62 protein-coding genes and 7 pseudogenes are annotated in these 53,801 nt (G+C 60.1%); 37 read left to right on the forward strand and 32 right to left on the reverse strand.

Going from position 1 to position 53,801, the window contains the following annotated elements; all coding sequences use genetic code 11:
• Positions 1-714 precede the first annotated feature (714 nt).
• The 7 genes from AB7245_RS46465 to AB7245_RS46495 all read left to right on the forward strand — a co-directional run bounded on the left by AB7245_RS46465 (position 715) and on the right by AB7245_RS46495 (position 7,839).
• The gene (locus AB7245_RS46465) at positions 715-1,914 is read left to right on the forward strand and encodes a serine hydrolase domain-containing protein (protein WP_439035958.1); all 1,200 of its coding nucleotides are present in this window, start codon (positions 715-717) and stop codon (positions 1,912-1,914) included.
• 191 nt (positions 1,915-2,105) lie between these two features.
• Complete coding sequence (locus AB7245_RS46470) at positions 2,106-3,788, forward strand: flavin-containing monooxygenase (protein WP_439035959.1); 1,683 nt, start codon at positions 2,106-2,108, stop codon at positions 3,786-3,788.
• A 1,192-nt stretch (positions 3,789-4,980) separates the two neighbouring features.
• A complete protein-coding gene (locus AB7245_RS46475; RefSeq protein WP_162479163.1) occupies positions 4,981-5,193 on the forward strand; it encodes a hypothetical protein in 213 nt (70 codons plus the stop codon).
• Positions 5,194-5,503: 310 nt separating this feature from the next.
• Positions 5,504-5,869 (forward strand): hypothetical protein, encoded by a 366-nt coding sequence (locus AB7245_RS46480; protein WP_439035960.1) that lies wholly within the window; start codon positions 5,504-5,506, stop codon positions 5,867-5,869.
• A gap of 103 nt (positions 5,870-5,972) precedes the next feature.
• Positions 5,973-6,239, forward strand: a complete 267-nt coding sequence (locus tag AB7245_RS46485; protein ID WP_354099268.1) for a hypothetical protein — start codon at positions 5,973-5,975, stop codon at positions 6,237-6,239.
• A 366-nt stretch (positions 6,240-6,605) separates the two neighbouring features.
• Entirely contained in the window at positions 6,606-6,767 is a 162-nt protein-coding gene (locus AB7245_RS46490) for a hypothetical protein (RefSeq protein WP_354099267.1), read from the forward strand.
• A 379-nt stretch (positions 6,768-7,146) separates the two neighbouring features.
• On the forward strand, positions 7,147-7,839 hold the full coding sequence (locus AB7245_RS46495; protein ID WP_439035961.1) for a helix-turn-helix domain-containing protein: 693 nt from the start codon (positions 7,147-7,149) through the stop codon (positions 7,837-7,839).
• A gap of 310 nt (positions 7,840-8,149) precedes the next feature.
• Here AB7245_RS46495 and AB7245_RS46500 read toward each other — a convergent pair whose 3' ends face one another.
• The gene (locus tag AB7245_RS46500; RefSeq protein WP_354099265.1) at positions 8,150-8,302 is read right to left on the reverse strand and encodes a hypothetical protein; all 153 of its coding nucleotides are present in this window, start codon (positions 8,300-8,302) and stop codon (positions 8,150-8,152) included.
• A gap of 214 nt (positions 8,303-8,516) precedes the next feature.
• Between AB7245_RS46500 and tnpA the strand changes: the two genes are divergently transcribed.
• The 3 genes from tnpA (at position 8,517) to tnpC (ending at position 10,902) form a co-directional block, all read left to right on the forward strand.
• Complete coding sequence (tnpA, locus tag AB7245_RS46505; RefSeq protein WP_063980519.1) at positions 8,517-8,948, forward strand: IS66-like element accessory protein TnpA; 432 nt, start codon at positions 8,517-8,519, stop codon at positions 8,946-8,948.
• A complete protein-coding gene (gene tnpB / locus AB7245_RS46510) occupies positions 8,945-9,301 on the forward strand; it encodes an IS66 family insertion sequence element accessory protein TnpB (RefSeq protein ID WP_063980520.1) in 357 nt (118 codons plus the stop codon). The genes tnpA and tnpB overlap by 4 nt, the downstream gene beginning before the upstream one ends.
• A 122-nt stretch (positions 9,302-9,423) precedes the next feature.
• A complete protein-coding gene (tnpC, locus tag AB7245_RS46515; protein WP_063986009.1) occupies positions 9,424-10,902 on the forward strand; it encodes an IS66 family transposase in 1,479 nt (492 codons plus the stop codon).
• On the opposite strand, the gene AB7245_RS46520 is transcribed toward tnpC, so the two are convergent.
• Positions 10,878-11,141, reverse strand: coding sequence for a hypothetical protein (locus AB7245_RS46520; protein WP_162478975.1), 264 nt, complete (start codon positions 11,139-11,141; stop codon positions 10,878-10,880). The two genes, tnpC and AB7245_RS46520, sit on opposite strands and share 25 nt — an antisense overlap.
• A 1,132-nt stretch (positions 11,142-12,273) precedes the next feature.
• Between AB7245_RS46520 and AB7245_RS46525 the strand changes: the two genes are divergently transcribed.
• Positions 12,274-12,504 (forward strand): hypothetical protein, encoded by a 231-nt coding sequence (locus tag AB7245_RS46525; protein WP_085398234.1) that lies wholly within the window; start codon positions 12,274-12,276, stop codon positions 12,502-12,504.
• A gap of 122 nt (positions 12,505-12,626) precedes the next feature.
• Here the strand turns inward: AB7245_RS46525 and AB7245_RS46530 are convergent, their stop codons facing one another.
• From AB7245_RS46530 to AB7245_RS46555, 6 genes are all read right to left on the reverse strand, one after another.
• On the reverse strand, positions 12,627-12,884 hold the full coding sequence (locus tag AB7245_RS46530) for a hypothetical protein (protein WP_341850583.1): 258 nt from the start codon (positions 12,882-12,884) through the stop codon (positions 12,627-12,629).
• The gene (locus AB7245_RS46535) at positions 12,881-13,063 is read right to left on the reverse strand and encodes an ATP-dependent DNA ligase (protein WP_341850582.1); all 183 of its coding nucleotides are present in this window, start codon (positions 13,061-13,063) and stop codon (positions 12,881-12,883) included. Before AB7245_RS46535 ends, AB7245_RS46530 begins: the two co-directional genes overlap by 4 nt.
• A 343-nt stretch (positions 13,064-13,406) precedes the next feature.
• Positions 13,407-13,748 carry a hypothetical protein gene (locus tag AB7245_RS46540; protein WP_439035962.1) on the reverse strand — a complete coding sequence of 114 codons (342 nt, stop codon included), beginning with the start codon at positions 13,746-13,748 and terminating at the stop codon, positions 13,407-13,409.
• Between the two features lie 157 nt (positions 13,749-13,905).
• Positions 13,906-14,100, reverse strand: a complete 195-nt coding sequence (locus AB7245_RS46545; RefSeq protein WP_085398232.1) for a hypothetical protein — start codon at positions 14,098-14,100, stop codon at positions 13,906-13,908.
• A complete protein-coding gene (locus AB7245_RS46550) occupies positions 14,097-14,333 on the reverse strand; it encodes a hypothetical protein (RefSeq protein WP_144030543.1) in 237 nt (78 codons plus the stop codon). Before AB7245_RS46550 ends, AB7245_RS46545 begins: the two co-directional genes overlap by 4 nt.
• Positions 14,334-14,845: 512 nt before the next feature.
• A complete protein-coding gene (locus AB7245_RS46555) occupies positions 14,846-15,076 on the reverse strand; it encodes a hypothetical protein (RefSeq protein WP_038960229.1) in 231 nt (76 codons plus the stop codon).
• Positions 15,077-15,182: 106 nt separating this feature from the next.
• Between AB7245_RS46555 and AB7245_RS46560 the strand changes: the two genes are divergently transcribed.
• From AB7245_RS46560 to AB7245_RS46585, 6 genes and pseudogenes are all read left to right on the forward strand, one after another.
• Positions 15,183-15,329: a hypothetical protein gene (locus AB7245_RS46560; RefSeq protein WP_231145604.1), complete on the forward strand. Its 147-nt coding sequence runs from the start codon at positions 15,183-15,185 to the stop codon at positions 15,327-15,329.
• 202 nt (positions 15,330-15,531) lie between these two features.
• Entirely contained in the window at positions 15,532-16,452 is a 921-nt protein-coding gene (gene ligD, locus AB7245_RS46565) for a non-homologous end-joining DNA ligase (RefSeq protein ID WP_231145603.1), read from the forward strand.
• Between the two features lie 177 nt (positions 16,453-16,629).
• Positions 16,630-17,089, forward strand: a pseudogene (locus AB7245_RS46570) (Hsp20 family protein).
• Positions 17,090-17,161: 72 nt separating this feature from the next.
• Positions 17,162-17,486 (forward strand): annotated as a pseudogene (locus AB7245_RS46575) (hypothetical protein).
• Positions 17,487-17,500: 14 nt separating this feature from the next.
• Positions 17,501-17,728 carry a hypothetical protein gene (locus tag AB7245_RS46580; protein WP_245289067.1) on the forward strand — a complete coding sequence of 76 codons (228 nt, stop codon included), beginning with the start codon at positions 17,501-17,503 and terminating at the stop codon, positions 17,726-17,728.
• Positions 17,729-17,858: 130 nt separating this feature from the next.
• Positions 17,859-18,068, forward strand: a complete 210-nt coding sequence (locus tag AB7245_RS46585) for a response regulator (protein ID WP_439035963.1) — start codon at positions 17,859-17,861, stop codon at positions 18,066-18,068.
• A gap of 560 nt (positions 18,069-18,628) precedes the next feature.
• On the opposite strand, the gene AB7245_RS46590 is transcribed toward AB7245_RS46585, so the two are convergent.
• Positions 18,629-18,877 carry a hypothetical protein gene (locus AB7245_RS46590; RefSeq protein WP_231145601.1) on the reverse strand — a complete coding sequence of 83 codons (249 nt, stop codon included), beginning with the start codon at positions 18,875-18,877 and terminating at the stop codon, positions 18,629-18,631.
• 1,263 nt (positions 18,878-20,140) lie between these two features.
• Between AB7245_RS46590 and AB7245_RS46595 the strand changes: the two genes are divergently transcribed.
• Genes AB7245_RS46595 through AB7245_RS46610 form a run of 4 tightly spaced genes read left to right on the forward strand, consistent with a single transcriptional unit; the run spans position 20,141 to position 22,927 of the window.
• The gene (locus AB7245_RS46595; RefSeq protein ID WP_162479152.1) at positions 20,141-21,103 is read left to right on the forward strand and encodes a DUF3618 domain-containing protein; all 963 of its coding nucleotides are present in this window, start codon (positions 20,141-20,143) and stop codon (positions 21,101-21,103) included.
• An 11-nt stretch (positions 21,104-21,114) separates the two neighbouring features.
• A complete protein-coding gene (locus AB7245_RS46600; protein WP_231145600.1) occupies positions 21,115-21,774 on the forward strand; it encodes a hypothetical protein in 660 nt (219 codons plus the stop codon).
• Entirely contained in the window at positions 21,771-22,187 is a 417-nt protein-coding gene (locus AB7245_RS46605; protein WP_439035964.1) for a phage holin family protein, read from the forward strand. Before AB7245_RS46600 ends, AB7245_RS46605 begins: the two co-directional genes overlap by 4 nt.
• Complete coding sequence (locus AB7245_RS46610) at positions 22,184-22,927, forward strand: hypothetical protein (RefSeq protein WP_162478964.1); 744 nt, start codon at positions 22,184-22,186, stop codon at positions 22,925-22,927. The genes AB7245_RS46605 and AB7245_RS46610 overlap by 4 nt, the downstream gene beginning before the upstream one ends.
• A 76-nt stretch (positions 22,928-23,003) precedes the next feature.
• Here the strand turns inward: AB7245_RS46610 and AB7245_RS46615 are convergent, their stop codons facing one another.
• From AB7245_RS46615 to AB7245_RS46625, 3 genes are all read right to left on the reverse strand, one after another.
• Complete coding sequence (locus AB7245_RS46615) at positions 23,004-23,267, reverse strand: GlsB/YeaQ/YmgE family stress response membrane protein (protein WP_162478963.1); 264 nt, start codon at positions 23,265-23,267, stop codon at positions 23,004-23,006.
• A gap of 36 nt (positions 23,268-23,303) precedes the next feature.
• Positions 23,304-23,756: a YidB family protein gene (locus AB7245_RS46620; RefSeq protein ID WP_210168710.1), complete on the reverse strand. Its 453-nt coding sequence runs from the start codon at positions 23,754-23,756 to the stop codon at positions 23,304-23,306.
• Between the two features lie 275 nt (positions 23,757-24,031).
• The gene (locus AB7245_RS46625; RefSeq protein ID WP_162478962.1) at positions 24,032-24,499 is read right to left on the reverse strand and encodes a hypothetical protein; all 468 of its coding nucleotides are present in this window, start codon (positions 24,497-24,499) and stop codon (positions 24,032-24,034) included.
• Between the two features lie 436 nt (positions 24,500-24,935).
• On the opposite strand from AB7245_RS46625, the gene AB7245_RS46630 reads away from it, so the two are divergent.
• Entirely contained in the window at positions 24,936-25,295 is a 360-nt protein-coding gene (locus tag AB7245_RS46630; protein ID WP_162478961.1) for a response regulator transcription factor, read from the forward strand.
• Between the two features lie 53 nt (positions 25,296-25,348).
• On the opposite strand, the gene AB7245_RS46635 is transcribed toward AB7245_RS46630, so the two are convergent.
• Positions 25,349-25,576, reverse strand: coding sequence for a hypothetical protein (locus AB7245_RS46635; protein WP_162478960.1), 228 nt, complete (start codon positions 25,574-25,576; stop codon positions 25,349-25,351).
• A 1,056-nt stretch (positions 25,577-26,632) separates the two neighbouring features.
• Here AB7245_RS46635 and AB7245_RS46640 point away from each other — a divergent pair.
• The 3 genes and pseudogenes from AB7245_RS46640 to AB7245_RS46650 all read left to right on the forward strand — a co-directional run.
• Positions 26,633-26,816: pseudogene (locus AB7245_RS46640) on the forward strand (DNA ligase); the annotation flags it as partial.
• An 88-nt stretch (positions 26,817-26,904) separates the two neighbouring features.
• A pseudogene (locus AB7245_RS46645) lies at positions 26,905-27,537 on the forward strand (DNA topoisomerase IB); the annotation flags it as partial.
• A gap of 19 nt (positions 27,538-27,556) precedes the next feature.
• Positions 27,557-27,997: a hypothetical protein gene (locus tag AB7245_RS46650; protein ID WP_439035965.1), complete on the forward strand. Its 441-nt coding sequence runs from the start codon at positions 27,557-27,559 to the stop codon at positions 27,995-27,997.
• On the opposite strand, the pseudogene AB7245_RS46655 reads toward AB7245_RS46650, so the two are convergent.
• The 9 genes and pseudogenes from AB7245_RS46655 to AB7245_RS46695 all read right to left on the reverse strand — a co-directional run bounded on the left by AB7245_RS46655 (position 27,942) and on the right by AB7245_RS46695 (position 33,593).
• Positions 27,942-28,312, reverse strand: a pseudogene (locus AB7245_RS46655) (hypothetical protein). The gene AB7245_RS46650 and the pseudogene AB7245_RS46655 overlap by 56 nt on opposite strands.
• Positions 28,312-29,169, reverse strand: a complete 858-nt coding sequence (locus tag AB7245_RS46660) for an SDR family oxidoreductase (protein ID WP_162478958.1) — start codon at positions 29,167-29,169, stop codon at positions 28,312-28,314. Before AB7245_RS46660 ends, AB7245_RS46655 begins: the two are co-directional and overlap by 1 nt.
• Before the next feature lie 92 nt (positions 29,170-29,261).
• A complete protein-coding gene (locus AB7245_RS46665) occupies positions 29,262-30,029 on the reverse strand; it encodes a glucose 1-dehydrogenase (RefSeq protein ID WP_439035966.1) in 768 nt (255 codons plus the stop codon).
• Between the two features lie 10 nt (positions 30,030-30,039).
• On the reverse strand, positions 30,040-30,426 hold the full coding sequence (locus tag AB7245_RS46670; protein ID WP_162478956.1) for a putative quinol monooxygenase: 387 nt from the start codon (positions 30,424-30,426) through the stop codon (positions 30,040-30,042).
• Complete coding sequence (locus AB7245_RS46675) at positions 30,423-30,812, reverse strand: DUF2255 family protein (protein ID WP_162478955.1); 390 nt, start codon at positions 30,810-30,812, stop codon at positions 30,423-30,425. The genes AB7245_RS46670 and AB7245_RS46675 overlap by 4 nt, the downstream gene beginning before the upstream one ends.
• A gap of 10 nt (positions 30,813-30,822) precedes the next feature.
• On the reverse strand, positions 30,823-31,218 hold the full coding sequence (locus tag AB7245_RS46680; protein WP_210168712.1) for a (R)-mandelonitrile lyase: 396 nt from the start codon (positions 31,216-31,218) through the stop codon (positions 30,823-30,825).
• A gap of 116 nt (positions 31,219-31,334) precedes the next feature.
• Positions 31,335-32,027: a carboxymuconolactone decarboxylase family protein gene (locus AB7245_RS46685; RefSeq protein ID WP_354125295.1), complete on the reverse strand. Its 693-nt coding sequence runs from the start codon at positions 32,025-32,027 to the stop codon at positions 31,335-31,337.
• A gap of 85 nt (positions 32,028-32,112) precedes the next feature.
• Complete coding sequence (locus tag AB7245_RS46690; RefSeq protein WP_231145597.1) at positions 32,113-33,321, reverse strand: arabinose transporter; 1,209 nt, start codon at positions 33,319-33,321, stop codon at positions 32,113-32,115.
• Positions 33,322-33,332: 11 nt separating this feature from the next.
• The gene (locus AB7245_RS46695; RefSeq protein ID WP_179945621.1) at positions 33,333-33,593 is read right to left on the reverse strand and encodes a hypothetical protein; all 261 of its coding nucleotides are present in this window, start codon (positions 33,591-33,593) and stop codon (positions 33,333-33,335) included.
• 115 nt (positions 33,594-33,708) lie between these two features.
• Here AB7245_RS46695 and AB7245_RS46700 point away from each other — a divergent pair, with 115 nt between their 5' ends.
• From AB7245_RS46700 to AB7245_RS46725, 6 genes and pseudogenes are all read left to right on the forward strand, one after another.
• Positions 33,709-34,620 (forward strand): LysR family transcriptional regulator, encoded by a 912-nt coding sequence (locus AB7245_RS46700; protein WP_162478953.1) that lies wholly within the window; start codon positions 33,709-33,711, stop codon positions 34,618-34,620.
• Positions 34,621-35,289: 669 nt separating this feature from the next.
• Positions 35,290-36,846 carry an ISL3 family transposase gene (locus AB7245_RS46705; protein ID WP_354081003.1) on the forward strand — a complete coding sequence of 519 codons (1,557 nt, stop codon included), beginning with the start codon at positions 35,290-35,292 and terminating at the stop codon, positions 36,844-36,846.
• A gap of 129 nt (positions 36,847-36,975) precedes the next feature.
• Entirely contained in the window at positions 36,976-37,230 is a 255-nt protein-coding gene (locus tag AB7245_RS46710) for a transposase (RefSeq protein WP_439035967.1), read from the forward strand.
• Positions 37,166-38,122 (forward strand): IS3 family transposase, encoded by a 957-nt coding sequence (locus tag AB7245_RS46715; RefSeq protein WP_439035993.1) that lies wholly within the window; start codon positions 37,166-37,168, stop codon positions 38,120-38,122. Before AB7245_RS46710 ends, AB7245_RS46715 begins: the two co-directional genes overlap by 65 nt.
• Before the next feature lie 46 nt (positions 38,123-38,168).
• Positions 38,169-38,669, forward strand: a pseudogene (locus AB7245_RS46720) (DNA ligase); the annotation flags it as partial.
• Positions 38,670-39,055: 386 nt separating this feature from the next.
• Positions 39,056-40,615 (forward strand): hypothetical protein, encoded by a 1,560-nt coding sequence (locus AB7245_RS46725; protein ID WP_439035968.1) that lies wholly within the window; start codon positions 39,056-39,058, stop codon positions 40,613-40,615.
• Between the two features lie 389 nt (positions 40,616-41,004).
• Here AB7245_RS46725 and AB7245_RS46730 read toward each other — a convergent pair whose 3' ends face one another.
• Both AB7245_RS46730 and AB7245_RS46735 read right to left on the reverse strand, forming a co-directional pair.
• Complete coding sequence (locus AB7245_RS46730; RefSeq protein ID WP_439035969.1) at positions 41,005-41,376, reverse strand: YybH family protein; 372 nt, start codon at positions 41,374-41,376, stop codon at positions 41,005-41,007.
• A gap of 551 nt (positions 41,377-41,927) precedes the next feature.
• On the reverse strand, positions 41,928-43,490 hold the full coding sequence (locus tag AB7245_RS46735; protein WP_439035970.1) for a winged helix-turn-helix domain-containing protein: 1,563 nt from the start codon (positions 43,488-43,490) through the stop codon (positions 41,928-41,930).
• A gap of 645 nt (positions 43,491-44,135) precedes the next feature.
• On the opposite strand from AB7245_RS46735, the gene AB7245_RS46740 reads away from it, so the two are divergent.
• Positions 44,136-44,330, forward strand: a complete 195-nt coding sequence (locus tag AB7245_RS46740) for a hypothetical protein (RefSeq protein ID WP_085398240.1) — start codon at positions 44,136-44,138, stop codon at positions 44,328-44,330.
• A gap of 952 nt (positions 44,331-45,282) precedes the next feature.
• Here the strand turns inward: AB7245_RS46740 and AB7245_RS46745 are convergent.
• The 4 genes from AB7245_RS46745 to AB7245_RS46760 form a co-directional block, all read right to left on the reverse strand.
• Positions 45,283-45,441, reverse strand: a complete 159-nt coding sequence (locus AB7245_RS46745; protein ID WP_167768298.1) for a hypothetical protein — start codon at positions 45,439-45,441, stop codon at positions 45,283-45,285.
• 100 nt (positions 45,442-45,541) lie between these two features.
• Entirely contained in the window at positions 45,542-45,766 is a 225-nt protein-coding gene (locus AB7245_RS46750; protein ID WP_439035971.1) for a hypothetical protein, read from the reverse strand.
• Complete coding sequence (locus AB7245_RS46755; RefSeq protein WP_085398237.1) at positions 45,745-45,927, reverse strand: hypothetical protein; 183 nt, start codon at positions 45,925-45,927, stop codon at positions 45,745-45,747. Before AB7245_RS46755 ends, AB7245_RS46750 begins: the two co-directional genes overlap by 22 nt.
• An 816-nt stretch (positions 45,928-46,743) precedes the next feature.
• Positions 46,744-46,905 (reverse strand): DUF2934 domain-containing protein, encoded by a 162-nt coding sequence (locus tag AB7245_RS46760; protein WP_080586918.1) that lies wholly within the window; start codon positions 46,903-46,905, stop codon positions 46,744-46,746.
• Between the two features lie 320 nt (positions 46,906-47,225).
• Here AB7245_RS46760 and AB7245_RS46765 point away from each other — a divergent pair, with 320 nt between their 5' ends.
• From AB7245_RS46765 to AB7245_RS46775, 3 genes and pseudogenes are all read left to right on the forward strand, one after another.
• A complete protein-coding gene (locus AB7245_RS46765; RefSeq protein ID WP_231145593.1) occupies positions 47,226-47,453 on the forward strand; it encodes a hypothetical protein in 228 nt (75 codons plus the stop codon).
• A 2-nt stretch (positions 47,454-47,455) separates the two neighbouring features.
• Positions 47,456-48,049, forward strand: a complete 594-nt coding sequence (locus AB7245_RS46770; RefSeq protein ID WP_343287564.1) for an ATP-dependent DNA ligase — start codon at positions 47,456-47,458, stop codon at positions 48,047-48,049.
• Positions 48,050-48,601: 552 nt separating this feature from the next.
• Positions 48,602-49,102: pseudogene (locus tag AB7245_RS46775) on the forward strand (ATP-dependent DNA ligase); the annotation flags it as partial.
• A gap of 258 nt (positions 49,103-49,360) precedes the next feature.
• Here the strand turns inward: AB7245_RS46775 and AB7245_RS46780 are convergent.
• A complete protein-coding gene (locus AB7245_RS46780) occupies positions 49,361-50,185 on the reverse strand; it encodes a class I SAM-dependent methyltransferase (protein WP_231145570.1) in 825 nt (274 codons plus the stop codon).
• Positions 50,186-50,838: 653 nt separating this feature from the next.
• The gene (locus tag AB7245_RS46785; RefSeq protein ID WP_231145569.1) at positions 50,839-51,108 is read right to left on the reverse strand and encodes a hypothetical protein; all 270 of its coding nucleotides are present in this window, start codon (positions 51,106-51,108) and stop codon (positions 50,839-50,841) included.
• Positions 51,109-51,170: 62 nt separating this feature from the next.
• On the opposite strand from AB7245_RS46785, the gene AB7245_RS46790 reads away from it, so the two are divergent.
• Positions 51,171-51,581, forward strand: coding sequence for a hypothetical protein (locus tag AB7245_RS46790; protein WP_162478938.1), 411 nt, complete (start codon positions 51,171-51,173; stop codon positions 51,579-51,581).
• Between the two features lie 304 nt (positions 51,582-51,885).
• On the opposite strand, the gene AB7245_RS46795 is transcribed toward AB7245_RS46790, so the two are convergent.
• Together AB7245_RS46795 and AB7245_RS46800 are read right to left on the reverse strand one after the other, a co-directional pair.
• Positions 51,886-52,008, reverse strand: a complete 123-nt coding sequence (locus AB7245_RS46795; protein ID WP_301309079.1) for a hypothetical protein — start codon at positions 52,006-52,008, stop codon at positions 51,886-51,888.
• A gap of 52 nt (positions 52,009-52,060) precedes the next feature.
• A complete protein-coding gene (locus tag AB7245_RS46800) occupies positions 52,061-52,765 on the reverse strand; it encodes a helix-turn-helix domain-containing protein (protein ID WP_309248245.1) in 705 nt (234 codons plus the stop codon).
• 341 nt (positions 52,766-53,106) lie between these two features.
• Between AB7245_RS46800 and AB7245_RS46805 the strand changes: the two genes are divergently transcribed.
• Positions 53,107-53,328 carry a hypothetical protein gene (locus tag AB7245_RS46805; RefSeq protein ID WP_162478937.1) on the forward strand — a complete coding sequence of 74 codons (222 nt, stop codon included), beginning with the start codon at positions 53,107-53,109 and terminating at the stop codon, positions 53,326-53,328.
• Positions 53,329-53,801 lie beyond the last annotated feature (473 nt).

A 53,801-nucleotide genomic window follows, 5' to 3' on the forward strand; every position in this document is an offset into this window, starting at 1 on the left:
GTCAGGATTGCCGCCCCAGTTCAATCCTGTACGACACGCTTTGGCAATCGGTCTTCAGGCGACCCTTTTATCTCGCGGCCGCCATAGCTGCGTAGCTCTTGGAGCAAGCGCTTAACTGCTTCGGAATTACCGTTCTGCCGTCGCTGGCAGTGATGCTCGCGAGCGACGCGGCCTCTCCTTAAGCCGCATTCTGAACTGATAAGCTTTCAGCAATTACCTTATCAGTACACCAACTGACTCCAATTTGTTCGAAACCTTATCAGTCCGCGAGCAGACTCCGTCTGTATGACTTGCTTACAGCTCAGGCCAAAACACCGACACCACTCTGCAGACATGGAGCTTGTCGCCGGACCTCGTCTGCTAAGTGCAACAAGAGAGAAGCCACAAATTGCCAGCGATACGTTTCAACGTAGATCAAGTGTCAGGTTCGCTGACCTGCCCGAGCAAAGAATCGCAGGGGAATACATGGCCGATCACAGGAAAACGGTCTACGCTTCGAGCGCTCGGTCGAAATGCGATGACCTGGAGCTGTCCATGATCAACAACTCCAGTCACCATTGCTGCCAGGACCGCGGCGGGATTTCATTCGCGCTACGTCATCGGGGACGATCAGGCCGATACCCAACAATCGCCATACGCTTACGTCATCCGGCGCGAACCGCCAGCGGATTACCGAGAAGCACGTGATCAAACTTGGCAAAGGGAGAAACGTCTATGGGTAACAACCTGAAAAGCGCATGTGACGGGATCTTGCAAAAAGTCGTGACTGGTAAGGACCGCGTTCCCGGCGTGGTGGCGATGATCACGGATCGCTCGACCAACATTTACGAAGGCTCAGTCGGCGAGCGCAGTCTTGGCGGCGGCCAGGCCATGACGACCGACACCGTGTTTGCCATTTTCTCCACCACAAAGGCTATCACCGGCACGGCCATCCTGCAATGCGTCGAGGACGGCAGGCTCGACCTAGACGCCCCAGCCAAAAAATACGTGCCCGACATTGGCAAGCTCGAGGTCCTCGACGGGTTCGACGCCACGGGAAACCCGAAGCTGCGAGCGCCGAAGCGCGACCTCACCACCCGCATGCTGATGCTGCACACCGCGGGCCTCGGCTACGACTTCTTCAACGCCAATTACTTGCGCCTGGCGCAGGAGCGCGGCCAGCCGAGCGTGGTGACCTGCTCGAAAGCATCACTGATGACGCCGCTATTGTTCGATCCCGGCGATAAATGGGAATATGGCAGCAACATCGACTGGGCCGGACAGGTTGTCGAAAGCATCCGCGGCAAGCGCCTCGGCGACGTGATGAGGGAGCGGATCTTTACGCCGCTCGGAATGGAGGACATCGCCTTTTCGCTGACCCCTTCGATGCGTACGCGCGTCGCCACCATCCATCAGCGCGAAGCCGACGGATCCCTGATCCCCCTTCCCGATATGCAACTGCCGCCTGAGCCGGAAGTCCACATGGGTGGACACGGTCTCTATGGCTCGATCGACGAGTACATGAAATTCATACGGATGTGGCTGAACGACGGGGCGGGACAGCAAGGGCGCGTGCTCAGGAAAGAAACGGTCGAATCCGCTGTCCGCAACGGCCTGCAGGCTAACCAGGCGGTCACGGTGCTGCCCGGCGTCATCCCGACGCTGTCGAACGACGCCGAGTTCTTCCCTGGCCTGAAGAAATCCTGGTGCCTCACCTTCATGGTCAACGACGAGGACGCGCCTACCGGCCGTCCGGCCGGAGCGATCGGCTGGGCCGGGCTCGCCAACACGTTCTTCTGGATTGACCGCAAGAACGGGTTCGGCGGGTATTGGGCGACGCAGATCCTGCCGTTCGGCGACCCGACTTCGTTCGGCGGCTACCTGGAATTCGAGACGGCCGCCTATGCGACCGGCGAGGCGCGCGCTGCGGCGTAGTGCTGACGAGCGCGGGTTACCCCGGGCCACGGCGCGCCGCCGCTTTCGCAATCGAGCGACGGCGTCATGGGCGCGTGCTTTGCGATGGTGCCGCCTGCTGATCTTCTGGTCCTGCAGGACGGTGCCCGCGCATGGCGACAAGATGAATGAAAAGAGATGCAGGGAGAACGCTCACAACGGGAGGTACGTCAATGAACAATGTGCAAGCGGCGCAACGGACTGGCGCGAAAGTCGACTTCGATGCGGTCATCATCGGCGCCGGATTCTCCGGCATGTACATGTTGCATTCGCTACGCGACAAGCTCGACCTGAAGGTCACGGTGTTCGAGGCTGGCGACGGCGTCGGCGGCACGTGGTACTGGAACCGCTATCCCGGCGCGCGCTGCGACTCCGACAGCTACATCTACTGTTACACCTTCGACAAGAACCTGCTGCAGGAATGGAACTGGTCCGAGCGCTATCCGGAGCAGGATGAGATTTTGCGCTACCTCGAGCACTGCGCCGAGCGCTTCGACCTGAAGCCCGACATCCAGTTTGGCAAGCGTGTCGTCGAAGTGGTCTTCGATGACGCCACCGAGCTGTGGACCGTGCGCACCGACAAAGGCGATGCCGTCACGGCGCGCTTCGTCATTCCGGCCGTCGGTGCCCTGTCGATCGCCCACATGCCGCCAATCAAAGGGCTGAGTTCCTTTAAGGGCAAGTATTACCACACGAGCCAGTGGCCGCACGATGGCGTCGACTTCACCGCCAAGCGTGTCGGCATCATCGGCACGGGTGCAACGGCGGTGCAGGCGATCCCGGAGATCGCCCAGCAGGCGAAGCACCTCACGGTTTTTCAGCGTACGCCGAACTTCTGCGTGCCTGCGCGCAACGGTCGTGTCGACCCCGAGGTGACCAGGGCGCGCAAGGCCGATTACGACGGTATCCGCCAGCGCATTAAGGATTCCTTCTTCGGGTTCGAGCTTAATTTCATACCGAAGGCGGTGCTCGAAACAACGCCCGAGGAGCGCGAGCAGGAGTTCGACAAGATGTGGGACGCCGGTGGCTTCGCCTTCTGGCTGGCGAACTATCAGGACATGTTCTTCTCCAAGGAGGCGAACGATGTCATCGCCGAATACCTCAAGCGTAAGATCCGCTCGGTCGTCAACGACCCGGCGATCGCGGAGAAGTTGACGCCCAAGACTTACCCCTACGGCACCAAGCGCCAACCGCTGGACACCAACTATTTCGAGACGTTCAACAAGAAGAACGTGGCGCTGGTGGATGCGAGCACCGATGGTCCAATCGAGGAGATCACGCCGAATGGCATCCGCGCGGGTGGCAAGGAGTATCCGCTCGACATCATAGTCATCGCCACCGGCTTCGACGCGATGACCGGCCCGCTGAAGAACCTCGGTGTCAAGGGGCGTGGCGGCCGGGCACTGGCGCAAGAATGGGCGGATGGCCCGCAGACCTATCTCGGCGTGGCCATCACCGGTTATCCCAACCTGTTCACGATCACCGGCCCGCAAAGCCCCTCGGTGCTGTCGAACATGCCGGTCTCGATAGAACAGCATGTCGAATGGATCACCGAGTGCATCGCCCACATGCGAAGAAACAAGCTTGCCACGATTGAGGCAAGCCCGCAGGCGCAGGACGCATGGGGCGCCCATGTCGCCGAGGTCGTGAATACAACCCTGATGCCCGGCACCAATTCCTGGTACATGGGCGCCAACATAGAGGGCAAGGCACGTCGGTTCTTGCCCTACCTCGGTCCGGAGGGCGTCGGCGGATACCGCAGAAAGTGCGCGGAGGTCGCGGAGAACGGCTACGAGGGCTTTGTGTTCACGAGCGCAGGCCAAGGCGGGACCGTGCATACGATTGCGGCCGAATAACTCAACGAACCCTGATCGGGAGTTGCGTTCAATGTCGCGTCTCCCGGCATGGGCCGACCGCGCTTCGACGCCGTCTTGTGCCGAGGCTGCTTTTTAGATTCGCTTTACGACGTCGGCGCGAAAGCGAACGACCGCTTTGCGCCAAGCGGTCACCGACAACTGATAAGCTTATACATCTTTGCTTATCAGCCACGGACTCACTCCGTTTGTGTAATTTCCTTATCAGTCGCGAACTGGATAGCTTTCGTATGAAAGCTTATCAGTCGGTGAACTGACTCCGTCTTGCTCGAAAACTTATCAACCTTCAAAAGGCCGACGCGCTCAAGCTCCATGGAAGCAATCGCTGCATGTTCACGGCAAATTCGCTCTAGTCTACGGAATTCCCTTAGCTCTCGGTCCACGTGCCCTCCGCGAATGTGAGGCAATGATCACGTCAACGATCGACTGGTGAGAAGCGATGACCAGTAGGTTTCCAGTAAGTAAGGCTTGAGCAAAACGGGAAAATCAAGCAACTCATTAGCGGTGCTTAGAAATGGAACCCGAACACCACGGCGCCCTTTAGAGGCGCCGGGTGAAACGGCGGGCGTTGTCCACACCCACGACAGCCAGCAGCTCGCGCTCGTTGTTAAAGGTCGCAAAAAACGGCCCCAGCACAACTAGATGCCGGAGGCCGTTGGAAGCCTTGGCGGTAATGGGGGCGCCAAGATCTACTAAGATCTAGGAAGATTCGGCAATCGGGTCTGTATGCCTTCCGACATAGGTGGCGCCACTGCTCGCGCTCTCTGAATGATCCTTAGCCCGCGCAAAAAGCTACGACCCCAACCATTGGCAAGCTGGGGCCGTGCTGTCACTTAGCTTCCGACCTACGGGGAAAAGGCCAGAAGCGACTCAAAAATGCTCCGTACCTGAGAAGGTTCCTGAGCCGTGGGCCGTGGGGACAAACGCGGCCTTGTGCTTGGGGTTGAAGGCCCGCCAGCTCAGCCAGCCCCGGCGGGCCTTCCCTCACCTATGTTGGGCATCCAGCCGATTGTGAAATGGATCATACAGCAAGCTGGGAGCGCTGCAGTAGGATCATCTCACCGGGGCTGGCTACATATTTCACTTAGATCTTTTCACCCGGATTTTTTCGACAATGAGGCCGCAGCGGCCCTCCTGCTGCGGCCTTGATCTGGGGCATTTTATGGATGGCATCATGGCCAAGGAAAATTGTTTGATCGTTCGTGCTGCCGGAAGACAATTGGACCTGTTACGCGGTGAAGCTTCCCGCATCGCAAAAGGAGCCAAAGCCGATTGGTGGATTGATCACGTAGAGGTCGGAAAGCGCTTTTGCTTTGAAGATGCTGAGGCGAAAGAGTCATTCGCACTCGCTTGCGATAGCATCGGCATTCCGCGCCGAGACGGTTAGTCCAACGAACACCGCCGACCTTGTGAGCCGGGAGCTGAGCTTCAGAATTGCGATCCGGACTGACGACCGCAAGCGCATTGTAGCAAAGCGCTCAGCAAGCGTGAAGCGGCCTCGTTGTTATCCGCGGCGTTCTAGCCGCCCTAGCGCCAGCCGTATCCTTTGATGAACACGCATTCGCGGATGACCAACGACACGAAGGCCGCAATCAGGGTTCTGGGCAGCCTATTGACCAACCTCTTGCGCCCCGCCCAAGCCCGCGCGCAAGCCGCAGCGGCTGGCTCGGCACCCGGCGAGCGCCTATCCTCTTGCCATGATCAATGACGCCCCCCTCACCCGCCGCCGCTCCATCAATCCACATGAGGAGACCTGGCATGTCTACTTCACCGATGTCCGCGTCGGGACCATCGGCATGCGCGCCGGCGTACCTGTGCACGCCGATCAATGGGAATGGTCGGTCGGCTTCCATCCCGGCATGGATCCAGGCACCGGGCGAAGGGGCATAGCCGCCACCTTCGAAGCCGCGCGCGAGGCTTTCGAGTCCGCATGGTCGGGGCTACAGCCAAGCATCCCCCACAATGCCTTCGCCGAATGGCGCCACGATCGCGACTGGCGGGCCGAGGTTGCGGCCAAGCGTGCGCGGGGCGAGAACCCGACAGCGAAATTCGGAGCACGCTGATGCGTTGCGTCTGCGGGACCACATTCGATAGCTGGAAACCGGCCGAGAGCTACCAGCACCGCCAGCACGTCTATGCCGCGCAGGCGGCCAATGGGAGACGCCGATGAAGCACGCCACAGAAAGACCCTACGCGGACCTGGAGACGGCCGCGCGCAAGCTCGTCGAGCTCGCAGCCAACGTCCAGGCCGTGCAGGACGGTCGCATCTACATCGAGCGGATCAACGCGCCGTTCATGTTTGAGTTGAAGGGCAGCGGTAGCGAGTTCGGCGCCGCGCTTAAATACGCGATCGAACGCGGCTGGTTATGGAAGCACGAAAGCGGCACGTATGTGAAGCTGCTCAGGCCTGGAGAGAATCTTCTCGCTCGATAGGGAGCCGCCACCAATGTGGTGCTGCGCCGAAGCGGCGGCCCGCCTGACCACTTCGTCGGGCGGATGGCTTGAGTATGCGGTGACTGAAGGCTGGCCTGTCCGGAGCGCCCCAGCGTCATCATGCCCCTCGGCCAACTTTGATTCTTTCAAGCCATGTGCAGGCGCAGCCTGCTCCCTGTTTTACGATTGAGGACGGGCGGAGCTTCGCCCTTGTTCAGCTTCTCGGCCACAACCTCTGCCGATGAATGAGAGAGTCCAGTTAGAGGCGTCCCGTCCGGCGTGACTGCAGGCTGATCTGTTGAAGTGTCCAGCACTGTGAATCGGCCGTTCTTGGGATGCTCGTACCGAACGACAAAGCGGTCTGCCATGAGGATCGCCCTTTCCTTCATGGTTGCGCTCACCTCAAGTGAGTTTGTCGATGGCCCGGGGGCGGGCTCCCATTTGGCCGGCAAAAACCTGCAATACCCGCGCTACCTCCGGACGCAACTCGCGAGCAATATTCCTTATTACAGCAAGCTGTGCCTGTAGCTCAATAAGGAGTTCTAGGTGTCGCGGGTGTCATTTGGGCGGCGTCAAGGCGGGAGACCTTAGCCAGTCGCTTATGTGGGCACCCGTCTCGGCGGTCCTGGCTCGCTTTAGAAGGGCCTCGCGCTCGCTGCCAGCCGGCAACTATCGGCCATCGTTTTGAGTTTGGCGGCCGGTTCGGCCATTCGTTCTTACGCAAATAAGTCCGGCATTTTCGCCTTTTAGTCCATAGCATGCAGTTTAGCCCTTTTGGCCCATCAACCTGACATTGTACCTTGGTACAATGACCCAAGGGACATCCAACGAATATGGTCGCTCGTCGAACGACCTGCAGGCACGAGAAGGATTTTCAAAGGAATTTGACGCGGAAGAGGAATGACCGATGTTTGTGCGTATCACAACGGATCGACGACCTCAGCCCAACACGCTCGATGAATTCGGTTTAGCGAGTACATTCAGCCGAATAATCGGCCTCGGTGAGTTTACATACCGAAAAGGCACCGAAATCTTCGGCGAAAAAGAGCCCGCTGTATATGTCTATCAAGTCAAGCAGGGTGCGGTGCGAAGTTACAAGTTGCTCTCGGACGGTCGGCGTCAAATCGCTGCCTTTCACTTAGCGGGCGATATCTTCGGGCTTGAAAATGGCAACCAGCATCGATTTACCGCAGTGGCTGTCGTCGAAACCGTCGTGCGCCTGATTAAGCGAGAAAGCCTTCAATCGGCAGCCACTAGAGACGGAGTTGTCTCGCACAACCTGCTCAGCATGACCACCCGCAACCTGGAGCATGCAGAAAACCATATGCTGCTTCTGGGCCGAAAGACCGCGGTAGAAAAGGTTGCCGCCTTCTTACTTGAGATGGATTGCCGCACCGGAGCAGACAAGATGTCGCTCCCGATGACTCGTCTCGACATTGCGGACTATCTCGGCTTGACGTTAGAAACTGTTTCTCGCGTGCTAACTAGCTTGCGTAAAGCGGGCGTCCTTACGTTCGTCGACCACGATAGGCGAGAGATCATGTTAAACGACAAGCGGCGGCTTGCCGATTTCGATCCGCAAGGACCGGCACAGCCCTGATGCGACGGCCGCACTGGCATCGATGATAGAAAGCAGACTCTCCCACATCGATTATCGCGCACATTGCGAGAGTAGCGCGAAAGGTTCGTTGATTTAGATCAATTGGTTGCCGACGACAAGGTTCAGCGCTCGGCAATGAACAAGCCTTCCGAGTCCGATAAGCCCGAGCTCAAGCCCACGCGCTTGGAGGAGGCGCGCCGGATCATTGAGGATTACGCGAATGACCTTCGCGAGTTAATCCGAAAGCTCCGTGAGAAGATGAATTGAAGCGGATTGGATTACGGACCCGGCCCTACCCTGAGTACCCAGCCTAAGCAATTTCCAGCGGTTTTCGGACCGCCTCTACCAGCGCGTATCCCGCGGCCGTCAGATGAATGCCGTGAGGAAGGAAATAGGTCAGGTCGGCCGTGTTCTGGAGCTGCGGAATGGAGCCGATGTCAGGAACGACATAGCCGTTTGCCACCGCTCCGGCGATCAGCAGCGAGTTATAGTAGTTACGGCAATCCCCCCCGAAATTTCCCGTTCCGACGTTGAAGTTGGTCCGTGGGAGGATCGTCGAAGTGACGATCTTGGTGAAGCCGGCTGCTTGAGCCGTAAGCGTCGTTCCGCTCCCACCTTTTCGGGGCAGATGGGATAGGCGAGTTTCACGATCTCTTTGAAGGGATCGGTTTGTGTCTATGTTTGACCATACGCTTAAGTCGGATGTAACGGCGCGCCGGCTGGAAGTGATCACGGAGACGGGACGACGTCGTTGGTTCTCCAAGGACGACAAGGCCCGGATTGTCGAGGAGACGCTGGTACCAGGCGCGGTCGTTTCCGAGATTGCCCGGCGACACGGGCTGACCCCACAACAAGTATTCACTTGGCGCCGGCAAGCGCGCCGGCAGCCGGCGCCGATGGCTAACGATCCGCAGTTTGTACCTGCGGTGGTAGACGCCATGGCGCCGGTCGCGGTTGCGGGCCGTGAGCGCAAGACAGCGCGACGGAAGGCCAAGCCGGATGTTGGGGGCATCGAGATCGAAGCCGAAGGCGTCACTATCCGGGTCGGCCAAGGCGCGGACGTGGCGATGATTGCGGCCATCGTCCATGCGTTGAAGGCAAGCCGGTGATCGGCCCGTCCGGCACTGTCCGGGTGATGGTGGCAACCAAGCCAGTCGACTTCCGCAAGGGAATGGAAGGGCTTGCTATGTTGGTACGCGAGCACATGAAGGCCGATCCGTTCTCGGGTGCTGTTTATGTCTTCCGTGCCAAGCGCGCGGACCGGATCAAGCTGATCTTCTGGGATGGTACGGGTTTGTGCCTGTTCGCCAAGCGGCTCGAGGAAGGCGTCTTCCGCTGGCCGAAGATCGAGGATGGCGTGATGCGTTTGTCAGCGGCAGAATTGTCGGCGCTGCTCGAAGGGCTCGATTGGCGGCGTGTCCACGCGGCACGGGAGACGGTCGTCCCGACGCAAGCCGGATAATTGTGGGCCGCGCTGCGGCGAAGTGAATCAGAGGCATCGAGTACGTCGTCAGGCGGGCGCGAATATGCTCTGATTTGCCCGTGAGCGATAACCTTCCTGATGATCCCGAGACGCTGAAGGCGATGCTGCTTGCCGAGCGGCACGAGAGCGAGCGGCTGCGCCAGATCATCAAGGAATTGCAGCGTCATCGCTTTGGCCGGAGGGCGGAGTCGCTTCCTGAGGAACAGATGCTGCTGGGCCTCGAGGACGTCGAGCAGGTCGCGGCCTCTGCCGAGGCCGGTCAGGACGAGACCGCCCCGGAAGGTCGGGCGGAACGGGCGCGCAAGCGCCGCGTCAACCGCGGGGCACTGCCGGCGCATCTGCCGCGGATCGAGGTCGTCGTCGACATCGACGACAAGACCTGCCCCTGCTGCCAGGGCGAACTGCATCGGATCGGTGAAGACAAGAGCGAGCGGCTGGACATGGTGCCGGCGCAGTTCCGCGTTGTCGTTACCCGGCGTCCCAAATACGCCTGTCGTGCCTGCGAGGATGGTGTCGTGCAGGCCGAGGCTCCGGCCCGGCTGATCGAGGGCGGCCTGCCGACCGAGGCCACGGTCGCCCAGGTTCTGGTGTCCAAATATGCCGATCATCTGCCGCTCTACCGGCAGGCCCAGATCTATGCCCGCCAGGGCATCGCTCTCGATCGATCGACGCTGGCGGACTGGGTTGGGCATGCCGCCTTCCACCTGCGCTCGCTGCATGAGCGCCTTCTCACGATGCTTCGAGCGAGGTCCAAGCTGTTCGCCGACGAGACGACGGTGCCGGTGCTCGATCCCGGTCGAGGGCGCACCAAGACCGGCCAGCTCTGGGCCTATGCCGCCGACGACAGGCCCTGGGGCGGCCTCGATCCGCCCGGCATCGCCTATGTCTATGCACCCGACCGCAAGGCCGAGCGGTTGTTCAGCCATCTTGCCGGCTACAAGGGCGTCCTGCAGGTCGATGGCTACACCGCCTATCCAAAGCTTGCCGAGCGCGGCGAGGTCGAGCTCGCCTTCTGCTGGGTGCACATGCGGCGCAACTTCTACGAACTCGCGACGGCGGGCCCCGCGCCGATCGCAAGCGAGGCGCTGAAGCACATTGCCGCATTCTACGCGATCGAGAAGGAGATCCGCGGCCGCAGCCCGGAGGAGCGCCGTCTCGTGCGTCAGCAGAAAAGCCGACCGCTGGCCGATGCCTTCGAGGCTTGGCTACGCGCCAAGCTGGCTCTCATCAGCCAGAAGATCAAGCTCGCCGCCGCCATCCGCTACGCTCTCTCGCGCTGGCAGGGGCTGACGCGCTTCATCGATGACGGTCGCATCGAGCTCGACAACAATACGGTCGAACGATCGATCCGCGGCATCAAGCTCAGTCGCAAGAACGCGCTGTTTGCCGGATCCGACGGTGGTGCCGAACACTGGGCGGTCGTCGCGTCCCTGGTCGAGACCTGCAAGCTCAACGACGTCGATCCGCTTGCCTATCTCACCGACGTCCTGACCAGGATCGTCAGTGGTCATCCGAACCGCGACATCGACCAGCTATTGCCTTGGGCCTACCGCACTCAGTTCCTCAAAGCCGTGGCCTGATAACGACGCTTACCTTGAGCCGCCACCACGTATAGCAGAAAATAGTTGTTGTAGAGGTTTTGCGCCGATGCCGCATTACCGGTCTGCGCGTCCGCTACGCTCGCATAGGTGATGACGCCGATACCGTTGGTCGGATCGATGATGTGGAGGACGTTTCTCGCCTTGGTCGCATCGAAGAGCCCGAGCACGCGCGCGCGGTTGGTGTAGGCCGTGGCGAGCGTCTGGCCGGCCAGCCCCATATTGTAATATTCCCACGACGTCGCCTTGCGGGCCGCGGGCCAGCTATGGGTAAAAATGCGAAGAATGCAGAGTGAGCAAGCACACCTGAAAGGTGCCGCTACTTACTGCTGCTGGTTGGCAAGGAGAAGCAACACTTTGCGGCGCTGGTCGGAGCGGCCATGTGTTCGGCCTGTTTGCGCGGTTCACGTGACCGCTGGCCATAGCCCTCCGCGGATCAGGTCCCATAAGGCCGTTGTGTTGAGCGCATCCCTTGATGCGCTACCAGGGAAGGTTAGCGATCGCGTAGGCAACAAACGCCAGTAGCGCAATCCAAGCGAACGGCACGCACCAAGACCCCACTGCACGCTACGTGCTGAGGCCTCGCGTAGCACGGCCGCCTACAGCGATAAAATCATCCATACCGCCCCCAACGCACTGAAGATCGACAGCACGACAAAGCCGAACCGATATGAACGTTCCGCCCAATCCATAAGCGTCCCCTGCTTATGCAACCTGTGATGAGCCATATCGTTTGAGGGTTGTGGCCGAAAAGAAAGTAACATTGACGTAAGTGCACTTTTTGGCCCACTGAGGCGCTCTCGCAACACCCACAGTTCGTGCTCCGGATCGAAAAAGGGGCAATCCGATGATAAACCGGATGGCAAAGAAGGCTCCGCCGGCGACAATGGCTGTCGCACCAATCGCGAGCACCACTCTCCAAGCCTCTCCAATCGCGCCTCGTACAAAAAAAGCCCCAGCATCGGGCCGGGGGGCATGGTGATGCTGGGGCCTCCGGACAGGCTCTTGTCTTGCGGGACAAAGACCGTCACCGCGAAACAGAAGCCGCGACACCGTCTAGACGTTCCTGGGCCAAGTCTTAATCTGTGGTGCTGTGGCTGAATCCCCACATCTTGCCCGAGGACGCGCGGGATCTAAGCCGCGCTGCCCTCGGGTGCAACTGTCCGGTCCAGCCCGGATTCCGTCGCCATAGGCAAACCTACGCGATTCCGACGTTCGGCAGACCGAAGCGCCCCCTTTTCCACACCCACGATCGGCAGTAGCTCGTGCTCATTTCGAGCCGTCAGGAATCGATACGCAGATTTTGGCGCGTGGTTTCAGGAACGTTCGCGTGGTGCCGTCATTTGGAGAGCGATGACGAGCACGACCGTAGTTCTCATTCCTGGCATGCTGAAAGCCCTTCGTCTGGCGCGCATTTACGGCTTTATGGTCGAGCGCAGAGACGGCCTGTATTACCCCGGCAGCAACCTGCCGGCATGCCCGAAGGCTTTGGCAGAGAAGATGGTTGAAGGCGGCTGGCTGGTGAAACAGGGGGAGCGTTATCAGCCTACAGAGAAGGGTTGGAAAGCAGGAGAAGCCGGCTAAAAAGTTTGGCTGCTGTCTGAGTGCGCCATGCCAGGGTTCAATGCCCGGAGGTTATTTCAAAGTGGAAGCGGCACAGTTTAAGCAACGGCTCCAGCCATTGGCTAGCTGGAGCCGCGCTGTCATCAAGCTTCCGACCCACGGGGTTTAGGCCAGAAGCGACTCAAGAATGCTGCATGAAGATGCCCTCGGAGCGGCCCCGCAGCAGCCGGGCCAGATTGGCCTTGCGCATGGGACAGCGGCAACCTGCGCAGGTCGTCGCCCTGGCCCGCCAGTATGTCGAAGGCGTAGAGCTGCACCTCCGCGTTGTACTTGCCGGAATGCAGGCCACGGAAGTCGGAGACGCCGTCGACGCCCAGGAGCACCGCCTCGCCATCGATCACTGCCTGAGCTTGCGCGCGACCTCGACAATCCACGGGAACCGCTTCGTATAGTCCGCCCCACCCTTCGTGATCAGACGCACCCGGTCGCCCTTGCGGATGACCTGCAAGCGATAGCCGTCGTATTTGACCTCATGGAGCCAGTCGGGGCCGGTCGGAACCCGGTCCCGTTTAGTCGGCAATGAAAGCTGAAACATCGGACGAAAGATAAGCTGAAATTATCCCGGCTCAAGAGTACCGGCACACGCCCGGCCCTGAGGAACGGCCCCCGTGCTGCCAAGTTTACCTGATGCCCTGCCCTAACAGGGCACCCCTGCATGTACCCCAGCTCGTGAACACCCCTGTCCGCGGGCTGGGACTTTTACACAAACGTCTGCGGCCTTGCCGCCGTCATCTGTCCTTCCGTAGGACGACGCCGGGGCCGAACGACCCCGATCAGGCGGCGACGTCATCCGCGCCGCGAAGTTGTATCGTCCGAGCGGCGAATCCTGAGCATTGAGCATCCGGATGGTTCTGGACGCTGCATCATTTGTCCGTAAAGAATGTGAGGAGCACTTTGCCTTTTTCGCCGATCAGGCAAAGAAAAGTCCGACGGGTGTCGCTCTTACCTTTTTCAAGATAGGCATCCCCGATCACGATGGTGCGAATGATCGTGTCCTCGACTTTTGCATTGGCCTTTGCAATCGTCACTCCATCAACGTCAAACGAGATATCTTTTATCGCGGGACTGCGTTCTTTCAGCGCGATGAGTCCAGTTGTGCGGCAGGCCTCAAGTTCCGGAGGGAGGTTTTGGGCAACAACAACACTGAGAGGACACGCGGCCACAATACTGAAGAACGCGAAGCAGTACAGTGATCGGATGCTCATGTGACGCCTCCCCTTCAAACCACGAACTGTAGACCCGTCGGCGCAGGTTGGTGCGTTCACTTTGGTACACAATTGAACATTTGGTGGTCCTCCCGCCCCCCGGAAAAAAGGCCCGAGGTCGCCCTCGGGCCTTTGGCATTTTCAGCGGGCGTCTGGTTCAGAGCCACAGCCACGCGAATAACGACGTGATGAGGGCCCAGCCTATGAGCTTTTCAGCGAGAACCTGCGCATAGCGAAAGTCGTTCGCGCCGTAGGCATCGAGGTCGAGCTGGCGCATTGCTTCCGAGAAATAGCCGCCGCTCACGAGGACAAAGAGCACTGCCATGATGACGTGGTAAGTCTGGTCGCTCATGGCTGCAACTCCTCGGGCTTGGTGCCGGTGTCGAGCATCAGGTTGACAAGCAGCGCGATGTGGCGCGGCACGGCCAGCTCGCCGCTGACCCACCTGCGCACGGCGCGTGGCGTCGCGGCGATGGTCGAATCAACCGGCGCCCGGCTCGGGTGTATGGACGCATCCCGACAAATGCCTATGTCCGATTGGCGAACACGTCGTTCGCCAATGACGAATACTGCGTTCACGACCATACTGGCGCCTCTGGTGGCACGCCAATGATGCGCTTAATTTGTCCTACAATGGGACTGGCGATGACGACTTCAAAAATCCGCTCCCGCCCCTATCTCAGCCCTATGCTCTCTGCGTTCGACTTTTGCCTGCCGACCGCCGCCAAGATGATGCCGGCCGGCCCCGGCTGGAAAAGTTAGGAACGGCTCCACCTGGTGCAGCATTCTGTCGTGGCGCGCGTTGCTATGAATACGGGATGACTCTTGGTTGGAAAGCCGCAGTTTCATGGACCGGTTGCAAGAAGTTGCGACGAAGAAGGTTTTCGCAATTATTGCAATCTTTTGCTCGACGGATTCCAAGTCCGCGTATTCCTGAACGATGCGGAGCAGATCGAATACACTGCGGCAAATCCTGAAGAAGGGTGGGTTCGGGTAATTCCTCCCGGCAACTCGTTGTCCGCTCGCGTTACTCTGACGGGCTATGTTGAGATCAGGATTGAGCGAACGTCCAGATCAGGGCGCACGTGAAGAGCCGCCTAGCTCTTCTTTGCCTTTTTCTTTTTGGTAGCTTTCTTCTCAAGCCGCACGCCCTTGAATTTCTTTGCGGCCTTCTTGCCCTTCGCGGGCTTCTTGACGCCCATGAATTCGCCGGACGCCTTGTCGCGCTTAGTGAAGGCGGAAGCTCCACCCAATGTCGTCTTCGTCTGCGAACGCTTCTTGACCGCACCTTTGCGAGCGTTGTCGCCGGTGGGCTTGTTGACCGCCATTTCGTCCTCCCGATATTGCTTTGCCTCTCTGGTGCTGCTGCTCACAGTTTCTGGAACGAATCGGGCCCCGGCAAATTGAATCCCGGCTTTGTGGAGTTGCGTATCTATGGGTCAGTCCCGGTGGATCCCTTCCATTATTCCGGCCTATGAGCCGACCGTTTATCTGGTCGCGGACGATTTTGGCCGCGCCGGCAGCGCTTGGCGCGAGACGGACATGGAAGCGGCCGACCTGGAGACGGTCATTAAAGACTGATGGCGGGCCAGTGCAAACGACCTATCAACGTCTTCGCCTTCAACACTTCGGAGCGCTGGTCCGAAGATGTGTCAGAGGATGTCGCTCGCGAAATTCAACATCGCTGTAACCTCCAACTGAACGACGTCCCCTCGCATCTTCAGGAGTTCGTCGATCGCTACGCGCCTCAAGATGCGCAGTTCAGCCTGCGCCTCGTGTAACCATGGCCTTCCAGCGGAAAAAGCCGGATGCACTCGGCGTCAAGGCGCCCCTGCCCGGCTTCATCGCGCCGGCTCTCGCCTCCGCGACCGACCGCGTGCCATCCGGCGAGCGTTGGATTCACGAAATCAAGTTCGACGGCTATCGCGTGCAAGTCCACCTCGCCAACGAAGCCGTCAAGGTCTTCACACGGCGCGGCCACGACTGGACCAAGCGTTTCAAGAAGGTTGCCGATGACGCCTGGCACATCAAGGCGAGCTCGGCCATCATCGACGGAGAGATTGTCGTACCTGCCACCGACGGCTCGACGGACTTCTCGGTCTTGCAGAATGAGCTCAAAGGCAAGTCAACGAAGATCGTTCTGGTCGCTTTCGATTTGCTCTACCTCAACGGCAGGGACATCCGGAAGTTACCGCTGTTTCAGCGCAAGGCGGAGCTGAAGAAGATCATTGCCGGCACCGACGTTCAGTTCAGCGCGAGTTTCGAGATCGACGGGAACGAGATGTTTGCCCATGCCTGCAAGGTCGGGCTCGAAGGCGTCGTCTCCAAGGTGCGCGACAGCGTCTACCCGGTCGGCCGCACCAACAATTGGGTCAAGAAAACCTGCGCCCAGCGCGAGACACTCACCATCGCCGGCTTCGCGCTCGACGACGGCAAATGGGACGGCATATACCTTGCTCGGCGAAAGGGTTCTGACCTGGTTTACGCTGGCAAGGTCGACCATGGCTTCGACAAGACGTCGGCGGCCGAGCTGCGGCGGCGCCTCGAGCCGCTGGTCCGGAAGACACAGCCCTACGCGAAGCGGATAGCGCACAAAGGCATCTGGGTCGAACCGAAGCTGCTGGCGGAGATCGAGTACCGGGCCAAGTCGGCTGAAGGCAAGGTGCGGCATCCGTTCTTCAAGGGGCTGCGCGAGGATCTGTAACGGCGGCGATCGGCGACGATTTTTTTCAACGCCTCTTGAAACCAAAACCGACTCTGCTAATTTTTTTGTCGCCATCTGACGATGGTGTCCGGGCGCCTGATGGGCCCGGGCCAAGAGACGGGCACCGGTTGTGTCCGGTGCCGCTCGTAGACATCTTGCTCTTAGGAGGATTTGGCTATGCGCACCCACGATTTTGCCCCCCCTCTGGCGCTCGACCATTGGTTTCGATCGCCTTTTCGACCTCGCAGAAACCGCTCAGCGGGCCAGCGAGGACAACTATCCGCCCTACAACATCGAACGGCTGGCGGATGATCGCTATCAGATCTCGCTGGCGGTGGCGGGTTTCTCGCCCGAGGACATCGTCATCACCGCCGAGCAGAACGTGGTGACGGTCGAAGGCAGCAAATCCGACAAGACCGAGCGTGATTTCCTCTATCGCGGTATCTCGCACCGCAGCTTCAAGCGCCAATTCAGCCTCGCCGAATATGTCCAGGTGAAAGGCGCCGCGTTCGACAACGGCTTGCTGACCATCGAACTCGTCCGCGAGATCCCGGAAGCCATGAAGCCGCGCCGAATTGCCATCGGTGCTGCCTCGGCCGGCAACGTGCCGAAGCTGGAAGCTAAGGCCGCCGCCTAGCGCAGACGCCATTGGAGCCGCGCGACAAATCGTGCGGCTCCCATCCATTCGTCGAATGAATAGGAGAGGACCATGCGGCCGACGACCGCTGACGACAACGTTTTCGATTTCGACGCTCTTCTTCATCCCGGCACGGTGTTTGAAGCACCGAGAGACGTGCTGGATCATCCGGCGCTGACGTTGAGCGAGAAACGCGCAATCCTGGCATCTTGGGCGTCCGACGCGTCCGCGATCGCCTCTTGCCCGTCGATGCGCGCACCTGCCGGGCTCAAGAAGCCCGTATCGATCGACGAAATCTTGGACGCATTGCGCGCCCTGGACGGTGGCCCCCCGGACGCCACCCGGCGGAAAGCCCTACCGTCTCCATTCGACCGAACGTGCAGCTGCGGCGGCGTAGTTTCAGAGGCCCAGATGATGATGGACGACAACCTGGCACGCCTTCGTGCCCATCACAACAACATCAGCCGCTATCGCCGGCTCTTGCGTACGAAGCTTTTGCCTTTGGAACGCCAGTTTATCGAACGGCGGCTTTCCGAGGAGGAGGCTGCTCTGCAAAGCCTTTCCGTTTCGACCTTTCCGATCGCCTTCAATGAGCCAAGGCCTGGTCGACCGCTGCCGGTTGCAGAGGTGATGCCATGAGCACGACCGTCAATCTGGGCCGACCGGGCTCAGGCTCTTTCCCTTTGGCGCTCCTCGGAAGGTTTTTCGTTCACGAATATTGAAGACTCCGGCTGCGGACGGCGTATCATCGGCCGTGGAGATCTCAGGGATGGCTCTCTCGACCAACGAGCGTCCGATGGGTCCTGTGTGCAAACACCGGATGGGGTTGGCGCGCATCTCTCCCGGCCCGCGCGGATTCGACGAGCGCACCTTCGAGTGCTCGACTTGCGAGCGTACCGAAGTGGTTCGCTTCGGCGTCGATCCGATGCAAACGGACGCGGTCGGCTGGCTCGCCGGTGAGCTGAAGCCGCCCAACTGAAGTTCGGTGTGAGAGGCGCCATGGATGAGCACTTCTGCAAAGAACAGACGCAAAGGCGCTGCCTGTTGGCGCTGGTCAGCCCATACGCCCCGAGGTGGCCGGTCCCTAGGGCCGCGGAGCGGCCGCTGCCGGGGTCGGGTCGGCGAGGCGTGACCAAGAGCGCGATCGAAGTCTCGTGAGACACTTGCGGCGGCGGGGATCCCGCGCGGGAGTCCGAGCCGGCCGCAGGACCTATCCGGGCCGCTGCGTGAAGGCAAGGGCCGTATGCCGACCAAGCCCGAGTGAGGTGCGGCTCGCACCTCCGGGCGCTTGACCTGGTAACCATGAATCGAGGAGGCGAGAATGATCCTGATAGGATTTGGCGCCCTGCTTGTTCTCGGCGGAATTTTGTACATGGCACGCGCTACAATTTGGCGGGGATCGCTTAGTCGGCCCGCCGCCGATACACTGGAGCCGACGCGGCGCGGCGTGGGATTCCTGGGGGTTAGAGCGAACTGGCCGGGCATTCTCCTTGCGGCAATCGGTGCCGTTTTGTTGGTGTTGGGTGCCAGTCTCTAACTTCAGCCACCCGCCGAGCTGCCGCCCTGGTTGACAAGTTGGTATCGACGCTTCAGCCGATGGCTCGTGGTTGTAGCGGCGTTTTGGAGGCGATCGAGGTCCGCACCGTCTTTAGCAATCACGAGCAGTCGCCAATTCAGGCCATCGGGTTCCGCATCGCCGTGTTCAATCTCGACGGAGATAACGAACTCCCCGCCGGGAACGTGCCGGATCTCCTGAAGAGCGAACAGTTCTAGATCGGACTTGGACACCAACGTTCTTGGCACCGGTCTCCTCCCGGCCGGTCTAACGCAGCCTCAATCGCTCCGCGACTGCTTCATGAAAGCGGCCCGCTCGATCATGTCAGCGGGCCATTTCTTTTCGCTTCTATTTCCCTTTCATCTTCGGGTCATTCATAGTCGCCCCGGGGTTAGCCGAACCCGGGCTGCTCGATGCCCCTTGACCGCTGGTCGCGGCTGGAGAATTGCCGCCGCCTCCAGATCCCGCACCCGCGCCTCCGCCGTCCCGTGATCCCGCACCTGCGCCGCCGGCTCCGCCCGAGCCAGCGCCCGCGCCGGCCCCTGCTCCGCCAGCACCACCGGCCCCGCCACCAGCGCCACCCTGCGCGGAGGCGGCAGCGATCGATCCGAACAAAAGTGGAGCTGCGAGCGCCATCTTGCCGATCTTCATGGTCATTTTTCTCCTATTTAATTTTGCTTGCAACCGACCGCTGTAACCTTCGTTCCTAAGCTGGAGCAGGGACCAAACGCGTCGAGGTGCCGCACGGGCAAGGATACCTCACTTACAGCAGACAACTTCCCCCTGGAGGTCGAGGATCAAAGCGCCGGCCGCAACTGCCGAGACAGAGGAGCTCGCTGACAACTCGCAGACTCAACGAGCATGCGCACCCAGAAGAGCACGATCGCTGGCCTTAGCGGACCTTCGAGGCGATCCCCACTCGCGTTGCCCCCTTGAGCGCTCTGTGCCGGCCCAGACAACACTGGCCAACTATTCTTGGGAAAGCATTTCGCGAACAATCGACATTTGAACACGGCTCTCCGGCGAAAGGCCCAGTCTCCATCGCGACCTTCCGGCGAGGACGTCGTTCCTTGAACTCGAAATCAATTCCAGCGCCCGCGCCGCTCGCGGTACGGGGAATATGCCCGGTAACAACCACAAGGCCCCTGGCTTTTGTTCGAATGCATTCCGCAAGCCGCGGCAGAATGTCTCGATTTGAGCAACCATAGCCAACGAGGCAGGCAGTTCCGCGGATCGTATCTGATCGCTTGTGCCGCCCGCGCAAGCGCGAGTCCTGCGAAGTTCCTACGGTCCGACGCGACATTTTCCGAGCTCTCCTCTCGGTACACCACCGCTGCTCTAAGGCTCTTTTCTTCACGTACCAAAGCCTTGCGCGCAGCAGAGAGTTTGGCCGGCGGCACGTCATCCTTGTTCAGTTAGGAACGATTGAACAAAGCGTGTGTTCGCCCTTAGATTCAAGAATTAAAGCACAAGAAATAAAGCAAGAGGGTGAAGCGATGGCGCGATCAGTGGAGGAGTTGAGGCGTGAGTCCGAGCGCAGCCGCGCAGAGCTGGCGGCTACCGTAGGGCGATTAAGGGACCAGATATCGGACACCGCCGAGGACATCCGCCACAAGGTCTCGCCGCAGCACATCAAATCCGAAGTCTCCGAATACGTCAGCGACAAGACCCAGAGCTGGATTGAAGGGCTCAAACAGCTGATCATGGACAATCCCATGCGCGCAGTGGCCGCGGGCGCCGCAGTAGGAATTCCGCTGCTGCGATTGGCGCGAGGTGTCCCGTTGCCACTTTTGATGATCGGCGCCGGGCTTGCCCTGACCTCTAAGACAGTGCGGGATCGCGCGGCGGAGGCGTCCGGTCCGGTAATGGATAGAGCGGGGGAAATGCTCGAGGAGTTGACGGAGGGTGCCCGGGCCATGCAGGGCGACGCGACGGAAAAGCTATCCTCCGCTCCAAGCCGAGCCGCTGGCATGGCTGGAGACGCACAAGATCGGGCCGCCGGCCTTGCGGATGAGCTCCGGACAGGTGCAACAAAGGCTGCCAGTTTTGCAGGTGAAAAACTCAAGAGTGGCATCGACGCAGCCAAGGATGTGGCGGCGAACGCGCCTGACCAGGCCCGTCAGACCATCGGCGACAATGCTGCCCTCATCGGAGGCCTGGGCATCGCGATCGGCGCCATCATCGCGGCGGCTCTTCCCGAGACCAAGGCTGAAGGCAAGGTGATCGGTCGGGCGAGCGATGGCGTGAAACAGGCTGCGGCCGAGGCGGCCCACTCCGGATTCGAGGCGGCGAAAGAGGCGACCACGTCGGCAGCCGACGCGGCGGCACAAAAGATCGCTGAGGCCGATCTCGGCACCTACGCCAGTCGTATGACGCAGGATGTGGCGGGCGCTCTGAAAGAGGCTGCGGACGACGTCGTCAAAGCCGCCTTTAGCCCTTCCCAAAACACCAACACCTGAAGGAAACAATCATGAACGATGTGGACCCGAACAACATCACGCAGTTTGCGCCGAGCCGAGACAAGGGACCCTCGAAGGATCTGAAGGAACAGATCGGTGAAGCCGGGGCAGAGATGAAGCAGCGCGCTGGCGATGCCCTTCAGGCAACGGCCGATCTCGCGCGGGACAAGTTCAGTGAAGCGGCTGATGCAGCCAAAGGGGTGACGGAAGGGACGGTGGAGCAGATTCAGAGCCAGGCCCGCGAGCAGCAGCGGTCGGGCGCCGCTTTCGTTGAGCGCCTCGCAGGCAACATGCGTGAAGCCGGCCGAGCATTTGAGAGCGACGTACCGTTCGCTGCACGCGGCATCGGTTCTGCTGCCGACTACGTCGAAGAAGCCGCCCAGAAGATCCGCGATGGCAGCTTCCGGGATCTCGTCGAAGGTGCAACTGATTTCGCCAAGCGTCAGCCCGCCGCCTTTCTCGGAATATCCGTGCTGGCAGGCTTCGCAGCGCTCCGCTTTTTAAAAGCGTCCGGCGAGCAATCCTCATCATCGAAGCGGAGCGGCACAGTGAATAAATCGTCGTCGGAAGCCGTTCAGAAGTCCGGTGCCCCGCCGTTCTCGGCGAGTTCCGCGCCGCCCGGTCCGAGTTCGCAACAGACATCATCCTCACAGGGCAGCGCCGTACCATGAGCATCGAGCACGATATCAAAACCAGCCAGGGCGAGTTTCGGGTCATCTCGACGCTGCTGGGCGATACCATGTCGCAGTTCGCCAAGCTCTTCCAAAACGAAATGGACCTGGCCAAGGCGGAAGTTGGCGACAAGCTTCAGAAACGCGGTGGAGCGCTAGGTTTGATTGCAGCTGGTGCCGTTCTGGTGGTTCCGGCGATCGTCATGGCACTGTTTGCCCTGTCCGCGGCGTTGATCGCCGCAGGATGGTCGCAACCGGTATCGTATCTGACATCGGCGTTCATAGCGGCGGTAATCGCGGCCTTGTTCTTTGCAGTCGGCATCAACCGGCTTGATGTGCGCAATCTGGCACCTCGAGAAACGATCGGCCAGCTTGAAAAGGATAAGGACACCATGAAAGGAATGGTGCGATGAGCGACACAAAGAGCGGTTTTATTGACAATTTGGTGACAGCAGCCCGGGAAAACCCTCTTGCCGCTGCGCTTATCGGGGGCGGAGCGCTTTGGCTGTTGGCTGGCGGCCAGAAGCTGAAGACCGCGACCCGCTCGGCTGTGGATGTGGTTTCGCCCGTGGCCGATGCTGGGACGAGTAATCTCAGGTCGGCGGGATCGGCTGTTAAGCAGACTGTGGCGCCCCCAACGGCACCTGAAATGGACGACGAGGGATCGCTGGGCGTCGGCGAAACTTTGCGAGGCGCGACCGCTGCCGCTTCCGATGCAGTCTCAGAAGCTGTCGACAACGTTCAGGATCGGTTCGACGAGGGAGTCACTTTCTTCCAGGAGAACTTTGGCAAGCTCGGCAATGCGCTTCCAGGTAAAGAAGCGCTCACCAGTGCGCAATCGTCAATGACTGAGTTGCTTGAAAGACAACCCTTAGTGCTTGGGATCGTGGGCTTGGCGATCGGTGCAGCAGTCGCAGGCGCGTTTCGCGCTTCCGAAATTGAGAACGAATATATCGGCAAAGCTGCCGACGATGTTAAAGCCGACCTGAATCGTCGCGCCGGCGCGGTATCGCAGGCCTTGCGCGAAGGCTCAGATACCGTGGTCGCAGAAGTCGGCGACAAAGGTGCCGAAGCCTTGGATAGGGTGAAGCAGGCCGGCATGGATGCCGCTGAGGCAGCCACCGCCAAAGTAAGGTCCCCCCAACCGGGCTAAGGTTGGGGTGGTCGCGGATCACGTGGATCTGCAGCGAGGTAGCGGAGTGAACGGAACTCGCTTGGGAGGTCGTTCCTCAGATTGGTCTCCGTTGTCTGCCGACCACGAAGCCATAGGCAAACAGCACGATGACAGCGCCGACCACGGCGCCAATCAACCCCGCACCTTCGCCAGGACGATACCAGCCAAGCGCTTGCCCGAGGTAAGTCGCTACGAAGGCCCCGACGATCCCGAGGATGGTCGTCAGAATGAACCCGGCCGGTTCATTGTCCCCCGGCATGATGAACTTGGCTATCACGCCGGCGATGAAACCAATAATGATGGTCCAAAGAATACTCATTGTTTATTCCTTTCAATAGAGCGACGCGGCGGCAATTCAATTGGGTAGGCGTCCCTCCGGCGTATACTTGTCGACTGCTGAGGGGAGCTCCCGGGATAACCTTGCGAGAATCTCGTCTTGAGAAAGCCCGGTCTCCAGTTCAAGCTTTTCCAACACGTCTGAGCCTATTGCTTCCCTCAGTTGCGGAGGCGAAATGTCCTTATTGGGCCCTGTGCTGATCCACGACTGAGCTACGTCACCGCGGCCATTTTGATTGAATTTCTCCAGCAGCTCGCCGATCCCTCCTTGAAGCAGTCCGCCGACTCCTGCCCCGCTGAGCATGCCCGTAAGATTGCTGAGCAGCCCACCAAGCGGCTGTTGAGATCCGGGCGGTTCTAACGAGCCCGCTCCCGGGCCCTTTAGCAACTCCGCCAGCTTGTCTCGATTCTGATATCCGGCAATGGCGAGCAGTCCCAAAAGCGCAGTCATGGACGGCATTCCGCGGGTCATTTGGTAACTCCGTGAAAGGGTTAGACTGCTCGAACTCTGGGACCCCGGTTCTGTTCCTAAGGCATGCGTCCGCAGCTTGCCGCCGGAAGTCCTAAGCCGCTAAGAAGCCGCCTTAGTTGGTCTGATGGGAGAACAGAAGCGCGGGTCAGCTCAGAGGGAGGGATGCCGGGGTGGCGTCATGGCCGTTAGACGTTCCAACGCCTCCGGGGCCTGATTGCGCTGTGACACCAAGCCCAAGATTCCAGGAAGCGTCGCCCGACGCGAAGACGGATGGATCACCCGCCATTCAGCGAGAGGCTGATGCGCGTAACGATCCCATCCCAGGCTCGCTCTTCGCTGGCCGGATAATTGATCAACACGCAATGGACCAGCCCGCCGGAGAAGTTGCAGCGGTCATACCAGACCTTGTCGCCCTTGTAGCTGGAAACCGCAAAAAACCGCGGCGTCACTCTCTTGTACTGAATGCGCGAAGGCGGACCTTTTTTCGCGAGGAAAACAGCGGGGGAATCGCTCCCAACGTTGGGAGCAGCCTGTATCGTGAGGTCGGCACGGCCGTCGGCGGTTCGAAAGCGTTGCCCATAACCGTCCGGCCGGCCCGCTTCTTCGGTGAAGATCGAAGAAGGGAAGTCGACCGACGTACCCGTCTGTGAAATGCGGTAGGTCGTCCACCTTATGGGCTGCGCCGAAACCGAAGCGGCCGATACAGCGATTAAAAAGGCGATCGCCAGAGCTGTCGCTTTCATCAAAGCTCCTCCTTCGCAGACCCCACCGAGACATAGGCAACGAGACGGCTGCACGCCCTTCACACCAAGAAAAGCGGCAAGGGCAATTACGTTCCAAGAAGCCTGATCCTTCGCCGTCTATGCCTTTTCGCCGAGAAGCAGATGCGAAAGCACTACGCCGAGGCGTTCGAGGCATGGGATCGATGGGCCGCAGCCACCGGCGACGTGAGTATTCGAAGGCACGTGACCTCCAGGCCAAACGGCTGCTGAGCAACATCGGTACATATGTCCCGCATGGCGGAGGCGATCAGCCGTTTGCCGCCCCCCCAGCAGAGCCCGCGACCGCCCCTGCACTGCAGCCCTCCGCGTCGCAAGCTTCGCCAACGCCGCAAAAGGAACGGCTGCGCACTTTGGCCGTTCGACATGCTTAACAAATGCTATTGGATATGAGCCACCAGTGAGCGTACTTCTCGTCGAGGACGACCCTCTGATCCGCGGATTCGTCGTGGAAGCGCTGCGCGAAGCAGGCTATCACGTGATACACGCGAGCACCGGGGAGGAGGCACTGGCCTGGTGCAAGCGCCACGTCGCGGACGTGCTGGTCACCGACGTCAGGCTGCCCGGGCAGGTCGATGGGTGGCAGATCGCGGAACGCTACCGAGAGCAGGATCCGGAACTGCCGGTCATCTACGCGACGGGCTTTTCGCCCGCCACACCACGCCCCGTTCCCGGCAGCCGCATCGTGCAGAAGCCCTTCCACCCGGAAGAGATCGTCCGGATGATCAAGGAGCTCGGCGAGGAAAAGGGGGCGCCGTAGCCCGGACCCCGGGCTGGATCCGTCGCTGGGTGCACCACGCCCTTCCCACGGAATCATCCTTTCGGCAGGCCTAATTCCTCGACGGCCCGACCGCAGATCTCAGCAGGGTCCTTGAGGCCGGTCTGACCGATCTCGATGATCTTCTTGGCAATCAGTTCGGTGAGGGGATCGTTGCGATCCTGTACGCCAATCGTGCGGAGGGCCTGTTCGTAGGCTGTCGAAAGTCGCGTGATCTCTTCAGGCCCAAGAGGCGAGTTTTGAAGTATTCGGTAGAGTGCCATTGTTGTCCCCAGCAGGGCGCAACGTAGCACCGATCTACTGAGAGAGCATTGCATCTTAGCAGCCAATTTTGGCTTTCACAGACTGCCCCCTGTGCTTGCGTCCCGGGAGCGTGGAGCCGGCGGGCGGCGAAGAAAGCTGTGGCAGAGTGGACGGGACCTGCGCGCCTTTCCGGCAGACGCGATCCGAAACTTCTCGGCGGCGCAGAGGAACGATAGCCTGAGTGCCAAGTTTTCGCGACGCCCCTGCCCCGAGGGGTGATCTCCGAACTGGCCCCAGCTCATAGCCCCCCCGAGCTGGGGCCTTCATCCGCCAAGTCTGGAATCGCCGCGAGGTGAAGACGTCGGTGAAGCTCTAACCCCTCAATCCTTTGCTCCCCAGGGCTAGCCGTCCTCGCTGCAGCGGCGGGGTCCTGGGTGCCGAGCTTCAGCGCAGTCTCGATCTTGGCGAGGAGCGCCTGGATTTCGGCGCTCTCGTTCGAGCCGGGATCGCCTTGGAACCGCGCCAGCAATTGCTCCTTCCGTCCCAGGAGCTCGCAACAGCAGACATCTCGTCACCGCGGAAACGTAATTGACGTCGAAAGGGCGCCATTCAGAGAGCGGCTTCACCAGCTCGGGGGTGCCGAAGCTGAAACCGATGCTTGGGCCACCGCGGCTGCACGTTCAGGTGCGAAATCGACACCGCTGCCGATCGTTGATATTTACAGACGCATTCACGTTCGTGTTCGACGAGCGATCGGCCGTGTTCTGCTGGCTGTTCGGCCGCTGAGCCGTGGTCGAATTGCGACCGTCGTAGGCTGCGCCTGATTGGTGCCCGAAGCCAATTGGTTCGCACTCTGCGTCCGGTTGTTCGCAGGCGGGTTTGGTACGTGAGTTGGCAAATAAAGCTGACCCCTTCACCAAGAAGCGGCTCCTCGATTTGGCGATCCAATACGAAGCCCGCCTGCGGGTCAAAACCGGCCCGCTCCCTTTGCCAACAATAAACGAGCGAATCACCAAGCACCGGGATTGAGCTGGCCCCGCGATCGCCAGCGGCGCTGCGCAAGTCTTTCTTCACTCGCTTGCGAAGTCGACTATGGCCTCGACAACGTCTCCACTGCTGATCTGCAAAGGCAGCTAAAGCCACTGATCCGAAAGACGCACCCCTACGCCAAGCGGATCGCATACAAGGGCATCTCGGGCAAAGTCGGCCGAAGGAATGGTGAGACATCCCTTCTTTAAAGGGCTCCGCGAGGACGTCTGAGCGGAGGTGCGCGCCGACCCGGAACGAACTGGGCCTCTCCCGCCTTATGGAGTTAGCGAAGCCTCCGCTTCGCACGAGGGACAGGCGGATGCTCCGACAGACTAGTAAGGAAGAAGAGGTCCTAGACCGCACCGCCGAAGTGGCGGCCAACATCGCGGAAGAAGGGCTCCGGTACGTCAGCGACTCTTCGCCCGGGTACACGCGCAAGCGGACCGGCACTACCTTCAGCTACTACGACAAGGACGGCAAGCCCATCACAGACGCCGCCGTCATCCGGCGCATCAAGTCGATCGGCGTCCCGCCCGCCTACGAGTCCGTCTGGATCTGCCCCTCGCCTAACGGCCACATCCAGGCGACCGGGCTCGATGCCCGCGGGCGGAAGCAGTACCGCTATCACTCGAAATGGCGGGAGCTGCGCGACCAGGACAAATATGAGCACGTGATCCGGTTCGCGGCCGCGCTGCCCGCGTTGCGCGACCGGGTCGCCGCCGACATGAAGCGGGACGGGTTACCACGAGAGAAGGTGCTGGCCACGATCGTTAGCCTCTTGGAGAAGACGCTGATCCGGGTCGGCAACGCCGAGTATGCCGAGATGAATAAGTCCTACGGCCTCACCACGATGCGCCGAAAGCACGTCGCAATCGGCCGCGGCGTCCTTCGGTTCGAGTTCACGGGCAAGTCGGGTAAGCAGTGGAAGCTGCGCGTCGAGGACAAGCGGATAGCCTCGATCGTGAAGCGCCGTGCGGAGATCCCGGGGCACGAACACTTCAAGTACCTCGACGAGGACGGAGAGCCCCGCACCGTGGATTTCTGCGTACATCAAGGACATCACAAGCGAGGACTTCAGCGCCAAGGATTTCCGGACTTGGGCGGGGACCGTGCTTGCGGCATTGGCGCTGACCGAGTTCAAGAAGTACGACAGCCAGGCCGAGGCCAAACGCAACGTCGTCGCCGCGATCGAGAGCGTCTCCAAGCAACTCGGCAACACTCCGGCCATCTGCCGCAAGTGCTATGTGCACCCGGAGGTCCTGAACGCCTACATGTCCGGCGATCTGGTCAAGATGATCGAAGCCAAGATCGCGCAGAAATTCAAGCGCCAGTACCCCAAGCTCACGCCCGACGAGATCATGGTGCTGGCGTTTCTCCGCAAGCGTCTCGATTCCCTGAAGGCCGCCGCCTGATCCGGGCGTACCAATCGGCGTAGGGCGTGTTCTTGGCCGCGTGCCTGTTAAAGTCGGGCGCGCCGTCCTTCCACACACCGGTCCCCGCTCTCCCAGCCCACGCTTCGCCTCGTCGACCAGGCGGTGCGCAGCGGTTTCGGCATCCTGATCGCCGACGGCTTTTGCTGCCTTCACGGCTCGCCGTGCATCCATCAGCCGCTTCACAAGCCGCGTCTTGTCGTGGGCAGCCAGGTCGGGATCGCTCATCCGCCAGAGTCTACCGCGGACCACGAAATAGCGCCCATCAGGCGTGACGGGATGCTGGAGGCCCGGCATCAGATGAAAGGCTTCCCTCCGGTCACGGCGACCGTGGTTCCCGAGGTGTAGCTCGACAGCGGATCGGCCAGCATCACGTACGCCGTCGCCAGCTCCGCCGGTTGCCCGGCGCGTTTCATCGGTACCTGCTTGCCAAAATTCTTCACGGTATCCTCGGGCATGGTCGACGGGATCAGCGGCGTCCAGATCGGCTCGGGCGCCACGGCGTTCACGCGAATGCCCTTCTCCGCCAGCATCTGGGCCAGCCCGCCGGTGAAATTCTGGATCGCACCTTTGGTGGTCGCGTAGGCCAGCAGAGTGGGATTCGGCATGTCCGAGTTCACGGAAGCCGTATTAATGATGGCACCGCCCGGCTGCATGCGCGGCACGGCGGCCTTCGCGAGGAAGAACATGGCGTGGATATTCACGTCGAATGTCATCCGCCATTCCTCGTCGCTGATGTCGGAGATATCCTTGAAGGTCGCCTGATGGGCGGCGTTGTTGACGAGAATGTCGACACCGCCGAGGTCGCGGACCGCCAGATCGACGACCTTCCTGCAATGGTCCGCGGATCTCAGATCACCTTTCACCAGGACCGCCTTACGACCTTCGGCTTCGACGAGAGCCGCTACTTCCTTGGCGTCGTCGTGCTCATCGAGATAGGCAATCAGGATATCGGCGCCCTCGCGGGCGAAAGCGATGGCGACAGCCCTTCCTATTCCGCTATCACCGCCGGTGATGACGGCCCGTTTGCCCTGCAGGCGGCCCGATCCCTTGTAGCTGGTCTCTCCATGATCGGGGCGCGGGTTCATTTTCGCGGTCGAGCCGGGCATGGGCTGGCTCTGGCTTGGGAACGGCGGCTTCGGATAGTCGGGCATTGAGATCGATCTCCGCGGGTCGAGAGCGCGACAACCAGCTCAAGGCAACCAAGGTTCCTAGCTCGTTGCTCGCCCCTCCCCGCCAATCGCGTTCAATGGGCGGTAAACCCGCCGTCCACCGGTAGCGCGACGCCGAGGACGAAGCTGGCGCCCGGACTGCACAGCCAGAGCACGGCGGCCGCGATCTCATCGGATTCGCCAAGCCGCCCGATCGGCTGGTCGCGCATGATTTCCTTCAAGGCGTCGGCCTGCTTCGCCAGCATGTCCGAGACCATCGGCGTATTGATCGTGCCAGGGCACATCGCGTTGATCCGGATACCGCGTGGCGCGTACTCCATCGCCGCACTCCTCGTCAGTCCGATGACGCCGTGCTTGGAGGCGTGATAGGCGGCGCGGCACGGCAATCCGACGAGACCTCCAAGCGACGAGCAATTCACGGTGGCTCCGCTTCCCTGCGTCCGCATCTGTTGCAATTCGTGCTTCATGCAAGCCCAGACACCGCGAAGGTTTATTCCGTTCACCCGATCGAAGTTCTCCGCGGTCTCGTCAGCAGCATCACTCGGGGGCACCTGGATGCCCGCGTTGTTGAAGGCCATATCGAGCCTGCCGAAATGCGTCACAGTCCGCTCAATCATGCGCGCGACCTGCGCCTCGTCCGAGACATCGCAGACCACGGTCAGAACCTTGCGTCCCGCGGACGTCAGCTTTTCGGCGGTCGCCCGCAGCGCCTCTTCGTTGATATCGGCGAGCACGACGGCCGCTCCGGAGTTGGAGAACGCCTCAGCGGTCGCCAGCCCCATGCCCGAACTTGCTCCGGTCACCAGCGCGACCTGGCCGCTGAAATCATAGGTCGGATTCATCAAAACCATCTCACTTCGTTTTTGCTCCAAGCGCGATGGGCGTCGCCTGCACCAGCTTGAGTGACTTCACCATCTTCTCCACCGTCGCCTTGTATTTCTTGAAATGATCCGATCCGAGGTGCGCTTCGTATGCCTTCCTGTCGCGATAGATCTCGAAGACCTTGACGCGGGCCGGGTCGTCCTTCTCGGACACCGCGTAAAGCACCAGGACGCCCGGCTCCTCTCGGATCGCCGCGCCGATCTGCTCCTGGACCGCGACCCTGTAAGCGTCCAATTGAGCAGGATCGACCTCGATCTCCGCCACCTGGACATATTGTCCGCCCAGGTCCTGGGCGACGGCGGCGCCGCCCAGCGCGACGGCAAGCATCGACGCGCCGTAGACCAAAAACTGCTTCATGATCGTACTCCAGCCTGCCGCGGCACGATCCGTATGGTTGCGGACCGGGCACGCGCACTGATCATCGGTTCGAGATATCGATTGCCGCGATACTTCGAGCGATAGGCCTCGTCGATCGAATCCAGAATCGGTCCGTCGACCGGTTCGAACGCCACTTCCTTGGTGAGGCCGGCGGCGACGATCCGCCCGGCCTTCTGCTGCGCAGCGGCCCCGTACCACCTGGAGTTCTGTCCATTGTAGCCGCGAACGTAGAGCGCGCCGTCAACCGCGACGGACCATATCCACGTCGGTGTCCCGTATGTCCTCCCGTCCTCCCTGAACGGGGAGACGTGCAGGTCGTCGGCGTCGGCAATCTTACGAAGTTCATCGTCGTTCCAGCGGTGCATCGTGGACACCTCACTTTCGGTACTGGTCGTCGGCCACCTTCTCCATCCAATCGACGTTCTTTCCGTTGAAGGATTCCTGGATGGCGATATGCGTCATGGCCGTCGTGGGCGAAGCGCCGTGCCAATGCTTCAGACCCGGCGGAAACCAGACGACGTCGCCGGCGCGGATCTCCTCGATCGATCCGCCCTCGCGCTGCACCCATCCGAGGCCGGCAGTGACGAGCAGCGTCTGCCCGAGCGGGTGAGTGTGCCAGGCCGTCCGGGCGCCGGGTTCGAACGTGACCTGACCGCCGCTCACCCGTCCCGGGTCCGGAGCCTGGAAGAGAGGATCCACCCGAACCGAACCGGTGAACCAGTCGGCATTCCCCTTCGTCGAGGGGCGGGAGCCGTTTCGTTTGATATCGATGTCCATGACTGCGTTCCTTGGCATGTTCGAATCTTTGGCGCGGGCGTCCGGCGCCGCCGATGTCGCGAAACCGGCCACCAAGGCGATGGCCTGTCGACGCGAGTACGGCGACATCGTTACCGGGGCCGCTTCTCGATGACGTCCTTGACCACCGGCGCCGCCGAGAAGGCACTGGGCCAACCCGCGTAGAAAGCGAGATGGCCGATGGCCTCGCCGGCTTCCTCCTTGGTCAACCCGTTATCCATCGCCCGGTTCAGATGGTAGGTGATCTGCGCGACCTGGCCGGTCGCGATGAGGGCGCTGACCGTGGTGAGACTGCGGTCGCGCGGCGCGAGCCCCGGCCTCAGCCAGAGATCGCGGAACAGCACGTCTGTCGTATACTGGACCAGGCTGGGCGTGATCTTGCCGAACTGCTCGCCGACACGCGTCGCCCGCTGCGCCTCCGCCGCTTCGTCGAGGGGAAGCTGGGGACCGGATGAGGGCGGAAGCTGGTCCGCGCCGATGTTACGGCTCTTGAACACGTCCTTCGCCGCGGCGACGGCATCCATCGCGTTTGCCCAGCCGGTGTAGAACGCCAGGTGCGTGATGATTTCCGACAGTTCGGCCGGCTTCACGCCGTTGTCGAGCGCGAGGTTGAGATAGTACGGCAGCTCGACTGTCTGATCGCGCGCGATGAGCGCGGCGACCGTGACGATGCTCCTATCTCGCGGCGGCAGTCCCGGCCGCTTCCAGAGGTCACCGTGCACGACGTCCTTCGCATATTTGTCAAGGGCGGGCGCGACGGCCCGAATGTCTTCGGTCGTGGGCATGGTTTTACTCCTCCGATGATTGTCTGTTGACCGTTGGCCGCGCTGGCGACGATCGAGAACGAAAGTATGGTTGCCGCGAGAAGTTTCACCGCTGCTGTCCTCCGACTGTTGGCGGGTTCACCATCAGCCACGACGCGACGAACGCGGCGCATAGTACGGTGACGGCGCTGACGAGAAACACGACATTCAGGCCGGCTCCCCTCGCGACCAGCCCGAGCGCGGGACTTGCGATCCCTTGAGCCAGGTCGAGGAAGGCAGTGTAGGCTCCCATCGCGAGACCGCGACTTTGTGCCGGCACCCGCAGGACCGCTTCGACGCCGAAGCCGGGATAGACCAGTGAGAATCCGAATCCCGTGAGGGCGGCTCCGACGAGCGCTAGTTCGGGACGAACGGCCAGCCACATCAGCGCTTGGCCGGCAGTTTCGATGAGCACGCAGAATAAAGCGACCTTGGCGCCGCCAAACTTGTCGGAAGCATGGCTGAAGAGTACGCGCGCAATGATAAACGCGGCGGCATAGACCGTGTATGCGAGCCAGCCTTGCGTCCAACCGCGATCGGCGAACAGCAGCGCGGCGAACGTGGTCACAGCCCCGAACCCCACACTGCCCAACGCAGATCCGAAACCGGGGACCCACACCGATCCGAACACTTTGGCGAACGATAAGCGGGAGCGCGGCACCGGCACAACGGCCGGAAGCGGGGCGATCAGCAGCAATGTGACAAGGGGAGCCAGCGCCGTGACACCCGCGATCGCGGCAAATCCGTAGCCGGCGTAAAGCGCGGAGCCGACCGGGGCCCCAATCGCAAAGGCTGCGAACATCGCGGACCCGACCCAGGCAATGACCTTCCCGGTATTGCGGGAGTCGACGATCGCAAGCCCCCAACTAACGGCGGCGGTAATGATGAAGCTCTCCGCCCCTCCAAGCACGCCCCGCCCAAGCAGCAACACGGCGACCGATGCTTCCGGCGCGCCTCGCAACAGCAGTGAACACAAGTAAATCAATCCGGACGTCGATGCCGCCAGCAGACCTGCGGCGACCGCGCGCTTCGCGCCACGACCGTCAGAGTAGTGGCCCGCCCAGGGTCGCGAAATCAACGATGCAGCGAACTGACTACCGGCGACGAGGCCGACCACGAAAGTGCCGAAACCGAGTCCATCGTGGACGTAGAGCGGGAGCACCGGCATCGCAACGCCGATGACGAGAAAGGCGACGAAGACCGCGCCCATGATCGGCAACAGGGACGCGGCAAAGGAACGTCCTTCCGTGGCCTCTCGCATGGCTACAACTGACATGTCGCCGCCCCTCAGACTTCCTGCTTGGTTGGCCTGTAGAGGATCTCGTTGATGTCCACGTCATCAGGCTGGCTCATCGCGAAGGCGACGACGCGGGCGAACGAGTCCGCCGGTACCGCAACCTGCGAATAGAAGTTCCGGACGTTCTCCGCGGTTTCGGCATCGCTGATGCCGGCGGGAAGCTCAGTCGCGACGGCGCCGAGCGATATCACGGTCGTGCGGCTGTTGCTTGCGCGGGTGATGACGAACCTGTCTGCAATACCTTCCCTCATTCTTTCCTACTCCGCGTTGTCCTCGTCCACCCGCCGGTCGACTTCCAAAGTAGGCGCTTGGGGCCTGCTGCATTAGATGATAAAATCCAATTGGATTGATTGGAGTAGCCTATAAATGGAACGCGCTGACGCGAGCGATCTTCTAGCGTTCCTGGCCGTGGCGCGAGAACGCAGCTTCACCCGGGCGGCGGCTCGGCTTGCGATATCCCAGCCGACCCTGAGTCAGACCGTCCAAGGTCTGGAGGAACGTCTGGGTGTCAGGCTCCTGAACCGGACCACGCGGAGCGTCACACCGACGCAGGCCGGCGAGCGGCTGCTGCAGAAGATTGGACCCAAGTTCGACGAAATGGATGCCGAGCTTGGAGCCCTGAGCGAATTGCGCGAAAAGCCCGCCGGGACTATCCGGATTACCGCGACGGAATATGCCGCGCAGGCGATCCTGATGCCCGCAATGGCCAAGATCGCGCCGCTCTATCCAGACATCAAAGTCGAGGTGATGATCGACGTGGGCCTCACGAACATCGTGGCCGCGCAGTACGATGCCGGGATCCGGCCGGGCGAACTGGTCGCGAAGGACATGATAGCGGTCCGGGTCGGTCCGGACCTACGCATGGCTGTGGTAGGCTCGCCGTCCTACTTTGCTTCTCGAGTGAGGCCGCGGACGCCGCAGGATCTGACGCAGCACAACTGCGTCAACCTTCACCTACCCACCCACGGTGGGCGCCTCTATGCATGGGAGTTCGAGAGGAACGGGCGCGACGTGAATGTGCGCGTGGACGGGCAACTGGTCTTCAACAGTTCGGGCGCGCTGCTGCACGCCGCGCTGCAGGGGCTTGGCTTGGCCTACCTGACCGAAGGTCAGGTTCAGCCCTACTTGTCGAGCGGCGAGCTCATTCGGGTGCTGGGGGACTGGTGCCCGCCATTCTCAGGATATCACCTATACTATCCGAGCCGTCGGCAGCCATCGCCGGCATTCACGCTGCTGGTCGACGCGCTTCGATACCGAGGCAGAGCATCGCGGGGGTAAAGCTGTGGCTCAGGTTGCGGTGCGCTTTTGGCTAGCAGCTGGCCTCAAACTCGCCCGGGGTTGCCGAACGGAGAAGTGCCCATGCCGCGAGGCACCTGGAGATTCCAACGTGACGACCCCGCGCCGGAAGTGGTAATGCTTGTGCCACGGCGCCGCTCAAGAGTGCCACACAAAAACAAATCACTGGACCGAAAAGCGCAATAAAATCAATGCAAGTCAGGATTGTCGCCCCAGTTCAATCCTGTCTGGCAGCACCAGCTTCCCCCTTTGATTTTTAGGCTCTTTGGAAAACCATCGGGGTAGGCGCGGTGAGTACAAATGCAGAAACGTGCGCGGGAATGCGCCTATAGCGGCACGCTTCTCGCACGCTAAATCTCGCTTGGTTCTGCAGTGCCATGAGCGGCCCCGCATGGAGAGGATTCCAAATGGTGGCATGTCCGATTTGCGGAAACGAAATCGGAGAGCTTCCAAGAACCGGTGATGCCGAAGGGTTTGATTGCAAGCAACACGGCAAGTTCGAGGTCTCAAGGACAGCTCTCGAGGCTGAGCCGAGTAAGAGCGCCGGGCGCGATAGTTGGGAAAATGTGAATAAGCGCCGAATTTTGGGTCTGACTCATTTCCGATGAAGTTTGCCGGGCGACTGTGGTTCTCAAACGGAGAATCAGCGCCATGCGGACGGGCTTTCAAATCTCATCGCTAGTACCGAGTGGTTTGGTGGTTGATGGTGTAAGTGACTCAATGGATTCGCTTATTCTGTCTGTTAGGTCGGAAGCTGCGGAGGCTCGGTGCCCTTTGTGCGCGACAGCGTCGAGCCGCATCCATAGCCGCTACGTCCGGCACGTTGCCGATTTGCCATCAGCGGGCAGAAAGGTGCGCCTCCGATTACTCACGCGGCGCTTCACATGCGAGGTGCCGCATTGCCGCCGGCGGATCTTCGCGGAGCGGTTCGGAGAAGACATCGTCCCGCTGCGACGGCGCCGGACAGCACGGCTGGAATACATCGTCCATCACCTGGGGTTGGCGCTCGGCGGCCGGCCGGCGGCAAGCTTCGCCAAGCGGCTCATGCTGCCTGTCAGCAACGATACCTTGCTACGGGTGGTCCGTCGGCGGACGGCGATGCCGACAGATCCATTGCTTGTTGTGGGCATCGATGACTGGGCGTTCCGGAGAAACCATCGATACGGGACGATCGTGTGCGATTTGGAGCGTCGGCGGATCGTTACCCTGCTGCCCGACAGGGAGACTGCGACCGTTCGGGCGTGGCTATCGAAGCACCCAGCGATCAACATTGTGTCGCGAGATCGCGGTGGTGGATACGGCGAGGCAGCAGCTAAGGCGCTCCCGAACGCCATCCAGGTCGCCGACCGCTGGCATCTGATGGAAAATGCGAGCGCGGCCTTCCTTGATGCGGTGCGCCGCTCCATGAACAGAATCCGAACCGCAATCGGAGCGACAACGATCAACCCGGAATTGCTGACCTATGCGGAAAAGCTGCGCTATCAGGGCTATCTGCGGCGCCGGGACAGCCATGCCGCAATTGCGGCTCTCGTCAGCGACGGTGTGCCGTTCAAGGAGATCGTCCGCCGCACAGGACATAGTCGCAATCTGGTTCGCCAAATTAGCCGCGGCGGCGGTACGGATATGTTCCGCACCCGTCAAAGCACCCTGGACGGGCATCTGCCGTTCCTGGACGCGCAATGGTCAGGCGGCTGTCGCAACGGTGCCGAACTCTGGCGCCGTTTGAAGGGACAAGGCTTTATGGGATCGCTGCGCGTGGTGGCGGAATGGGCGACGCGACGGCGGCGTGCCGAGACTATCAGCCATCAACAATTGCAGAAGGTCCCCGCCGCCAGGACGATAGCGCAGCTGATGACGACGAAGCGCGACCACCTGACCAGGGCCGAGACCGTCACGCTTGCCGTCATCGAACAAAACGTTCCTATGCTGGCCGATGCCCAAGCTCTCATTGGCCGCTTCCACGCGATGATCCGAAAGAAGGCCGAGATGGAGCTCGAACCTTGGATTGAGGAATCCAAGCGGAGCCTCATTGCCTCGTTCGCGAATGGCATTGCCAACGATAAGGGCGCGGTGCACGCGGCTATCACGCAACCATGGTCCAATGGCCAAGTGGAAGCTCAGATCACCAAGCTCAAGCTGGTCAAACGGCAAATGTACGGACGCGCTAAGCTCGATCTCCTTCAGGCTAGGCTGATTGGCGCGCCATAAAAACAATCACGATCATCGAATATGCGTCAGAGCCGAATTTTGACCCCCTAATGGAGTGGGCCCTCCAGGGGGGACAGGTTGGCTTTCAGTAATTGACCGGACGGCCGGGCTTTCAGAGGATGAAGGCCCATGGCAAAGCACCGAACCCACAGCGTCGAGTTCAAACGGCAGGTGTCGCAAGAGTATCTGAGCGGCGAGACGCTGCACGGGCTCGCGAAGCGGCATGACATCTCCCGCAATCTGATCCGGATCTGGGTCGAGAAGTTTCAGGCAGGCGCTCTCGATGAAGATTTGGCGGCGGCCGATCTTCTCCAGGATTATGAGGCGCGATTGCCGCCCTCGAGAGGCTGGTCGGGAAACAGGCCCTGGAGCTCGAGTTTCTAAAGGGGGCTCTGCATGCACGACCGCGGAGGAGAAGCGAGCCTACATCCGCGATCACCGGCCCCGCGGCCTCTCCGTCACGGAAGGATGTCGGCTGATGGGGATTGCGCGCTCGACTTACTATGACCGCTCTGAGAAGGCGGCCGATGATACTGCGATCGTTGAGGCGATCGCCACTATCTGCGACGAGTTCGAGCACTATGGCTGGCGTCGCGTCCAGGCTGCGCTTCGCCAGCAGGGCCTGATCGTTAATCACAAGAAGATCCGCCGCCTGATGCGTGAGCATGACCTTCAGCCGAGATTACGTCGCCGCTTCATGGTGACAACAGACAGCGATCACGGTCAGCCGACCTTCCCGAATCTCGCCACCGACATCACTCCCACCGGTACCGACCAACTCTGGGTGGCCGATATCACATATGTCGCCATCGCCGGCGGCTTTGTCTATGTCGCCGTCATCTTGGATGCCTGGTCACGGCGAGTGGTCGGATACGCCATCAGCCGCTCGATCGACGCCCGGCTGACGCTCGCGGCCCTGGCCGCCGCGATCGAAGGCCGCAAACCACCTCCCGGCTGCGTGCATCATTCCGATCGTGGATCACAATACGCTGCGGCTGCCTATCGCGATCATCTTGCCGCCCACGGCTTGATCGGCTCCATGGGCCGGCGCGGCAACCCATACGACAACGCCACGGCGGAGAGCTTCATGAAGACACTCAAGGTCGAAGCCGTTTATCCGATGGCATTCGAAACCTTCATCGACGTTGCCGAAAACCTTCCGCGCTTCCTTGAGGAGGTTTACAACCGTCGACGGCTTCACTCGGCACTCGGTTATCTCAGTCCTGTGCAATTCGAGGATCAACACACCCGGCGAACGGTCAAACCAGCAGCCTGACCCCGTCTGCTCCGAGGGGCCCACTCCAATAAGGGGTCAAACAGCGCGCCGAATGACACTGAAGAAGATCATTGCCGGCACCGACGTTCAGTTCAGCGCGAGTTTCGAGATCGACGGGAACGAGATGTTTGCCCATGCCTGCAAGGTCGGGCTCGAAGGCGTCGTCTCCAAGGTGCGCGACAGCGTCTACCCGGTCGGCCGCACCAACAATTGGGTCAAGAAAACCTGCGCCCAGCGCGAGACACTCACCATCGCCGGCTTCGCGCTCGACGACGGCAAATGGGACGGCATATACCTTGCTCGGCGAAAGGGTTCTGACCTGGTTTACGCTGGCAAGGTCGACCATGGCTTCGACAAGACGTCGGCGGCCGAGCTGCGGCGGCGCCTCGAGCCGCTGGTCCGGAAGACACAGCCCTACGCGAAGCGGATAGCGCACAAAGGCATCTGGGTCGAACCGAAGCTTCTTGCTGAGATTGAGTACCGAGCGAAGTCGGCCGAGGGGAAGGTGCGGCATCCGTTCTTCAAAGGGTTGCGCGAGGATCTCTAGAGCATGGCGGGCTGCCCGGAAATCCGCTCCGTTAATGCAGTCGACTTTTAGCGATTTCGACTAGTTCAACATGCCCTGCGAGCGCAGTGTCGAGGTCGCTGTTTCCCCAGTACTCGCACAAACGTTTACTGTGCGGGAATGTCGCCCAGAAGCATAACGCTAAGCCGCAGGCGCCGCTCTGGGAGCGCCCCGCCCGGCGCCGCGCTTTTTCGCACGATCATCGCGCCATGTTGACATGCCAGCGCATAAGCGCAGCAATGAACCAGGTAACCATGGGCGTTCCCGACAGGAATGCGATCTGTCCAAAGATATACCTCTTTATAGCTTGCGCGCGGTCTGACGTAACATCCTAAGATTGCGCTGGATGCAGTCGAGGAGGACTCGCGATGCGCAGGCAGCCTGTTCCGCTTACTCCGGAGGACCTGGTCAATCATCAATTCGGCACCGACGACAACCTGATAGGCACCCCGGGCGCACCGACCTTGTTCGGCGATGCTGGTGGGAACCTGTTCGACTTCTCGAAGGGGGGCAACGACACCTTCGATGAAGTCGGACTTTCCAATTACACATTTTATGGTGACGTGGTTGGCAGCATTTTCGATTTTGCGCAGGGCGGCGATGACACGTTCAACGGACTCCCATTGGCTGGTGTCACTGCCTACGGGGACGCTGGCGCGGACATGTCGGAGCACAGTAAGGGCGGCAACGACACCTTCTTGAGTGGAACTGGCAGACAGCAAATCAATACGTTCTTCGGCGATGCCGGCGGCGCCATGTCGGGTCACGCTCAGGGCGGCGACGACACTTTTATAACTCAGACGGTACAGGGTGGCACCCACACCTTTTATGGCGATGCGGGCGGCGACATGTCTGGCTACAGCAAGGGTGGCAATGACAGCTTCCAGGGCTCCAGGCAGGCAACAAACGTCTTTTTTGGTGATACCGGGAGCAATATGTCCGGTCACGCCCACGGCGGCGATGACACATTCACAGCCAGAACGGACTCAGGCAACACATTCTACGGAGATGCCGGCGGTGACATGACCGGCTACAGCAAAGGTGGCAACGACACCTTCAACGGGGCCTTGTTCGCCACGCAGGTGTTCTATGGTGATGCCGGAGGTAATATGTCGGGCCATGCTGAGGGAGGCGACGACAGTTTCATGGGCTCCGGTGGGGCGGTAACGTCAAAGACCTTTTATGGCGATGCCGGCGGCGACATCTCCGGCTTTGCCAAGGGCGGCAACGATACTTTCGTCAACGAGGGCGGCTCCACAGTGTCTTTTTACGGGGACGCCGGCGCCACAATGTCCGGGCATGCGCAAGGCGGCGACGACGTTGCGACGTTGCAGGGGAGCAAGAACTTCGCCGTCGGCGATGCTGTTACGATGCTCGACGCTGCCAGCGGGGGCAATGACAGTCTAAGCGGCGGCGATAGGTCCCTGACTGATGTTGTAAATGAGCTGTATGGGGACGCTCAGGCCATGGGCGGCGCGACCCAAGGAGGCGATGATCTTATTGTCGGCGGCGAGGCCGTTGGTAGCGGCCGGGTCGATAACTTCTTATGGGGCGACGCGGAGCAACTTTCGGGTCGTGCCAAGGGAGGCAGCGATGTCCTCTACGCTGGAACCGCGGCGCCCGGTTGCACGGTCAGCAATGAGATGTGGGGCGATGGCCAACTGCGCGGCAATGCTCTTGGCGGTAGCGACACGTTCGTATTCAAGGATGATGGTGCAACGACGGTCGGAACTCAGAATGTCATCGGGGACTTCAGCCAATGCCAAGATGATAAGGTCGCTTTCATTGACGTGGCGGGCGTGCAGTCGTTCGATGATCTTGTCATAACCCAAAATGGAACTAGCACCATTATCATCGCAGGAGTCGATCAAGTTACACTTGCAAACTTCACCAATTTGATGACGGCGAATGACTTTTTGTTTGTCTGAGAGCGTTCCTCTTCGTCGGCGATTTAGTCATCGATCCTCAAAACCAAGGCAATCGCTCCAACGAATGCGGTCCTCAACCGCGACTGCTCCTGCTCATAAGCGAACGCATCATGAAGATAGCCCGCTGGATCATATCCGGCGGGCTGTTCGCGATGGGACTACTTCCCCTTCATCTTCGGGTCATTGATGTCGCGCCCGGGTTGGTCGACCCAGGGCTGCTCGAAGCGCCTTGACCGCTAGCGGCCGAATTGCCGCCGCCGCCCGATCCAGCACCTCCAGCCCGCGCCGCCGCCGCCTCGCCGGACCGATTAAGCCTCGACCGCTTTAGTTGAATGTTTGCAGCCTCAATTTGAGCGATCCGTCGGCTTGGCGTTCGAAGACGTGCGTCGCTAAACCACTGAAGGAGACGGCTTGCCCTCCTTGTCCTTACCCGTAGCGCTCCACTTGGCTGTGCCGAAGACGACCTTGTCGTCTCCGCCGGCATCGATCATCTCCAACTTGTGATCCGTCACACCGCTCGCGAAGAGTCCGGCAAAGAACTTCTCGATCTCGGCCGGCCCCGACGCGACCTGATGTGTGGGCGGCATCAATTTTGCCGTCGCGACATAGGAGGCGCCGATGGCTTTCTCGTCATGCTTGTTGAATGCGGCATCCCAAGCGGCGTAAGCCTTCTCCACGTCCCCCTTGGCGTCCGCGGCCAACGAAATTCCCGGCGCGCCGAGCAGACAAATGAGTAATGCTGATGTTTGAGCCAACTTCATAGGATACTCCTCTGTTGGATAATGCCTTTCCCGAATGATTAGATCATCTCTCCGGTCGTCTGCCGCGGCTGCGCTCCCGCCAGCATGACCACACCGTCGCCGGTCGCGCTGTGGCCGGCCATTGGTTCTTACGAAAGAGGTGCAGGCGATGGCAACTTCAACGTCGCCATTCACCTGGGGAGTCCACATCGCGCGCCACGACACCGCTAATGCAGCCGGTCACACATGCGCCGAACTTCAACCACCATGACCAGTTCTGCGAAGGCACATTCATCATGATTGGTTGGAAGGACTCCACCCAATAGTTCGCGGAGCAGCAATTCCGGGCAATTACCGTCAACGGCGCTGACAAATGGGAGACGCGGCACACGGTCGGAAATCCCTGCGTTGGTCACAGTGTAATTCGGCCTTGGCCCTTAGCTATCATCTGTCTCAATCGCCGTATTGTTGGCTTTGGGCTTTGAGCTGACACCAGCTGGACAGCCGCTTGTGACGCAAAGCCGACGTAGGTCAGGAACGCGCTGAAGTCGACTTCTGACCCGAAGCGCTCGTCACCCTTCCGGCACGCCAGCGAGGCGCCAGCCTTCACACAGGCGCTGCAGCCCGGCAAGGTAAATTGGATTGTCGCTTTGTTGAGCTGCGAGCAAGCGACGAATGGTGAAACCTGAGTTGAGCGCAAGTCCCGTTCTCGCAGCAGTTCGCGCCTCATCGAACGCGCCGGTCAAGGCCAAGGCAGCGGCGAGCGATATATGAGCGAGATGAAAGTTACGGTTCGCCTCGGTGCTTCGTCGCAGCCAACTGACGCCTTCGACGTCTGAACCAAGCAGCAGCTTGGCGACGCCCGCAAAACACGCCCACTGGTAGGCGAAAACGTCGCGAGGAGAGAGCCGTAAAGCTTCGAGTATATGGCCTTCGGTCTCGGCAGCGCGACCTATGTAGGATTTTGCGAAACCAAGGGCAGCATGAGCGTGGACCAAATTCGGAGCCAGCGCCAACGCAAGTTCGAACTCACGGATGCCTTGGGCGGCCCGGTTCGTAAAGGTCTGGACCCACCCCCGAGCCATGTGGGCTGAGGCACTGTTCGGCCTAATCGACAATACCTTGTTCACTATCGCCTCGGCCGCCGCAAGCCGCGCGGGCCCATCATCCGTCGTAAAGCTACCTCCAACTACCGTATCAACATTTGCCAGACCAATCATTGCTTCGACGTTGCCGGGATCGAACTCCAGCGAGCGCTCGAAGAAGCCCCGCGCTTGCGTCACGCATTCAAGGCTAATCCCCTTCATCAACCAGGCCCGGCCCTGGAAGCACAAGTCCATCGCATCGGGATGCAGCGTACGCTCGGCTCGTCGCGCCTCAGCCTCGATGAGCTGGGCACCTAATGTACCGGCGAGCCTCGACACGATTTCGTCCTGCATATCGAACAGGTCGCCGACAGGCTTCTCGAAGCGCTCGGCCCAAAGATGCTGACCGCTGTGGGCATCGATCAACTGCACGTTCATCCGAAGCCGATTGCCGCTGCGTTGCACTGAGCCTTCGAGCACGTAGCGAACGTTTAATTCGCGGCCGACCTGCCGTACATCGACTGCTCTACCCTTGTATGAGACGGCGCTGTTCCGTGCGATTACAAATGAACCACTGATGCGCGACAAGTCCGTGGTCAAGCTCTCGGTTACACCATCCACGAAATAGTCCTGCTCACGATCACCGCTCAGGTTCGCGAAGGGTAGCACGACGATGGATAGGCGCGGCGGCGTGTCGCCGGTTCGCTCGACTGGGCCAACCGTCTCATTTGCGGGCCTCCGGGCTTCCTGCACTGCACCAACGAAGCGGAAACCTTTGCGCGGCAATGTTTTGATTAACTGCTGTTTATCGCCCGTGTCCCCGATTGCGCTCCGGGCGGCATTGAGGCGAGTCGTCAGCGCAGCATCCGAGACGATGCGACCTTTCCAGATGGCGTTGATGAGGTCGTCCTTGCTGACGACGCGCTCTCTGTTTCGGATCAGGTATTCGAGTAGATCGAACACTTGGGGTGCGACAACAACCACGTCTGTTGCGCGCTGCAGTTCGCGCCTGTCGGTATCCAATGCGTAATCCTCAAAAAGAAACCGCAAGCTGCATTCCCTCTCCGGGGCCACCCTCGGAAACCATAACAATAAGCTGCCGGTGAGGAAAATGTAAGCGAGCTGTTAGTGCGCCACTAAACCAACGCCTTCGTCCTTAAATCCGCGGCCGGACTGGCGTTCCTTATTCCCTCTCCTCCCGCTTGTGGCCCTTAGCGGTCGACCCAGCATGTCCGCTAGATGTCCGCTCCTGCACACCGAAGAACGACCCTATGCAGACCCGGAAGCGGCCGCGCGCAAGCTCGTCGAGCTCGCAGCCAACGTCGAGGCCGTTGGGCTGCGCCGCGTTCGACATGGAAGGCGACAAGATCGTAAAGATGGCACTGAGGAGATGTTTTTTCGGCGCAGGAGACGTGCCACCGGAGCAGTTCGCAAAATCTGTGATGAGGGCCTACGGCATAAACGCTTCTTGCAAGATGCGACTCATGCCGGACAGGTCGGTCGAGCCATATTGTTCTGGGACCACTGACAAAGGCGAAGTTGTTGAAATCAACTCCGCTGAGATATCAGTTGGGCGGATGCGCCAGAAGCCAAGGTTCAATTGATGGCGCCGGGCGAAGGGATTGAACCTTCGACACGCGGATTTCTACACTGCGCCGTGGTAAGATGGCCTCGGCTTTACCGAGGGGCATCCCAATGAGCGACAGCGCTACCGCTTCCGAATTGGCCAGGCTGATGAAGGTGACCGAGGCGATCGTCGCCGAGCTGGAGCGCCAGCGCGTGGCCGACGCCGTTGCCGATCTGGGGTTCGACCCGATGGAGATGGCCAGGGCCGTGATCCGCGCAGCGGACGGCGACGTGGTCCCCTTCCCTGGTCCACGCGGCCATTGATGAGTACTTCCGATTAGCGCGTAGCGCTCGCCGGCCATGCTCGGAACGGGACCGCGGCGCGGGCATTGGCCCAGATGGATGACAGGAAGTGGATCGCCATCATGGTCTCGTCGATGCTGCTGCTGATCGGCATCGCCGCCGTGCTCGTGCAGCGGCCGGAGCTGGTCCACGCGGTGATGACTCGGTAGCGCGAAGCGCTCGCTACCCACGGCGGCCGGCGGCGCGGGGTAGGACTCTCTCCAGGGCGAAGCCCTGAAAGGATCCCCGCACCATGAACGACCGCCCGATCGCGAACGTTTGCGGATGACCGCAAAGCAATTCCCGCCCAAAGTGGGCACGGGCAACTGACGACGAGGAAGGCCGCCAACGAAGGCGGCCTCTTGCTGGTGGTCGGCCTCAAATCACTTGGTGTGGCCTTACTTGGTATAACCCTGGCTCGTACACCACCACATGTCGTCAGCCCCGCTCGAGCCATGCTCGATGACGTATTTTCGGCACGCTTCGTAGTTGACGGCATAACGCTTGGCACACGGGACCGGGGAAATGGTGCCGCTACTCCAGGAGCATTTGTATTGGGCGTTGGCTGTCGGCATTGAAAGGGTTGCGAATGATAGCACACTTTCGACTGCGCCAGGACACCCTAGTTCCGAAAAAATTCCCGAACCGAGCTGCCGGCAGACGCTAAGCCTTTGGATTAAGCGAACCGCGAAATATTGTTAGTACACGCTTCGCTTAGAAAGGATGCCGGACAAAGCCGACCGATGTCGCCGAATGTCGGGCAAAATTACCGAACTAATTCCCGAACTGATTTCCCACAGCGAAACGCCGCTAGCGCTGGCATTCCAGCGGCAGAGCGCCGTGAAGAGTCCGGGAAGATCTGCTGACTAGCAAATAGGAAGACACTGGGCTGCGAGATTGGCCGCCAACTGCGGCCTTACTCCGCGCGACAGGCTCAGCGGCCGCGCGTCAGAGCCTCTGCGGCCATCGCCCGATTCAGCCACTCGTCGGCAAACAAGAGCCATTGAGCTTTAGACGACAAGACGTCAGTCTTGTCTGCCTGTTCGAGGCACTCCACATACTCACGACGAAACTTCGCTGCATCTTCGAACATGACACCCAGCCGAATAAAAGCGGCCTATTCAGATCTCAATGCTAGCGAGAGCAGGCTTAAAGGCCAGTCGAAAATCAAAGTCCTGCCGCGACAATTTTACTTAGGCCACTGAGGCCAGCAGAAAGAAGCTCAACGCAAACCCGAAACTCGCTCGCCCCCGTGCCACCAGCAAAACCAGCCCCAGCGCCGGCAGCACGTCGACACACGCCCTCACCAGCAGATGCGGCTCGAATCTGATGAACGGCAGATAGCTGCAATAGCGCTGGACCAGTGACAGCGAGACGCACTGAGCCGCCACGAACGTCAGCAGCAGCGCCGGCAGCACCAGGCGCTGCTTCGGGGGGCGACGAAGGCCTCGAAATCAGTGAAGCGGACGACGCGGCCATCGACAACCGAATAGATCGCGCCATCGCCGTCGAAGCGATATGGGCGGCCGTCGAAGTAGCCTTGAGGCTGAAAATCCCCGGCGATCAAATCCGGCTTCATGGATCAATTGTTTCCCAACATGTCGCGGAAGTTGCCACAAGTTGTAGGGCGGCATCAAGGCAATCCCCAGTCTAATCCACCTCTGCGCGCAACAAAAAAGCCCGCCGCGCTCTGGATCAGCGCGCCGGGCCAACCGGCGGGCCATGGGAGACACCAGAACGCGGACAGATTTAGTCGGCAGCAGCCAGAGTGAAGTGGAGATAGAACTTCCGGATCACGTCCATCAGCGTGATAGTTCCTCTTAAAGAGCGCTCTCAGCTGCTCCCACTTGGCCTCGATCCACCTCAAAGCCATGAGAAGAGGCTTCTGCAGAATAGGGATGTCCTGTGCGATAAGAAGGAGGCGAGAGGCAGCATCTAGAGGCCGAAGATAGGCAAAAAGCTGAAGACGCCTCCCAGGATGAGCAACCCGGCGACAACGACACGGACCCAAAACGAGGATGGTTCTCGTAGCCTCAGAATGAAGCTCGACACCTTCGTAGGCACCCGTCGCCGGAACGATTCAAAGTATCTATCCAATTCCGCTTTGACAGAAGCCATTAACTCGACCTTCTCTGATACCAAGGTGCCGCAACCCTCCGAACAAGCGCTTGAAATCCGCGACTAGATCAAAAGATCTGTACGCGAAGCGTCTCAAACCCTTTGGCTTCTCGATGGAGATGACAGACGATCCGTATGCGGACAGCCAGGGCCGAGACGTTGCCACCACTGGACCGGTTCTCCCATGGTGTCTTCTAAAGACCGCCCGCCAAATTTCCTCAGGGTTGCGCAGGGCAGATGATAGCCGGCAAGCGCGGGTATGACAGATAGCCCTCGCCTAAAGCGTATCCGGTGTGCGTCGAGGTGAGCTTTGATCCTCGTTGAGCAATTCCTGCTCGGCCAAGCGCCAAAAGTCTTCGTCTCGGCCCTCTGGCTTACCAGCCTGCTCCCACAACTCGTAGGCCCGGGCCGCAACGGCTTCATCAATTCGCCTATTCATCGGCCTTCTCCAGACCCTCAACTAGGGGCAATCGGGGGCGTTCCTAATCCGGTCATCCTCCAAATACATGCCTGTGAACTAAGAAGCCTCTTATTCAGACCGTCGCGTTGGTGTGCCGACACTGATCCAACTGCGTACGCACTGCGACAGGAACGAATTGGACGTCGACAAATTGAATCCCGGTTCCGTTGCGTGAGTGCTAATGCGTCAGTTCCGATGGCTTTTGTCGATCGCCCCGAACAGCGACGAGACTGTCTACTTGGTTGCGGACAACTCCGGCCGCAATGGCAGCGCTTGGCGAAGCAGACTTGGAGAGCGCGGTGGAGACCGTCATCCAGGATCTGCTGGCCGGAGAATATCGCAAGCCGATCCGCGTAGTCGCCTTCAACACAGCCGAACGCTGCTCGGAAGATGTTTCCGAGCACATTGCCCGCGAAATCCAGCGTCGCGGCAATCTGCAACTGAACGACGTGCCGTCGTACCTGCGGGAGTTTGTGGATCGCTACTCACCACAAGACCTGCAGCAATTCAGTCTTCGCCTGGTGTAGCCATGGCCTTCCAGCGGAAAAAGCCGGAAGCGCTCGGTGTCAAGGCGACCGCGTGCCATCCGGCGAGCTATGGATTCACGAAATCAAGTTCGACGGCTACCGCGTGCAAGTCCACCTCCAACGAAGCCGTCAAGGTCTTCACACGGCGCGGCCACGACTGGACCAAGCGATACCCCTGGATCGTTGAGGCCGCGCTGAAGAACCGTGAGCAGCAATTCGTCATCGACGGCGAGGCCGTGGTCCTCGGCGTCGACGGCCCATCGGACTTCAACGCCCTGCACTCGCGCCGGCACGATCACGAGGTGCAGCTCTACGCCTTCGACATCCTTGCGGTCGGCAGCGAGGACCTGCGGCAGCTGCCACTGACGATGCGTAAGACCAATTTGGTGCGGCTGCTGCGCGGCCGGCCGGACGGCATATTCGTCGCGCCGTTCGAAGCGGGCGCTATCGGCCCTGACCTGTTCGGCGCCGCCTGCCGCATGGGCCTCGAGGGTCTGGTCTCGAAACGCCGCGATCGGCGCTATGGCGCCGGCCGCTCGAAAGACTGGATCAAGGTGAAGAACCGGACGCACCCGGCGATGACGCGAGAATTCTAGGCGTTCGTCAGCGACTTGCCGGTCGAAACACTCGCTGAACCAGCAGGCCCGCAAATGGGAAAAGCCGCAGCGTGGTTCCAGCCCCACTGCGGCCATCCCGGATAACTTGAAATCGGTTGGTACTTAAATCGCGCCGGTGTTCCTTTAGTAGAACACCCCGTTCCAAAAATGGAGTCCGGACAACTACCGGAATCCGGTTTTGTACGCATTGTCACTAGGAGGGCAGACATGGCACGGCAGGTCATTCCAGCCCCAATGCTCCCGGCTGCCGATCCAATTGCGGATTAGAGCGCCGGGAGTGCTAGGCCCGCCAGTTGTGGCCGAGGAAGAACAGCCCAGCCAGCACGCCAATAGCGGCCGGTATTACCAGGCTCAGACAGTCCATGACGCACCGCCTCCCAGCAAAGGAATCGTCCGTCTGATAAACTGACGGCCTTCGGCTGCGTTAAGCGTCAGCGATAAAAACCCGCCAGCGTGAACCGGCAGGTCTTTGTGATGGACTCGCGATCGGCTTACCAAGGAAGATAGAGCGCGACGAACAGCGCCAAGCCGATCAGACCGCACGCCTCCGCGACCGACCGCGTGCCATCCGGCGAGCGATGGATTCACGAAATCAAGTTCGACGGCTACCGCGTGCAAGTCCACCTCGCCAACGAAGCCGTCAAGGTCTTCACACGGCGCGGCCACGACTGGACGAAGCGTTTCAAGAAGGTTTCCGATGACGCCTGGCACGTCAAGGCGAGCTCGGCCATCATCGACGGAGAGATTGTCGTACCTGCCACCGACGGCACGACGGACTTCTCTGTCTTGCAGAATGAGCTCAAAGGCAAGTCAACGAAGATCGTGCTCGTCGCCTTCGACCTGCTCTACCTCAACCGCAGGGACATCCGGAAGTTACCGCTGTTTCAGCGCAAGGCGGAGCTGAAGAAGATCATTGCCGGCACCGACGTTCAGTTCAGCGCGAGTTTCGAGATCGACGGGAACGAGATGTTTGCCCATGCCTGCAAGATCGGGCTCGAAGGCGTCATCTCCAAGGTGCGCGACAGCGCGTACCTGGGCAAACAATAGCCCCCGTAAGTCCGCCGTTCAAAAGCGCCGCTTTAGCTACGGCCCGCGCACTTCCGATCTGCAACAATAATCGGAAGCACTCGGTGTCGGCAAACACTTCGCAAGAGGGCCAGAAGCTGCTGTGAGCAGATGCAGCAAATGACGTGGCGGTTGCGCGCTTACTCGATCGCTTCGCCGGCGATGACGAACAGCGTCGGTGGCAGTTCAAGGCCGAGCGACCTCCTCGGACGCACAACACCCGTCTCAGCGATGTCCTATTGCCACATGGGCTTCGACTGGAGCAGCGAGGCCATCGCCAACGCGGTAGGCCGCAAGCGCATCTCTTACGTCGGTGGTAATCTTTTCTTGTGCCTCCTTATCCAAGCCAGCAACTGCTGCTGCGACTGGAGTTGCTGAAATATAGCCTGGCACATATTCAGCCATTGATGCGTGTCGAATGGTCTCGCGTTCGACTCGAATTTCAACGCCCCGAAATCCCTCGGCAACAATGATTTGTTGTAATTGGTCAGCGTCACCAAAGCTGAATGCTGATCGGATTTGCGTAGCCTGTTCACTCCCTATATTACGCTCAACAGCATCAGCGATCGCCGCTTGCCACGGGCAATGCTCGATTGAACGCCAGACGCTGATAACCACCCGGCCTCGATCAGCCAACACTCTATGCATTTCGGAAACCGCTGCGGCTTTGTGAGGAATGAATTGCAAGCCATGTTGGCAAATGACACAATCGAAAGTCGCATCAGCAAACGGCATGTCTGTAGCGTTGCCCATCCGCCATTCGATTGCGGCGGCTGTTTCACGAGAAGCGCGTGCTCGCGCGAGCATGCCCGCGTTGAGATCGAAGCCGACAACCAGTCCTGCAGAACCGATCTTGTTTGCTAAGAGTCGGGTCATAACGCCAGTGCCGCACGCGACGTCCAGCACGCGATCGCTCGGTTTAATCGCGGCGGCTTCCACAAGTCGGCGCGAGTAGTCCTGTAAAAAGACGTCGACGATGTGTGTGTCGTAGGCAAGGGGAGCATTGCCCTCGAGCTGCCAAGCTGGAACTCCGGAGCTGCTTTGTGACATTTCGGCCTCCATCACAGGCAGCGCACGACGAGCGCCCATCCGTCGCACCGCCGAGCATCGAGAGGGCCGCAACCGCGCGCCGCCTCATGGGAAACGATTATGGACCTACACCAAATATAAACAGATCATCGGTGGAGTGCATTGCAACAATGAACGGCGCCTGATCTCCCATTCGAGTCCAGGCTGTGTAAAAACGCGGGGGTAGGCACCATCATCCTGGTGGCCGACGCACCGATAGAGCGGCATTGACGAGCCTTCCATCAACTCTTCGTCGGTAATGACTTCACAGGAGCCCGCCGGTAACAGCCGGTCGATACTCGCGATCCGGAATGGACACTTGAAAATTACTGTTTCACGAGGGAAAAGGCAGATCACTTGCCTCCCGAGGACCGCGAGGACCTTCTGAAAAAGGCCCGCGAAGCCGATATCGCCGCCCACATTGACGGATGGCTTAACTCGCGCGGATTGCTGCCACCGAAGTAAGGCATATGATTCTGGCTGATTTGGAAGCTAAAGGAGGTGCGTTTGGCAGCCGACCTGGTTTTGAAAATTGCCATCATAGGACTAGGTGTCTTTTCAACGGTTCTAGTCTCTATGTTGTATTCAATCTTTGAGAGAGAGGCCGCCTCAGTTGGCGGCCTCGCCGTTAACAGTCAGTACCGACGATAGCCCCTGTGATAGCCATACGCACGGTGGTATCCGTAACCTCGACGCACGCCATAGCCATAGCGACCGACGCCGTAGCCATACCGTCGATAGACCGGTGCCGTGCGGACACAGCCGTTCGGACCACAAACCAAGGCGACGCTCTCAACGTTTGATGTTTGTCCGAGAGGAGCGAGCGGCATAGCCGATGCCGCACCAGCGGTGAACGCGACGCCGCTGAGCGCGATTAGTCCAACGAGTGCGAGCTTGAGTTTCATAAGTGTCCTCCTGTGGAGCGCTAGAACGTACGGCACAGTAGGAAGGTGCACATGAACGAGGGATGAGCAGGATTTTAATTTCCGATGTTAAGGCCATCGACACCCGCAAGGCACGCGGCGGATTTTTCGCGTGCCACAACACCGGAGTTGACCGGTCATACAAGGATACTATGTCCGACAAACTCGATTTTATCAAATACCTTATCTCAACGCTCGCCGCTGCTTCCACGAAGCTTCTTGCTGCGACCCCAGCAAACGCAGACACGGCCGGTCGTCTCAATCAGATCGTACGTACGGCTGACGACAATGTGTCTGATGGCCATTGGGCTCGCATCGCACCGCTGTACGAGCCGTTAGCGCCAAAACTGGAATTGGCAGTGATGCATGTAAACGCGGATATCATTGCCGGTCAGAAGCCCGCGCCTGACTTCCATACATACTTCGCGCTGCTTGCGGCCGAAGTGCAGAACTGACCACCATATTGCCGTCGCAACTGGCTGTGTGTACCGAAAACCTTATCCGAGTGTGATGCCGCGTTGGAATCGCCTAAGCTGGCGGAATGATCGGGCTGTTCTGCTTCGTTCTTGCCGTCCTGGCCTCGCCCTGATCGGATCAATCCGGCGTGAATGTGTGGACCACATCATTGTCCTGGGGGAGACACATCTGCGCCGGATTCTGAGATCTTACGCTCGCTACTATAATGCGACGCGGACACACTTGGCCTTAGATAAGGATGCGCCCGTTTCTCGCCCGGTTCAGCGAACCGGTGCGGTCAGGTCACGTGCCATCCTGAGCGGACTTCATCACCACTACGCCCGAGCTTAAGTTTTCGGTAGAGACCACCATGCAAAGCCCGGTTGCTGCTGCCGGGGGCAAAATAGAGCCGATCATCGGCATCATCGGCGTCGCCACGACCAGCAGCAATACGAGCGACGCGAGCGGCTGTGCCGCATCATTGGAGGCGCGATTTCACCAGAGTGTCCGAGGGTCGTTCGCCGAACTGAAGACGATAACTCCTCGCGAAATCCCCCAAGTGCCAAAATCCGAAAGCGAGCGCACACGCCTTTACACTATCCGCTCCGGCCAGCAGTCGTTGCCGCACGAGCCAGAGACGCCTCAGGCGCAAATATCGGTGGAGGCTCATTCCTCGGTATCGCTTAACCGCCTCGTGCATGGTCCGCACCGAGGCGCCAACTTCTCGCGCAAGTTCATCACTGTAGACCGGACGCCCAATGTTACCGGACAATACTTCCTGAATATCTCGGAAAATCCTGAAATACCCGAGGCAATTCGCATGAAAGGCCCATCTTGCGTCAACCACGTCGGCGAATGCGGCATCAATTCCAGCCAGTAGGGACTCCCGGATTGCGGACGAGGCGTTGCCCGTCTCGCAGGCATCGAATGTCGCGGAAATTGACAGGATCTGCCTCACGAGCTCGCGCAGCCAATGCTGCGCAGCGGTGCTCGTTTCTAACGCTTTCCAGTTGGGACCGGCCTGGGGCCAGCCACGATCCTGTATCGTTGGCGTGAAAATAATCGATGTGAATTGCCGCTCGGCTCGTTCGACCGTGGAATATGCAGCACCGCTGCCGCCGATCGCGATAGCTGAGTGATCTCTTTCGACCCCGTTGAAGCGAATGGGAAACCCGTCATCCATCGAGAACCCGACAGCTGTGCAATTGTCGGCAAGCTGACCATCGGCGATGCGCGGGAAAGACTTGGCAAAATTGATGTCACATCCCGGGAGACTTAGGATGACTTGCTCAGCAGAGATTTTCCGTGCGAGAGGCGTAAATTCGACCTTCAGATTTCGCACGGCTGTTCGATACTGATCGAGATCAGTAAAGCGAAATACCTTTGGCGCTAATACAGCGAGAGCCGTTATTCTCTCCTATCGAGGGCCAAGGCGGCCCTCTAACAATACTAAAGCCGAATCGGGGTCTACGGATTCCGGAATACTACGGATTGAATGTATAGCGACCAACACGTCAGAGCTCAATGAGCCAGCAGAAGAACGAGGATCATTCTGGAGCTGTCCAGGACGGGCGCATCTACATCGAGCGGATCAATGTGCCGTTCCTGTTCAAGCTGAAGGGCAGCGGCAGCGAGTTCGGCGCGGGGCTCAAATACGCGATCGAACGCGGCTGGTTGTCGAAGCACGAAAGCGGCACTTACGTGAAGCTAATGCCGACCGGTGAAGATCTGCTGTCTCGCAAATAGGAAGGTGCTGGGCCGAAATAGGCAGCAAACCGAGGGGCCTTACAGGCGTGGTGCCAGGTAGTCGAGAACCTGGAAAAACCCGTAGAGGGGCGAGCGCGGTCACAGCCGCGAAAGCAACAATCATCGTCGCCCATTCGCGTTTGGAAAATAAATCGAAGTCGAACATAAAGAGCCCCGCCAGGAATCCAGCGCCGAATGTGAAGCCGTCCTACTGACTGCCTTGCTTTTCCGGTGGAGACGGATGAATGAGGGCCTTCGCGTCCGTCGCCTGTGCGATTAGGACTGCAATTCCGTCCAGCGTTTGTCGGTCGTTGATTCCGAGCGACAGGCGCCGATACCGGGCGATCTTGTCCTCGTACTGAATGCACTTCTCACACATGGCTTCCGCTCGACCTAGAAGGCGGGAGCATGAAGCACTCTCAGTCACCGATGGGCGCCTCGGACGGAGCGGTGATCTCCGGACCATAAGCCAG

Source organism: Bradyrhizobium sp. 604_D8_N2_3, from assembly GCF_051810765.1.
GTDB lineage: Bacteria > Pseudomonadota > Alphaproteobacteria > Rhizobiales > Xanthobacteraceae > Bradyrhizobium > Bradyrhizobium barranii.

Coding starts and splice junctions, on each gene's coding strand:
- AB7245_RS46690 (WP_231145597.1), bottom strand. CDS start 33,321: ATGTCAGTTGTAGCCATGCGAGAGGCCACGGAAGGACGTTCCTTTGCC.
- AB7245_RS46615 (WP_162478963.1), bottom strand. CDS start 23,267: ATGAGTATTCTTTGGACCATCATTATTGGTTTCATCGCCGGCGTGATA.
- AB7245_RS46675 (WP_162478955.1), bottom strand. CDS start 30,812: ATGCACCGCTGGAACGACGATGAACTTCGTAAGATTGCCGACGCCGAC.
- AB7245_RS46700 (WP_162478953.1), top strand. CDS start 33,709: ATGGAACGCGCTGACGCGAGCGATCTTCTAGCGTTCCTGGCCGTGGCG.
- AB7245_RS46805 (WP_162478937.1), top strand. CDS start 53,107: ATGAGCCAGCAGAAGAACGAGGATCATTCTGGAGCTGTCCAGGACGGG.
- AB7245_RS46695 (WP_179945621.1), bottom strand. CDS start 33,593: ATGAGGGAAGGTATTGCAGACAGGTTCGTCATCACCCGCGCAAGCAAC.
- AB7245_RS46740 (WP_085398240.1), top strand. CDS start 44,136: ATGAGCGACAGCGCTACCGCTTCCGAATTGGCCAGGCTGATGAAGGTG.
- AB7245_RS46610 (WP_162478964.1), top strand. CDS start 22,184: ATGAGCGACACAAAGAGCGGTTTTATTGACAATTTGGTGACAGCAGCC.
- AB7245_RS46580 (WP_245289067.1), top strand. CDS start 17,501: ATGATGATGGACGACAACCTGGCACGCCTTCGTGCCCATCACAACAAC.
- AB7245_RS46745 (WP_167768298.1), bottom strand. CDS start 45,441: ATGTTCGAAGATGCAGCGAAGTTTCGTCGTGAGTATGTGGAGTGCCTC.
- AB7245_RS46800 (WP_309248245.1), bottom strand. CDS start 52,765: ATGGATGACGGGTTTCCCATTCGCTTCAACGGGGTCGAAAGAGATCAC.
- AB7245_RS46605 (WP_439035964.1), top strand. CDS start 21,771: ATGAGCATCGAGCACGATATCAAAACCAGCCAGGGCGAGTTTCGGGTC.
- AB7245_RS46540 (WP_439035962.1), bottom strand. CDS start 13,748: ATGAGCATCCGATCACTGTACTGCTTCGCGTTCTTCAGTATTGTGGCC.
- AB7245_RS46475 (WP_162479163.1), top strand. CDS start 4,981: ATGGCCAAGGAAAATTGTTTGATCGTTCGTGCTGCCGGAAGACAATTG.
- AB7245_RS46595 (WP_162479152.1), top strand. CDS start 20,141: ATGGCGCGATCAGTGGAGGAGTTGAGGCGTGAGTCCGAGCGCAGCCGC.
- AB7245_RS46665 (WP_439035966.1), bottom strand. CDS start 30,029: ATGAATCCGACCTATGATTTCAGCGGCCAGGTCGCGCTGGTGACCGGA.
- AB7245_RS46685 (WP_354125295.1), bottom strand. CDS start 32,027: ATGCCCACGACCGAAGACATTCGGGCCGTCGCGCCCGCCCTTGACAAA.
- AB7245_RS46620 (WP_210168710.1), bottom strand. CDS start 23,756: ATGACCCGCGGAATGCCGTCCATGACTGCGCTTTTGGGACTGCTCGCC.
- AB7245_RS46670 (WP_162478956.1), bottom strand. CDS start 30,426: ATGAAGCAGTTTTTGGTCTACGGCGCGTCGATGCTTGCCGTCGCGCTG.
- AB7245_RS46660 (WP_162478958.1), bottom strand. CDS start 29,169: ATGCCCGACTATCCGAAGCCGCCGTTCCCAAGCCAGAGCCAGCCCATG.
- AB7245_RS46550 (WP_144030543.1), bottom strand. CDS start 14,333: ATGGTCGTGAACGCAGTATTCGTCATTGGCGAACGACGTGTTCGCCAA.
- AB7245_RS46485 (WP_354099268.1), top strand. CDS start 5,973: ATGAAGCACGCCACAGAAAGACCCTACGCGGACCTGGAGACGGCCGCG.
- AB7245_RS46490 (WP_354099267.1), top strand. CDS start 6,606: ATGAGGATCGCCCTTTCCTTCATGGTTGCGCTCACCTCAAGTGAGTTT.
- tnpA (WP_063980519.1), top strand. CDS start 8,517: ATGTTTGACCATACGCTTAAGTCGGATGTAACGGCGCGCCGGCTGGAA.
- ligD (WP_231145603.1), top strand. CDS start 15,532: ATGGCCTTCCAGCGGAAAAAGCCGGATGCACTCGGCGTCAAGGCGCCC.
- AB7245_RS46585 (WP_439035963.1), top strand. CDS start 17,859: ATGGCTCTCTCGACCAACGAGCGTCCGATGGGTCCTGTGTGCAAACAC.
- AB7245_RS46525 (WP_085398234.1), top strand. CDS start 12,274: ATGACGAGCACGACCGTAGTTCTCATTCCTGGCATGCTGAAAGCCCTT.
- AB7245_RS46730 (WP_439035969.1), bottom strand. CDS start 41,376: ATGAAGTTGGCTCAAACATCAGCATTACTCATTTGTCTGCTCGGCGCG.
- AB7245_RS46705 (WP_354081003.1), top strand. CDS start 35,290: ATGCGGACGGGCTTTCAAATCTCATCGCTAGTACCGAGTGGTTTGGTG.
- AB7245_RS46480 (WP_439035960.1), top strand. CDS start 5,504: ATGATCAATGACGCCCCCCTCACCCGCCGCCGCTCCATCAATCCACAT.
- AB7245_RS46710 (WP_439035967.1), top strand. CDS start 36,976: ATGGCAAAGCACCGAACCCACAGCGTCGAGTTCAAACGGCAGGTGTCG.
- AB7245_RS46635 (WP_162478960.1), bottom strand. CDS start 25,576: ATGGCACTCTACCGAATACTTCAAAACTCGCCTCTTGGGCCTGAAGAG.
- AB7245_RS46520 (WP_162478975.1), bottom strand. CDS start 11,141: ATGGGGCTGGCCGGCCAGACGCTCGCCACGGCCTACACCAACCGCGCG.
- AB7245_RS46495 (WP_439035961.1), top strand. CDS start 7,147: ATGTTTGTGCGTATCACAACGGATCGACGACCTCAGCCCAACACGCTC.
- AB7245_RS46555 (WP_038960229.1), bottom strand. CDS start 15,076: ATGGCGGTCAACAAGCCCACCGGCGACAACGCTCGCAAAGGTGCGGTC.
- AB7245_RS46780 (WP_231145570.1), bottom strand. CDS start 50,185: ATGTCACAAAGCAGCTCCGGAGTTCCAGCTTGGCAGCTCGAGGGCAAT.
- AB7245_RS46625 (WP_162478962.1), bottom strand. CDS start 24,499: ATGAAAGCGACAGCTCTGGCGATCGCCTTTTTAATCGCTGTATCGGCC.
- AB7245_RS46790 (WP_162478938.1), top strand. CDS start 51,171: ATGAGCAGGATTTTAATTTCCGATGTTAAGGCCATCGACACCCGCAAG.
- AB7245_RS46725 (WP_439035968.1), top strand. CDS start 39,056: ATGCGCAGGCAGCCTGTTCCGCTTACTCCGGAGGACCTGGTCAATCAT.
- AB7245_RS46795 (WP_301309079.1), bottom strand. CDS start 52,008: ATGATGCCGATGATCGGCTCTATTTTGCCCCCGGCAGCAGCAACCGGG.
- tnpC (WP_063986009.1), top strand. CDS start 9,424: ATGCTGCTTGCCGAGCGGCACGAGAGCGAGCGGCTGCGCCAGATCATC.
- AB7245_RS46465 (WP_439035958.1), top strand. CDS start 715: ATGGGTAACAACCTGAAAAGCGCATGTGACGGGATCTTGCAAAAAGTC.
- AB7245_RS46770 (WP_343287564.1), top strand. CDS start 47,456: ATGGCCTTCCAGCGGAAAAAGCCGGAAGCGCTCGGTGTCAAGGCGACC.
- AB7245_RS46600 (WP_231145600.1), top strand. CDS start 21,115: ATGAACGATGTGGACCCGAACAACATCACGCAGTTTGCGCCGAGCCGA.
- AB7245_RS46760 (WP_080586918.1), bottom strand. CDS start 46,905: ATGAATAGGCGAATTGATGAAGCCGTTGCGGCCCGGGCCTACGAGTTG.
- AB7245_RS46545 (WP_085398232.1), bottom strand. CDS start 14,100: ATGAGCGACCAGACTTACCACGTCATCATGGCAGTGCTCTTTGTCCTC.
- AB7245_RS46560 (WP_231145604.1), top strand. CDS start 15,183: ATGGGTCAGTCCCGGTGGATCCCTTCCATTATTCCGGCCTATGAGCCG.
- AB7245_RS46755 (WP_085398237.1), bottom strand. CDS start 45,927: ATGAAGCCGGATTTGATCGCCGGGGATTTTCAGCCTCAAGGCTACTTC.
- AB7245_RS46470 (WP_439035959.1), top strand. CDS start 2,106: ATGAACAATGTGCAAGCGGCGCAACGGACTGGCGCGAAAGTCGACTTC.
- AB7245_RS46785 (WP_231145569.1), bottom strand. CDS start 51,108: ATGAAACTCAAGCTCGCACTCGTTGGACTAATCGCGCTCAGCGGCGTC.
- AB7245_RS46715 (WP_439035993.1), top strand. CDS start 37,166: ATGAGGCGCGATTGCCGCCCTCGAGAGGCTGGTCGGGAAACAGGCCCT.